The 56554-nt window shown below is 63.5% G+C and carries 52 protein-coding genes and 2 tRNA genes (1 of these 54 cut by a window edge); 20 read left to right on the top strand and 34 right to left on the bottom strand.

The features are described 5' to 3' along the window. From P2869_RS00270 to P2869_RS00255, 4 genes are all read left to right on the top strand, one after another. Nucleotides 1–990, top strand: the 3' portion of a protein-coding gene (locus P2869_RS00270) for a homoserine O-acetyltransferase (protein ID WP_277597142.1). 156 nt of this gene lie to the left of the window's left edge; 990 of the gene's 1146 nt are visible here — the last part of the coding sequence; its start codon lies off the left edge, out of view; it ends in the stop codon at nucleotides 988–990. Then, nucleotides 987–1595: a methionine biosynthesis protein MetW gene (metW, locus tag P2869_RS00265; RefSeq protein WP_277597141.1), complete on the top strand. Its 609-nt coding sequence runs from the start codon at nucleotides 987–989 to the stop codon at nucleotides 1593–1595. The genes P2869_RS00270 and metW overlap by 4 nt, the downstream gene beginning before the upstream one ends. A gap of 75 nt (nucleotides 1596–1670) precedes the next feature. Further along, the gene (locus tag P2869_RS00260) at nucleotides 1671–3065 is read left to right on the top strand and encodes an AmpG family muropeptide MFS transporter (RefSeq protein ID WP_277597140.1); all 1395 of its coding nucleotides are present in this window, start codon (nucleotides 1671–1673) and stop codon (nucleotides 3063–3065) included. After that, nucleotides 3062–4219 carry a M48 family metallopeptidase gene (locus P2869_RS00255; protein WP_277597139.1) on the top strand — a complete coding sequence of 386 codons (1158 nt, stop codon included), beginning with the start codon at nucleotides 3062–3064 and terminating at the stop codon, nucleotides 4217–4219. Before P2869_RS00260 ends, P2869_RS00255 begins: the two co-directional genes overlap by 4 nt. Here P2869_RS00255 and P2869_RS00250 read toward each other — a convergent pair. From P2869_RS00250 to gatC, 5 genes are all read right to left on the bottom strand, one after another. Further along, a complete protein-coding gene (locus P2869_RS00250) occupies nucleotides 4216–5001 on the bottom strand; it encodes an exodeoxyribonuclease III (RefSeq protein WP_199543016.1) in 786 nt (261 codons plus the stop codon). The two genes, P2869_RS00255 and P2869_RS00250, sit on opposite strands and share 4 nt — an antisense overlap. A gap of 66 nt (nucleotides 5002–5067) precedes the next feature. Next, complete coding sequence (locus P2869_RS00245) at nucleotides 5068–5907, bottom strand: PPK2 family polyphosphate kinase (protein WP_017772383.1); 840 nt, start codon at nucleotides 5905–5907, stop codon at nucleotides 5068–5070. 134 nt (nucleotides 5908–6041) lie between these two features. After that, nucleotides 6042–7514: an Asp-tRNA(Asn)/Glu-tRNA(Gln) amidotransferase subunit GatB gene (gene gatB / locus P2869_RS00240; RefSeq protein WP_277597138.1), complete on the bottom strand. Its 1473-nt coding sequence runs from the start codon at nucleotides 7512–7514 to the stop codon at nucleotides 6042–6044. 1 nt (nucleotide 7515) lies between these two features. Beyond that, nucleotides 7516–9018 carry an Asp-tRNA(Asn)/Glu-tRNA(Gln) amidotransferase subunit GatA gene (gene gatA, locus P2869_RS00235; RefSeq protein ID WP_126878591.1) on the bottom strand — a complete coding sequence of 501 codons (1503 nt, stop codon included), beginning with the start codon at nucleotides 9016–9018 and terminating at the stop codon, nucleotides 7516–7518. Nucleotides 9019–9219: 201 nt separating this feature from the next. After that, the gene (gene gatC, locus P2869_RS00230; protein ID WP_277597137.1) at nucleotides 9220–9519 is read right to left on the bottom strand and encodes an Asp-tRNA(Asn)/Glu-tRNA(Gln) amidotransferase subunit GatC; all 300 of its coding nucleotides are present in this window, start codon (nucleotides 9517–9519) and stop codon (nucleotides 9220–9222) included. A gap of 376 nt (nucleotides 9520–9895) precedes the next feature. Between gatC and P2869_RS00225 the strand changes: the two genes are divergently transcribed. From P2869_RS00225 to rodA, 5 genes are all read left to right on the top strand, one after another. After that, on the top strand, nucleotides 9896–10939 hold the full coding sequence (locus P2869_RS00225; RefSeq protein WP_017772379.1) for a rod shape-determining protein: 1044 nt from the start codon (nucleotides 9896–9898) through the stop codon (nucleotides 10937–10939). A 120-nt stretch (nucleotides 10940–11059) separates the two neighbouring features. Continuing rightward, the gene (mreC, locus tag P2869_RS00220) at nucleotides 11060–12181 is read left to right on the top strand and encodes a rod shape-determining protein MreC (RefSeq protein WP_126878592.1); all 1122 of its coding nucleotides are present in this window, start codon (nucleotides 11060–11062) and stop codon (nucleotides 12179–12181) included. Then, nucleotides 12178–12690: a rod shape-determining protein MreD gene (gene mreD / locus P2869_RS00215; RefSeq protein WP_017772377.1), complete on the top strand. Its 513-nt coding sequence runs from the start codon at nucleotides 12178–12180 to the stop codon at nucleotides 12688–12690. Before mreC ends, mreD begins: the two co-directional genes overlap by 4 nt. Before the next feature lie 58 nt (nucleotides 12691–12748). After that, the gene (gene mrdA, locus P2869_RS00210; RefSeq protein WP_277597136.1) at nucleotides 12749–15217 is read left to right on the top strand and encodes a penicillin-binding protein 2; all 2469 of its coding nucleotides are present in this window, start codon (nucleotides 12749–12751) and stop codon (nucleotides 15215–15217) included. Nucleotides 15218–15236: 19 nt separating this feature from the next. Continuing rightward, on the top strand, nucleotides 15237–16385 hold the full coding sequence (gene rodA, locus P2869_RS00205; RefSeq protein WP_026120960.1) for a rod shape-determining protein RodA: 1149 nt from the start codon (nucleotides 15237–15239) through the stop codon (nucleotides 16383–16385). 57 nt (nucleotides 16386–16442) lie between these two features. On the opposite strand, the gene P2869_RS00200 is transcribed toward rodA, so the two are convergent. The 14 genes from P2869_RS00200 to def form a co-directional block, all read right to left on the bottom strand. Continuing rightward, entirely contained in the window at nucleotides 16443–17087 is a 645-nt protein-coding gene (locus P2869_RS00200; RefSeq protein WP_240659115.1) for a tetratricopeptide repeat protein, read from the bottom strand. Nucleotides 17088–17134: 47 nt separating this feature from the next. Further along, a complete protein-coding gene (locus P2869_RS00195; protein WP_126878595.1) occupies nucleotides 17135–17917 on the bottom strand; it encodes an aldolase/citrate lyase family protein in 783 nt (260 codons plus the stop codon). Between the two features lie 240 nt (nucleotides 17918–18157). Then, nucleotides 18158–18601 carry a 6-carboxytetrahydropterin synthase QueD gene (queD, locus tag P2869_RS00190; protein ID WP_026120959.1) on the bottom strand — a complete coding sequence of 148 codons (444 nt, stop codon included), beginning with the start codon at nucleotides 18599–18601 and terminating at the stop codon, nucleotides 18158–18160. 9 nt (nucleotides 18602–18610) lie between these two features. Next, a complete protein-coding gene (gene queE / locus P2869_RS00185; protein ID WP_277597135.1) occupies nucleotides 18611–19243 on the bottom strand; it encodes a 7-carboxy-7-deazaguanine synthase in 633 nt (210 codons plus the stop codon). Nucleotides 19244–19320: 77 nt separating this feature from the next. Beyond that, nucleotides 19321–20052, bottom strand: a complete 732-nt coding sequence (gene queC, locus P2869_RS00180; protein WP_026120958.1) for a 7-cyano-7-deazaguanine synthase QueC — start codon at nucleotides 20050–20052, stop codon at nucleotides 19321–19323. Nucleotides 20053–20482: 430 nt separating this feature from the next. Continuing rightward, nucleotides 20483–20558, bottom strand: a tRNA-Phe gene (locus P2869_RS00175). Between the two features lie 111 nt (nucleotides 20559–20669). Further along, nucleotides 20670–21359 carry a response regulator transcription factor EsaR gene (gene esaR, locus P2869_RS00170; RefSeq protein WP_017772370.1) on the bottom strand — a complete coding sequence of 230 codons (690 nt, stop codon included), beginning with the start codon at nucleotides 21357–21359 and terminating at the stop codon, nucleotides 20670–20672. Continuing rightward, a complete protein-coding gene (locus P2869_RS00165; protein WP_126878596.1) occupies nucleotides 21360–23783 on the bottom strand; it encodes a PAS domain-containing sensor histidine kinase in 2424 nt (807 codons plus the stop codon). Further along, on the bottom strand, nucleotides 23773–24363 hold the full coding sequence (locus P2869_RS00160) for a DUF4390 domain-containing protein (RefSeq protein WP_017772368.1): 591 nt from the start codon (nucleotides 24361–24363) through the stop codon (nucleotides 23773–23775). The genes P2869_RS00165 and P2869_RS00160 overlap by 11 nt, the downstream gene beginning before the upstream one ends. Continuing rightward, nucleotides 24360–25889: a 16S rRNA (cytosine(967)-C(5))-methyltransferase RsmB gene (rsmB, locus tag P2869_RS00155; protein ID WP_277597134.1), complete on the bottom strand. Its 1530-nt coding sequence runs from the start codon at nucleotides 25887–25889 to the stop codon at nucleotides 24360–24362. The genes P2869_RS00160 and rsmB overlap by 4 nt, the downstream gene beginning before the upstream one ends. 145 nt (nucleotides 25890–26034) lie before the next feature. Beyond that, nucleotides 26035–26892, bottom strand: a complete 858-nt coding sequence (gene htpX, locus P2869_RS00150; RefSeq protein ID WP_017772366.1) for a zinc metalloprotease HtpX — start codon at nucleotides 26890–26892, stop codon at nucleotides 26035–26037. A 122-nt stretch (nucleotides 26893–27014) separates the two neighbouring features. Next, nucleotides 27015–27665, bottom strand: coding sequence for a LysE family translocator (locus P2869_RS00145; RefSeq protein WP_277597133.1), 651 nt, complete (start codon nucleotides 27663–27665; stop codon nucleotides 27015–27017). Between the two features lie 138 nt (nucleotides 27666–27803). Beyond that, on the bottom strand, nucleotides 27804–28814 hold the full coding sequence (gene fmt / locus P2869_RS00140; RefSeq protein WP_277597132.1) for a methionyl-tRNA formyltransferase: 1011 nt from the start codon (nucleotides 28812–28814) through the stop codon (nucleotides 27804–27806). A gap of 70 nt (nucleotides 28815–28884) precedes the next feature. Next, nucleotides 28885–29388 carry a peptide deformylase gene (gene def / locus P2869_RS00135; RefSeq protein WP_277597131.1) on the bottom strand — a complete coding sequence of 168 codons (504 nt, stop codon included), beginning with the start codon at nucleotides 29386–29388 and terminating at the stop codon, nucleotides 28885–28887. 286 nt (nucleotides 29389–29674) lie between these two features. Here def and dprA point away from each other — a divergent pair, with 286 nt between their 5' ends. The 3 genes from dprA (at nucleotide 29675) to P2869_RS00120 (ending at nucleotide 34243) form a co-directional block, all read left to right on the top strand. Then, nucleotides 29675–30931 carry a DNA-processing protein DprA gene (gene dprA, locus P2869_RS00130; RefSeq protein WP_277597130.1) on the top strand — a complete coding sequence of 419 codons (1257 nt, stop codon included), beginning with the start codon at nucleotides 29675–29677 and terminating at the stop codon, nucleotides 30929–30931. 80 nt (nucleotides 30932–31011) lie between these two features. After that, nucleotides 31012–31389, top strand: coding sequence for a thioredoxin family protein (locus tag P2869_RS00125; protein ID WP_277597129.1), 378 nt, complete (start codon nucleotides 31012–31014; stop codon nucleotides 31387–31389). 199 nt (nucleotides 31390–31588) lie between these two features. Then, nucleotides 31589–34243, top strand: coding sequence for a DNA topoisomerase III (locus P2869_RS00120; RefSeq protein WP_277597128.1), 2655 nt, complete (start codon nucleotides 31589–31591; stop codon nucleotides 34241–34243). Between the two features lie 210 nt (nucleotides 34244–34453). Here the strand turns inward: P2869_RS00120 and P2869_RS00115 are convergent, their stop codons facing one another. Together P2869_RS00115 and P2869_RS00110 are read right to left on the bottom strand one after the other, a co-directional pair. Then, nucleotides 34454–35551 carry a LysR family transcriptional regulator gene (locus P2869_RS00115; RefSeq protein ID WP_277597127.1) on the bottom strand — a complete coding sequence of 366 codons (1098 nt, stop codon included), beginning with the start codon at nucleotides 35549–35551 and terminating at the stop codon, nucleotides 34454–34456. Between the two features lie 350 nt (nucleotides 35552–35901). Then, nucleotides 35902–37761 carry a phosphoenolpyruvate carboxykinase (GTP) gene (locus P2869_RS00110; RefSeq protein ID WP_277597126.1) on the bottom strand — a complete coding sequence of 620 codons (1860 nt, stop codon included), beginning with the start codon at nucleotides 37759–37761 and terminating at the stop codon, nucleotides 35902–35904. A 355-nt stretch (nucleotides 37762–38116) separates the two neighbouring features. Between P2869_RS00110 and P2869_RS00105 the strand changes: the two genes are divergently transcribed. Continuing rightward, nucleotides 38117–39130, top strand: coding sequence for a D-2-hydroxyacid dehydrogenase family protein (locus tag P2869_RS00105; RefSeq protein ID WP_017772357.1), 1014 nt, complete (start codon nucleotides 38117–38119; stop codon nucleotides 39128–39130). A gap of 37 nt (nucleotides 39131–39167) precedes the next feature. Here P2869_RS00105 and P2869_RS00100 read toward each other — a convergent pair whose 3' ends face one another. Together P2869_RS00100 and P2869_RS00095 are read right to left on the bottom strand one after the other, a co-directional pair. Beyond that, nucleotides 39168–40037, bottom strand: coding sequence for a patatin-like phospholipase family protein (locus P2869_RS00100; protein WP_277597125.1), 870 nt, complete (start codon nucleotides 40035–40037; stop codon nucleotides 39168–39170). A 70-nt stretch (nucleotides 40038–40107) separates the two neighbouring features. Next, nucleotides 40108–40512 carry a PaaI family thioesterase gene (locus P2869_RS00095; protein WP_277597124.1) on the bottom strand — a complete coding sequence of 135 codons (405 nt, stop codon included), beginning with the start codon at nucleotides 40510–40512 and terminating at the stop codon, nucleotides 40108–40110. Nucleotides 40513–40692: 180 nt separating this feature from the next. Between P2869_RS00095 and P2869_RS00090 the strand changes: the two genes are divergently transcribed. The 3 genes from P2869_RS00090 to P2869_RS00080 all read left to right on the top strand — a co-directional run bounded on the left by P2869_RS00090 (nucleotide 40693) and on the right by P2869_RS00080 (nucleotide 42623). After that, nucleotides 40693–40768: transfer RNA gene (locus P2869_RS00090), tRNA-Lys, on the top strand. Between the two features lie 165 nt (nucleotides 40769–40933). After that, nucleotides 40934–41875, top strand: coding sequence for a hypothetical protein (locus P2869_RS00085; RefSeq protein ID WP_277597123.1), 942 nt, complete (start codon nucleotides 40934–40936; stop codon nucleotides 41873–41875). A gap of 1 nt (nucleotide 41876) precedes the next feature. Then, a complete protein-coding gene (locus P2869_RS00080) occupies nucleotides 41877–42623 on the top strand; it encodes an HIRAN domain-containing protein (protein ID WP_277597122.1) in 747 nt (248 codons plus the stop codon). A gap of 359 nt (nucleotides 42624–42982) precedes the next feature. On the opposite strand, the gene P2869_RS00075 is transcribed toward P2869_RS00080, so the two are convergent. From P2869_RS00075 to P2869_RS00065, 3 genes are all read right to left on the bottom strand, one after another. After that, nucleotides 42983–43339, bottom strand: coding sequence for a hypothetical protein (locus P2869_RS00075; protein WP_277597121.1), 357 nt, complete (start codon nucleotides 43337–43339; stop codon nucleotides 42983–42985). A gap of 141 nt (nucleotides 43340–43480) precedes the next feature. Next, nucleotides 43481–44299, bottom strand: coding sequence for a hypothetical protein (locus tag P2869_RS00070; RefSeq protein WP_277597120.1), 819 nt, complete (start codon nucleotides 44297–44299; stop codon nucleotides 43481–43483). Nucleotides 44300–44324: 25 nt separating this feature from the next. After that, entirely contained in the window at nucleotides 44325–44816 is a 492-nt protein-coding gene (locus P2869_RS00065; protein ID WP_277597119.1) for a hypothetical protein, read from the bottom strand. A 206-nt stretch (nucleotides 44817–45022) separates the two neighbouring features. Here P2869_RS00065 and P2869_RS00060 point away from each other — a divergent pair, with 206 nt between their 5' ends. Then, a complete protein-coding gene (locus tag P2869_RS00060; protein ID WP_277597118.1) occupies nucleotides 45023–45313 on the top strand; it encodes a hypothetical protein in 291 nt (96 codons plus the stop codon). Here the strand turns inward: P2869_RS00060 and P2869_RS00055 are convergent. Beyond that, a complete protein-coding gene (locus P2869_RS00055; protein ID WP_277597117.1) occupies nucleotides 45310–45630 on the bottom strand; it encodes a hypothetical protein in 321 nt (106 codons plus the stop codon). The two genes, P2869_RS00060 and P2869_RS00055, sit on opposite strands and share 4 nt — an antisense overlap. Before the next feature lie 100 nt (nucleotides 45631–45730). Between P2869_RS00055 and P2869_RS00050 the strand changes: the two genes are divergently transcribed. Next, entirely contained in the window at nucleotides 45731–46159 is a 429-nt protein-coding gene (locus tag P2869_RS00050; RefSeq protein WP_277597116.1) for a hypothetical protein, read from the top strand. Nucleotides 46160–46295: 136 nt separating this feature from the next. Here the strand turns inward: P2869_RS00050 and P2869_RS00045 are convergent, their stop codons facing one another. From P2869_RS00045 to tssI, 4 genes are read right to left on the bottom strand one after another with little or no spacing between them, the layout of a single operon-like run. Further along, nucleotides 46296–46907, bottom strand: a complete 612-nt coding sequence (locus tag P2869_RS00045) for a suppressor of fused domain protein (protein WP_277597115.1) — start codon at nucleotides 46905–46907, stop codon at nucleotides 46296–46298. After that, nucleotides 46888–48531 (bottom strand): PAAR-like domain-containing protein, encoded by a 1644-nt coding sequence (locus P2869_RS00040; protein ID WP_277597114.1) that lies wholly within the window; start codon nucleotides 48529–48531, stop codon nucleotides 46888–46890. Before P2869_RS00040 ends, P2869_RS00045 begins: the two co-directional genes overlap by 20 nt. Continuing rightward, the gene (locus P2869_RS00035; RefSeq protein WP_277597113.1) at nucleotides 48524–49867 is read right to left on the bottom strand and encodes a DUF2169 domain-containing protein; all 1344 of its coding nucleotides are present in this window, start codon (nucleotides 49865–49867) and stop codon (nucleotides 48524–48526) included. Before P2869_RS00035 ends, P2869_RS00040 begins: the two co-directional genes overlap by 8 nt. A gap of 10 nt (nucleotides 49868–49877) precedes the next feature. Continuing rightward, nucleotides 49878–51989 (bottom strand): type VI secretion system tip protein VgrG, encoded by a 2112-nt coding sequence (tssI, locus tag P2869_RS00030; protein WP_277597112.1) that lies wholly within the window; start codon nucleotides 51987–51989, stop codon nucleotides 49878–49880. Nucleotides 51990–52121: 132 nt separating this feature from the next. Between tssI and tssF the strand changes: the two genes are divergently transcribed. Further along, on the top strand, nucleotides 52122–53999 hold the full coding sequence (gene tssF / locus P2869_RS00025) for a type VI secretion system baseplate subunit TssF (RefSeq protein ID WP_277597111.1): 1878 nt from the start codon (nucleotides 52122–52124) through the stop codon (nucleotides 53997–53999). An 8-nt stretch (nucleotides 54000–54007) separates the two neighbouring features. On the opposite strand, the gene P2869_RS00020 is transcribed toward tssF, so the two are convergent. Continuing rightward, on the bottom strand, nucleotides 54008–54580 hold the full coding sequence (locus tag P2869_RS00020; protein WP_277597110.1) for a hypothetical protein: 573 nt from the start codon (nucleotides 54578–54580) through the stop codon (nucleotides 54008–54010). 19 nt (nucleotides 54581–54599) lie between these two features. Further along, on the bottom strand, nucleotides 54600–54977 hold the full coding sequence (locus tag P2869_RS00015; protein WP_126878619.1) for a DUF3592 domain-containing protein: 378 nt from the start codon (nucleotides 54975–54977) through the stop codon (nucleotides 54600–54602). A 468-nt stretch (nucleotides 54978–55445) separates the two neighbouring features. Between P2869_RS00015 and P2869_RS00010 the strand changes: the two genes are divergently transcribed. Next, on the top strand, nucleotides 55446–55778 hold the full coding sequence (locus P2869_RS00010) for a hypothetical protein (RefSeq protein ID WP_277597109.1): 333 nt from the start codon (nucleotides 55446–55448) through the stop codon (nucleotides 55776–55778). Between the two features lie 110 nt (nucleotides 55779–55888). Here P2869_RS00010 and P2869_RS00005 read toward each other — a convergent pair whose 3' ends face one another. Next, complete coding sequence (locus tag P2869_RS00005) at nucleotides 55889–56554, bottom strand: DUF799 domain-containing protein (RefSeq protein ID WP_277597108.1); 666 nt, start codon at nucleotides 56552–56554, stop codon at nucleotides 55889–55891.

The following is a 56554-nucleotide window of genomic DNA, read 5'->3' as shown; positions in this document are numbered from 1 at the left end:
CTCAACGCCTCGCACCACGTCGCGGGCGTCTACGCCGACGACCCCAAGAACGTCGGCTGGTGGGACAACATGGTGGGCCCCGACAAGCCGCTCGACACCAACCGCTTCTTCGTGATCGGCGTGAACAACCTGGGTTCGTGCTTCGGCTCCACGGGGCCCATGAGCATCGACCCGGGCACGGGCCGTCCGTATGGGGCGCGCTTTCCTGTCGTCACCGTCGAAGACTGGGTCAACGCGCAGGTGCGCGTGGCGGACTTGTTCGGTATCGAAAAATTCGCGGCCGTGATGGGTGGAAGCCTCGGCGGCATGCAGGCGCTCGCGTGGAGCACGATGTACCCGGACCGCGTGGGCCATTGCATCGTAGTCGCGTCCACGCCCAAGCTCTCGGCACAGAACATCGCGTTCAACGAGGTGGCGCGCTCCGCGATTCTCTCGGACCCCGACTTCCACGGCGGCGACTACTACGCCCACGGCGTGAAGCCCAAGCGCGGCCTGCGCGTGGCACGCATGATCGGCCACATCACGTACCTCTCCGACGACGACATGGCCGCCAAATTCGGCCGCGCGCTGCGCCGCGCCGAAGGCGCCCACGACGCCTACAACTTCAGCTTCGACGTGGAGTTCGAAGTGGAGTCGTACCTGCGCTATCAGGGCGACAAGTTCGCCGAGTACTTCGACGCGAACACCTACCTGCTGATTACGCGCGCGCTCGACTACTTCGACCCCGCCAAGGCCTACGACGGCGATCTCACCGCTGCGCTCGCCCATACGAAGGCAAAGTACTTCATCGCGAGCTTCACGACCGACTGGCGCTTCGCGCCCGCGCGTTCGCGCGAAATCGTGAAGGCGCTGCTCGATCACAAGCGCCGAGTCACGTACGCCGAAATCGACGCGCCGCACGGCCACGACGCCTTCCTGCTCGACGACGCGCGCTACCACAACCTGATGCGCGCCTATTACGAACGCATTGCCGCCGAGGTTGGCGTATGAACCAGACCGCATTCAACAATCTCGCCACGCGCGAGGACTTCCGCGCCATCGCGCGCTGGGTGGAACCGCGCTCGACGGTGCTTGATCTCGGCTGCGGCGACGGCTCGCTGCTCTCGCTGCTCACCGAGGAACTGGAGGTGTTCGGCTACGGCATCGAGATCAACGACGCCGGCGTGCTCGCCTCCACGAAGAACGGCATCAACGTGATCCAGCAGAACCTGGAAGACGGCCTGCGGCTCTTCGAAGACGCCAGCTTCGACTTTGCGATCCTCTCGCAGACGCTGCAGACCATCCACCAGACCGCCGCGATCCTGCGCGAGACGGTGCGCGTGGGCAAAGAGTGCATCGTGTCGTTCCCGAACTTCGGCTACTGGCCGCACCGGCTTTCGGTGCTGCGCGGCCGCATGCCCGTGTCGAAATCGCTGCCGTACCAGTGGCACAACACGCCGAACGTGCGCGTGCTCACGATCAAGGACTTCGAGGCGCTCGCGCCGGAAGTGGGCATCGAAATTCTCGATCGCGTGGTGCTGCACGGCGGCCAGACGGTGCGTTGGGGCGCGAACTGGCGTGGTAGTCTTGCGGTCTATCGCGTCAGGAAAAGCTGACCGGGCCGCCGCGACGGGGGCCGGTCGGCGCGAATCCAGCTCCATCCGCTGACCCACGCTCCACACCGCTGCCACATGCCGAATCCGCTGCACGAGGTACCCGCACTCACTGCCCACGAAGAACATCCCGGGTGGCGTGCGTATCTGAACACGCACATGCTGATCTGCGTGTTTCTCGGCTTCACGTCGGGCTTGCCGCTCTTCACGCTGGTCTACCTCGTGCAGGCGTGGCTGCGTTCCGAAGGCGTGAACCTCAAGGAAATCGGCCTCTTCGCGCTGATCCAGTTTCCCTACACGTGGAAGTTCGTGTGGGCGCCGCTCATGGACCGCTACGTGCCGCGTCTACCAGGCTGGCGGCCGGGCCGTCGGCGCGGCTGGATGCTGCTCACGCAGATTCTCGTGGCGGGCGCCATTGCGGCGCTCGGCTTCGTCTCGCCGCGCGATTCGATCTGGACCGTGGCTGCGCTCACCGCGCTCGTCGCGTTCTTCGGCGCGAGCCAGGACATCGTGATCGACGCCTACCGCCGCGAGTTGCTCTCTGACACGCAGCAAGGCCTCGGCAACGCGGTGCACGTCAACGCGTACAAGATCGCGGCGCTGATTCCGGGCTCGCTCGCGCTGATTCTCTCCGACCATCTGCCGTGGACCACGGTGTTCGCCGTCACCGCGGCGTTCATGCTGCCGGGCATGGTGATGACGCTCGTGGTGAACGAGCCCGCGGTGCACGGCACGCCGCCCAAAAACCTGCGCGACGCCATCATCCTGCCGTTTCGCGAGTTCGTTGAACGCGACGGCTGGCGCGGCGCGCTCTTTGTGCTCGCGTTCATCTTCCTTTACAAGCTCGGCGACACGATGGCGACCACGCTCTCGACGTCGTTCTTTCTCGACATCGGCTTCTCGCGCACGCAGATCGGCGTGATCGCGAAGACCACGGCGTTCGGCGCGAGCCTGGCGGGCGGCATTATCGGCGGCGTGTGGCTGGTGAAGATCGGCATCGGGCGCGGGCTCTGGATCTTCGGCGCGTTGCAGATGGTCTCCACGCTCGGCTTCGCCTGGCTCGCCCAGGTGGGCCCCGGCTCGCCCGTGCTCGCTGCGCTCTACGACTTCACGGTGGGCGCGAGTCATCTCACGGGCACGCTCTTCTCCGTGTTCGGCGCGAGTTCGCAGATGCAGCTCGATCCGCGGTCCGTCGCGCTCGCGCTCGTGTTCGGTTTGGAGACCTTCGCAACGGGCCTCACGATGGCCGCGTTCACCGCCTATATCGCGAGCACCACGGACCCGCGCTACACGGCCACGCAGTTCGCGCTTTTCACGAGCCTCGCCTCGGTGCCGCGCACGCTGGCGTCGGCCGCGAGCGGTTATGTGGTCGCGCAAATCGGCTGGTTCGATTACTTCCTTGCGTGCACCGCGCTTGCGCTGCCGGGCATGCTGCTGCTCGTGCGCATCGCGCCGTGGAGGCTGCGCTCGTGAAGCCGCGAGCCACTGTGGCAACGGACTGCGGACGCGGCGCGTCGTCGCCGGCATCGTCCCGGCTGAGCGCGTTGCTGATTGTGGGGGCGCTGGCGGCCACGGGGCTATTGCCCGCAGCACGCGCCGCCGACGCGTCCGCAGGTGGCACGGGCAGCACGGCTGGCGTGGGCAGTACCACCGGCACGAGCGGCACCGGCACAGCGACTGGCGGCACCAGCGCGGCGACCAGCATGCCCCCTGCTACGGTGCCCGCATCGAACACAGCAGGCCATCCGCCTGCGGCTACGCCGGCTTCCGCAACGGCCGCGAGCGCCAGTTCCACGCCAGGCGGGACGCCCTTCAGCCCTTCGGGCGAGGTGCGCTACGGCCCGAACATGGCCACGTTCCGCAACCTGATTCCGTCGTCGATGCTCGACGCGCAGGCGGCAGCAGAGTTTCAGCAGATCGTCTACGGCGCGCAGCACCAGAACCGCCTGTACCCGGACACCGATGCGCGCGTGAAGCGCGTGCGCGCCATCGTGGAGCGGCTCGCGTCCTACTCCTCGAAGTGGAACGACCGCGTGAAGGGCTGGAAGTGGGACGTTGCGGTGATCCAGTCGCCGGCGGTCCGCATGTACTGTCTGCCGGGCGGCAAGGTCGTGGTGTACGGCGGCATGCTGGACCGCGTGCGGCTCAACGATGACGAACTGGGCGTGCTCACGGCCCATGAGATCGCGCACGCGCTGCGCGAACATGCGCGCGAGCGCCTCGGCGAACAGCAAGCCGCGCAACTCGGCTCGGGCAGCATTCCGCAGTTGTTCGGCCTTGCCGATCTCGGCGCGGCGCCGCTCGGCATCGGTACACAGTTGCTCGAAATGAAGTACGAAAGCGCCGACGAAACAGAAGCCGACGTGATCGGCGCCGACATCGCCTCGCGCGCGGGCTACGATCCGCGCGCCGCCGTCACGCTATGGGACAAGCTCGCTGTCGCGACGCGCGCTGACCGCGAGCAGGGGTTCATCTACGTGCATCCGTACACGACTGCGCGCCGCAAGGACATCATGAAGCGGCTCACCGACATGCTGCCGCTGTACGCGAAAGCGGTGGGCAGCACGGTGGACGCGCTGCCCGACTACGCAGGCACGCCGCGCACGCCCGCTGAACAGCGGCGTTAAGCCTTCGCCTTCAGCTTGTGGTCGTAGTCGACCGTGAGCGGTGCGTGGTCGCTGAACTTGATGTCGCGAAAGATCGAGGTGCGCTTCGCCTTGCCGGCAATGCCGGGCGTCGCGATCTGATAGTCGATGCGCCACCCCACGTTCTTCGCATACGCCTGACCGCGATTGCTCCACCACGTGTACTGCTCGGGCCGCTGGTCGAGCGTGCGGAACACGTCCACGTAACCCACGTCGTCGAAGAGCTTCGTGAGCCACGCGCGTTCTTCGGGCAGGCAGCCCGAATTCTTCTGGTTGCTCTTCCAGTTCTTGATGTCGATTTCCTTGTGGACGATGTTCACGTCGCCGCACACGATCACCTCGCGCTCCGCACGCAGCGCCGCGAGATGCGGCATGAACTCGTCCATGAAGCGGTACTTGGCCTGCTGGCGCTCGTCGCCGCTCGACCCCGAGGGCACGTACACGGACACGATGGAGAGCTTGCCGAAGCGCGCTTCCACGTAGCGGCCTTCCGGGTCGAACTCCTTGCTGCCGAAACCGATCACGACTTCGTCCGGCTCATGCCGCGTATAGAGCCCCGCGCCGCTGTAGCCCTTTTTCACCGCGTGCTGGAAGTAGCCCGTGAAGTCGTGCGGCGCGAGGAACTCGGGCGTCATGTCGTCCTGCGAACACTTGATTTCCTGCACGCAGAGCACGTCGGCGCCCTGGGTGCCAAACCAGTCGAAGAAGCCTTTTTTCGCCGCGGAACGAATGCCGTTGAGGTTGGCGGTGATCACACGCAACATGTCTTTCCTTTTTTGTAGTGGGTTGCCGCGGCGCCGTGCTCATGCGCCGGCGCGCGCGGATCGTGCCTATTCCACCTGCAGGCCCTTCAGCGATTCCTTCGCCGCCGGGTATTCGAGGTTCATCGATTCGAGCAGACGCAGCAACAGTTCCGCCACCATGAGGTTGCGGTGCGTCTTCGAGTCGGCGGGAATCACGTACCACGGCGCGATCTCGGTGGACGTGGCCGCGAGCGCCTCGCCATAGGCGGTCTGATACGGGTCCCAAAGCTTGCGGGCCGCGAGGTCGGAGACGTCGAATTTCCAGTGCTTGGTAGGGTCGTCGATGCGCGCCTGGATGCGCTTGCGCTGCTCTTCCTTCGAAATGTGCAGCAGGCATTTGATGATCGCGGTGCCGCTCTCGGCCAGCAGCGACTCGAACTGGCGGATGTGGCGAAAGCGCCGTTCGCGCTCCACGTCGTCGATCTGGCCCAGCACGTAGGGCACGAGCACGTCTTCGTAGTGGCTGCGATTGAAGATGGCCAGTTCGCCCGCGGCGGGCGCGTGGACGTGCACGCGCCAGAGGAAGTCGTGCGCCGATTCGATGGGCGTGGGCGCCTTGAACGGCACGATGCGAATGCCGAGCGGGTCGACCTCGTGGAACACGGCGCGGATCGTGCCGTCCTTGCCGCTCGTGTCCATGCCTTGCAGCACGAGCAGCACGCGCTGGTAACGCTGCGCGTAGAGCCGGTCTTGCTGCGAGTCGAGCTTCATCGTGACTTCGGTGAGGCGCTCGCGGTCGGCGTCTTTCGATCCGCGCGAGAACGGCTTCACGGCCGGGTCGAAATCTGCGAGCGCGAACTTCTTCGCCTTCTTGCTTTCGCTGAAGAACGGCACGCGGAAATCGTCGAGGTCGGGTGCTTTCGCCATCCAGTGCTCCAGTCAAGACAAACGCATTGCGGCGCGCCTGCCGGGGCAAACCCGCTGGTTCGCCCCGTTCGGTTCATGCGCGTGGGCGCGCGATGACGCGAATTGCGGCACGTTGAGGCGCGCCGCCGGCCGGCTTACGAGGATAGCTTCTTCTTTAGCAATTCGTTGACCTGCTGCGGATTCGCCTTGCCCTTGGTCGCCTTCATCGCCTGGCCGATCAGCGCGTTGAACGCCTTGTCCTTGCCCGCGCGGTATTCGTCCACCGACTTCTGGTTGGCGGCCAGCACTTCGTCGATGATCGCTTCCAGCGCGCCGGAATCCGAGATCTGCTTGAGACCCTTCGCCTCGATGATGCGGTCCGCGGCGCCTTCGTCCGTGGCCTTCTCGTCCCACATGGCGAGGAACACTTCCTTGGCGATCTTGTTGGAGATCGTGCCGTCCGCGATGCGTTGCAGCAGCAGCGCGAGCTGCGCCGCGGAAACCGGGCTCTGCTCGACATCGAGCCCTTCGCGGTTCAACTGCGACGACACTTCGCCCATCAGCCAGTTGGCCGCGACCTTTGCTTGAGCTGCGCCCGCCTTCGCCACCACGGCCTCGAAGTACGCGGCCATCGCCTTGCTCGACGTGAGCACGCCCGCGTCGTACGGCGTCACGCCGTACTGTTCGACGAAGCGCCGCTGCATGCCGGCCGGCAGCTCCGGCATCTCGCCCTTCACGCGCTCCACCCAGGCCGCGTCGATCACGAGCGGCATCAGGTCGGGGTCGGGGAAATAGCGATAGTCGTGCGCGTCTTCCTTGCTGCGCATGGAGCGCGTCTCGCGCCGGTCCGGGTCGTAGAGCCGTGTTTCCTGCACCACGGTGCCGCCGTCTTCGATCAGCTCGATCTGGCGGCGCACTTCGTAGTTGATGGCGTCTTCGAGGAAGCGGAACGAGTTGAGGTTCTTGATCTCGGCGCGCGTGCCGAATTCCTTCTGACCCACCGGCCGCACCGACACGTTCGCGTCGCACCGGAACGACCCTTCCTGCATGTTGCCGTCGCAGATGCCGAGCCACATCACGAGCGCGTGCAGCGCCTTCGCGTAGGCGACGGCCTCGACGGCGCTGCGCATTTCCGGCTCGGTGACGATTTCGAGCAGCGGCGTGCCGGCGCGGTTCAGGTCGATGCCCGTCATGCCCGCGAAGTCCTCGTGCAGCGACTTGCCGGCGTCCTCTTCGAGGTGAGCGCGCGTGAGGTTGATGGTCTTCTCGTAAGCGGCCGCGCCGGTCTTCTCGTTGGCGGGCACCTGAATCGTGACGGTGCCGCCCTGCACGACAGGAATCTCGTACTGGCTGATCTGATAGCCCTTCGGGAGATCCGGGTAAAAGTAGTTCTTGCGCGCGAAAATGCTGCGCGGCGCCACCGTCGCGCCGATGGCGAGACCGAAGCGGATGGCGCGTTCCACGGCGCCGCGGTTCATGACCGGCAGCACGCCGGGCAACGCGAGGTCGACGGGGCATGCCTGCGTGTTCGGCGCTGCGCCGAACTGCGTGGATGCGCCGGAGAAAATCTTCGAGGCGGTCGAGAGCTGCGCGTGCGTCTCGAGGCCGATCACCACTTCCCACTGCATGTCAGATTCCTCCCGGTGCCTTGCGATGCCAGTCGGTCACGCGCTGGAACGCGTCCGCGACCTGCAGCATCCGGGCTTCGTTGAAATAGTTGCCGATGATCTGCAAGCCCACCGGACGCTGGCCGTTCGCGCCCGCGCCGAAGCCGCAGGGCACGCTCATGCCGGGCAGACCCGCGAGGCTCACCGACAGCGTGTAGATGTCCGCGAGGTACATCTGCACGGGGTCGTCGCCCTTCGCGCCGATGTCCCACGCCACCGAAGGCGCCACCGGCCCCATGATGACGTCGCACTGGCGGAACGCTTCCTGGAAGTCCTGCGCGATGATGCGGCGGATCTTCTGCGCCTGGAGATAGTAAGCGTCGTAGTAGCCGTGCGAGAGCACGTAGGTGCCCACGAGGATGCGGCGCTTCACCTCAGGGCCGAACCCTTCGGCGCGCGACTTCTTGTACATGTCGAGCAGATCGCGATATTCGGCCGCGCGGTGGCCGTAGCGCACGCCGTCGAAGCGCGACAGGTTGGACGAAGCCTCGGCCGGCGCGATCACGTAGTAGACGGGAATCGAAAGCTCGGTTTTGGGCAGCGAGACCTCGACGAGCGTTGCGCCGAGCGCCTCGTACTGGCGCAGCGCGGCGTCCACGGATGCGCGCACGTCTTCGGCAAGACCCGCGCCGAAGTACTCCTTCGGCAGGCCGATGCGCAGGCCGGCAAGCGGCTTGTTCGCAGCGGCATTGTCGGCGGCGTCGGCAGACCACGCCTTGCCGAGGTAGCGCGTGTAGTCTTCGTCGTCGCGCACGAGGCTCGTCGAATCGCGCTCGTCGAAGCCGGCCATGGCGTTGAGCAGCGTGGCGCAATCGGCGGCGCTGCGCGCCATCGGGCCAGCCTGGTCCAGCGACGAAGCGAAGGCGATCATGCCGTAGCGCGACACGCGGCCATACGTCGGCTTGATGCCCGTCACGCCCGAGAACGACGCGGGCTGACGGATGGAGCCGCCCGTGTCCGTCGCGGTGGCAGCCGGCGCGAGACGCGCGGCCACCGCCGCTGCCGAGCCGCCCGACGAACCGCCCGGCACGGCCTTCACGTCCCACGGGTTGTGCACGGCACCGAACGCGGAGTTTTCGTTGGACGAGCCCATCGCGAACTCGTCCATGTTGGTCTTGCCGACGCAGACCATGCCCGCGCGTTCCAGCCGCGCCACGACCGTGGCGTCGAACGGGCTCACGTAGTTCGCGAGCATCTTCGAGCCCGCGGTGGAGCGCCAGCCGCGCGTCACGAACACGTCCTTGTGGGCAACCGGCACACCCGTGAGCGGACCGGCGTCGCCGGCGGCAAGGCGGGCGTCGGCGGCTTTCGCTTGCGCGAGCGTGAGGTCCGGATCGACCTGCACGAAGGCGTTCAGGCCCTGCTGCGCTTCGATCCGCTTCAGATACAGCTGCGCCAGCTCCACCGCGGAACATTCCTTCGCGGCGAGCGCGGCGCGCAGTTCGGTCAAGCTTTTTTCATGCATTGCGTGGTTCCTGGAGAGCGCGGCAGCGCATCAAGGCGCTGCCGGTGGGGTGCTGGCCTGCCCGCCGGCAGGTTGCGTCCCGAATGCAAAAACGGCCAAAGAGGCGGAGCGACGGATCGGGCGGAACGCGATCACAAGGTCGCCACATGCGCCGCGGTGCCTGCGGCTCAAGGCCGCGGTATCGCCCCGCGGCCTTTGCGGTTACTCGAGCACCTTCGGCACAAGGTAGAGCCCGTCCTGCACCGCGGGGGCCACACGCTGGTATTCGTCGCGCTGCACGGCCTCGGTCACGGCGTCGTCGCGCAGACGCAGCGCAACGTCTTCGATCTGCTCGATCGGGTGCGCGAGCGGCGCAATGCCTGTGGTGTCCACCGCCTGCATCTGCTCGACGAGGCCGAAGAATTCGTTGAGCTGGGCAAGCGTGTGCTCGGCGTCGGCATCGGGTAATTCGAGCCGCGCCAGGTGCGCAATACGCTTCACATCGTTGAGGGTCAGGGACATGCGGTCACCGGAAGAGATTCAGTGGGTCGCCGCGCGCAAAAAATGGTGCCGCGACAGTGGCTTACGACGCAGGAACCGGCCCCGAAAGGACGTGCCGGCGACAGCAAAAAGTACCGTCCTTATCCTGCAAAACAGGCAAAATTATAAGGTATCATTACGCGTTCGACCCAAACCCGGACCGCCCTGCGCCCTTTCCCGAACGACCTGCGTCACACCGCAGCGGGATCGCAGGAAGCCGGGCAAGCCTCCGGTAGACATCCCCGCAGCTTCGTGCTCCCCATGGCGGCGCATCCGCCGACGCGAAGCTGTTTAATTATCCGCTGCCGCCCTCCACCTTTGCGATGCGAGGCACGGCCCCAGCGAGACAGGATTTTGAATGTTCGGTTTTTTGCGCAGCTACTTCTCCAACGATCTGGCGATTGACCTCGGCACTGCCAACACGCTCATCTACATGCGTGGTAAAGGAATCGTCCTCGACGAACCCTCGGTCGTCTCTATCCGCCAGGAAGGCGGTCCCAACGGCAAGAAAACCATCCAGGCAGTGGGCCGCGAAGCCAAGCAGATGCTCGGCAAGGTGCCGGGCAACATCGAAGCCATCCGGCCGATGAAAGACGGCGTGATCGCCGACTTCACCGTGACCGAGCAGATGATCAAGCAGTTCATCAAGACGGCTCACGAATCGCGCATGTTCTCGCCGTCGCCGCGCATCATCATCTGCGTGCCGTGCGGTTCCACCCAGGTGGAACGCCGCGCCATCAAGGAAGCGGCTCACGGCGCAGGCGCCTCGCAGGTCTACCTGATCGAAGAACCGATGGCGGCTGCCATCGGCGCGGGCCTGCCGGTGTCGGAAGCCACGGGTTCGATGGTCGTGGACATTGGCGGCGGCACCACGGAAGTGGGCGTCATCTCGCTGGGCGGCATCGTCTACAAGGGCTCCGTGCGCGTGGGCGGCGACAAGTTCGACGAAGCCATCGTCAACTACATCCGCCGCAACTACGGCATGCTGATCGGCGAACAGACCGCCGAAGCCATCAAGAAGGAAATCGGTTCGGCCTTCCCCGGCTCCGAAGTCAAGGAAATGGAAGTGAAGGGCCGCAACCTCTCGGAAGGCATTCCGCGCAGCTTCACCATCTCCAGCAACGAAATTCTCGAGGCGCTCACCGATCCGCTGAACCAGATCGTGTCGTCGGTGAAGATCGCGCTCGAACAGACGCCGCCCGAACTGGGCGCGGACATCGCCGAGCGCGGCATGATGCTGACGGGCGGCGGCGCCCTGCTGCGCGACCTGGACCGGCTGCTCGCCGAAGAAACCGGCCTGCCGGTGCTCGTGGCCGAAGACCCGCTCACCTGCGTGGTGCGCGGCTCGGGCATGGCCCTCGAGCGCATGGACAAGCTCGGCAGCATCTTCTCGTACGAGTGAAGCGGGGCTCCTGTCTGATGCCAGCGGCGCGGCTCGTCCGGGTTCCCCGGGCCGCCGCCCGCTGATGGCGCACTTCAGCGCCGCTGTTACGCCCAACCGCTCACGCCCCCGGCGCCGACCATGGAATACAGTCCGCCGCCCCTCTTCAAGCAAGGCCCGTCGGCTCTCGTACGGCTGATCTTTTTCGTCGTACTTTCGCTCGTGCTGCTCGTCTCCGACGCGCGGTTCAACACGCTGGAAATCGTGCGCGGCATTCTTGGTGCGGGCCTTTATCCGCTGCAGCGCGCAGCGCTCGTGCCGCGCGACCTCTTCATGGGCGCGGCGGATCTCGCCGTCACCAGCTCGCAATTGCGCAGCGAAAACACCCAGCTTCACGCGAAGAATCTGAAGCTCGCGCAAGAGGCCAATCTTGCCGCCTCGCTCAGCGTGGAAAACGCGCACCTGCGCGCGCTGCTACAGCTTTCGCAGCACGCCAGCACGCAGTCGATCCCGGTCGAAATCCAGTACGACACTGCCGATCCGTTCACGCAGAAGATCGTGATCGGCAGCGGCTCGCAGCAAGGCATTCACAACGGCGCACCCGTCGTCAGCGAAGACGGCGTGGTGGGCCAGGTGACCCGCGTATTCCCGCTGCAATCCGAAGTCTCGCTGCTCACCGACAAGGACCAGGCCGTGCCCGTGCAGGTGCTGCGCACCGGCCTGCGCAGCGTGATCTACGGCACGCCGAAGGGCGACGCGCTCGATCTGCGTTTCGTGCCCATCAGCGCAGACGTGGTGGTCGGCGACGAACTCGTGACGAGCGGGCTCGACGGCGTCTATCCGCCAGGGCTGCCGGTCGCCAGGGTGATCCGCGTGGACAAGCAGGCCGACACCGCGTTTGCCCGCGTGATCTGCGTGCCGGTGGCCGCCGTGCGCGGCGCGCGCCAGATGCTCGTGCTGCGCTATCAGACCGACGCGCCGCCACGTCCCGCGGAACCCGAGCCGGCGTCCGCAGCAAAAGATGCGAAGGCGAAGAAAGGCGCCAAGGGTACCGATAAGGGCGCGTCCAAGGGCGCCGATAAGGGCACCGAGAAGCCGGACAGCAAAGCCGCCACCACGGGCAAGGCAGCAGACGCAAAAGCACCGCCCGCCGAAACGAAACCGAAAGCCGCCGAAGCAAAAGCACCCGCCGCTGCCGCCGGCAAGCCGGCTACGGCCCGTGCGGCCAGCCAGCCGCGCGCGGCGCAGGGGAGCAAGCCATGAACCGCCCCCAATACATCCTGCAGCCGGTCAATCCGTACTTCATCGTCTTCAGCCTCGCCGCGGCGTTCCTGCTGAACCTGATGCCGTGGGGCAAGCTGATCGGCGTGCCCGACTTCGTCGCGCTCGTGCTGCTGTTCTGGAACGTGCACCAGCCCCGCAAGGTGGGCATGGGCACCGCATTCCTGCTCGGCCTGCTCATGGACGTGCACAATGCGAGCCTGCTCGGCGAGCACGCGCTCGCCTACACGTTGCTCTCGTACGGCGCGATCACGATTCATCGCCGCGTGCTGTGGGTCTCGCCGCTCTGGCAGATGCTCGCCGTGATGCCGCTCCTCGTCGGCGCGCAGGTGGTGCCATTCATCATTCGCCTGTTGATGGGCGCGGCCTTTCCCGGCTGGGGCTATTTGATCGACGGCTTCGTGGAAGCCGCGCTGTGGCCGCTCGCCAGCATCCTGCTGCTGATGCCGCAGCGCCGTCCGGTAGACCCGGACGACACGCGGCCCATCTAGGCAGGCCACACCGCTTTCTGGGTCGCGATCTCCTCCCGCGCGGCCCTTTGGTTTACGCATGACCGAATTCAAGGACACCCAGCAGCAACTCTTCAGGTTCCGCCTGCGCGTGACGGCGGCGGGCCTGTTCGTGTTCGTCTGTTTCGGGCTCATCGTGCTGCGGTTCCTGTACCTGCAGGTCTGGCACCACAGCAAGTATTCGCTGCAGGCCGACGAGAACCGCATTTCGGTTGCGCCCATCGTGCCGAACCGCGGCATCATCACCGACCGCAACGGCGTGGTGCTCGCGAAGAACTACTCGGCGTACACGCTCGAAATCACACCGTCCAAGCTCAACGACACGCTGGACAACGTGATCGACCAGCTCTCCACGGTCATCACGATCGACGCGCGCGACCGGCGCCGCTTCAAAAAGCTGCTGGAAGACTCGAAGCACTTCGAAAGCCTGCCCATCCGCACCCGCCTCACCGACGAGGAAGTGGCGCGCTTCACCGCGCAGCGCTTCCGCTTTCCGGGCGTCGAAGTGCGCGCGCGCCTGTTCCGCCAATATCCGCTCGGCCCCACGGCGGCGCACGTGATCGGCTACATCGGCCGGATCTCGCAGCGCGACCAGGAGCGCATCGACGACCAGAGCGAGCAGAACAACAGCGACCCCGAGCACTACGACCCGCGCCTTGACGCGAACAACTACAAGGGCACTGACTACATCGGCAAGATCGGTGTCGAAGAGAGCTACGAAACCGAACTGCATGGGCTGACAGGCTTCGAGGAAGTCGAGGTGACGGCGGGCGGGCGGCCCGTGCGCACGCTCTCGCGCACGCAGGCGACGCCTGGCAACAACCTCGTGCTCTCGCTCGACATTGGGCTGCAGGAAGTGGCCGAGCAAGCGTTCGCGGGCAAACGCGGCGCGCTGGTGGCCATCGAGCCTTCCACGGGTGATGTGCTCGCGTTCGTTTCGGCGCCGAGCTTCGATCCGAACTCTTTCGTGGACGGCATCGACCAGCAGACCTGGGACGAACTCAACAACTCGCCCGATCACCCGCTCCTGAACCGTCCGCTGCACGGCACCTACCCGCCGGGCTCCACGTACAAGCCGTTCATGGCGCTCGCCGCGCTCACGCTGCACAAACGCACGCCGCAGTGGGGCTTCCAGGATCCCGGCTACTACACGTTCGGCAACCACACGTTCCGCAACGACGTGCGCAGCGGCCAGGGCTGGGTGGACATGAACCGCGCGATCATGGTGTCGAACGACACCTATTTCTACATGGTCGCGCACGACCTGGGCGTCAACGCGATCGCCGACTTCATGAAGCCGTGGGGCTTCGGCCAGATCACGGGTATCGATATTCCGGGCGAAGCGCGCGGCATCCTGCCCTCCACCGAGTGGAAGAGAAAGGCGTACCGCAAGCCGGAAATGCAGCGCTGGTACGAGGGTGAAACGATCAGCCTCGGCATCGGCCAGGGCTACAACTCGTTCACGATCCTGCAACTCGCGCACGCGGTCGCCACGCTCGCCGACAACGGCGTGGTAATGAAGCCCCACCTCGTGAAGGAAATCGAAAACCCCATCACGCACGACACGCATCTCACCGTGCCGCACGAAAGCGGGCGCATCGACGTGAAGCAGTCGGACATCGACGTCGTGAAGCGCGGCATGGAAAACGTGATGATGAATCCGTCCGGCACGGCGTACAAAGTCTTCGCGAACGCGCCGTACGAGTCGGCCGGCAAGACGGGCACGGCGCAGGTGTTCTCGCTCCAGGGCAGCAACTATCGGGCGCACGGGCTTTCAGAAAAGCTGCGCGACCACGCGCTCTTCATCGCGTTCGCGCCGGTGGACCATCCGAAGATCGCGCTCGCGCTGATCGTGGAAAACGGCGGCTGGGGCGCGGAATCGGCCGCGCCGATTGCCCGCCGCGTCATGGACTACTACCTGGTGGACCGCAAGAAACCCGGCATGCAAGCCGCCGAGGTGGCCGCGGCGGCGTCCGCGGCACAGGAAAGCTCGGCACCCGCGATTGGGGATACGGCGACGTCGGCGGTGGGCGCCGTTGGGCCCATCGCTATCGCGCCCGGCTTCAAGGCGCTGCCGATGCCGGTGACGGCGCAGGAAAAAGCGGCCTCTGAGGCGCTGGGCGCGTCGGGGGCGGTCGGTGCGTCGTCCGCTGCTTTGGGCGCATCTTCGGCTACAGCTTCCGGCACGGCGTCAGTTGCGTCGCCCGCTATGTCCTCACCCGCTACAGCGTCGCCAGGTGCCGTGCCGCGCGCGGGGACAGCCATGCCCACCGCCCGCCCAGTTGTACCTCGCGGGGCGAGTACCCCGGGCGCGGCGTCGGTGCCAGACACTCAGGCCCCGGCCACCCGGGCCGAAGCACCGCGCCGCACCGGACCGCGCCCCTCGCGCCGCGGCGCAGGCGACACCGCCTCCGCCGTGCTCGCACCGCCGCCTGGCCGCGAGACCGGCGACGCAGCAGACCACACCGTCGTGCCACCCGCGCCCGCCACCGGCGGCATCGACGAGTAAGGAGAGCAGCATGCAGTTCATGCAAATCGACAAGCACGCCGTGCTCGACCGCATCAAGCGGATGTTCGCGGGCTTCGACCGTCCGCTCGCGCTTACTGTCTTCCTGCTGCTGTGCGTGGGCATCGTCACGCTGTACAGCGCGAGTCTGGACGTGCCGGGCCGCGTGGAAGACCAGCTTCGCAACATCCTGTTGACCTTCGTGCTGATGTGGGCGCTCGCCAATGTGCCCCCCACTACGCTGATGCGCTTCGCGGTGCCGCTTTACACCGTGGGCATTGCGCTGCTGGTCGGCGTCGCGATGTTCGGTCTCACGCGCAAGGGCGCGAAGCGCTGGATCAACGTCGGCGTGGTGATCCAGCCGTCGGAGATTCTCAAGATCGCCGTTCCGCTCATGCTGGCCTGGTACTTCCAGCGTCGCGAGGGCGTGATCCGCTGGTACGACTACGTGGTGGGCTTCGTGATTCTCGGGCTGCCGGTCGCGCTGATCGCCAAGCAGCCTGATCTGGGCACCGCCGTGCTCGTGTTCGCCGCGGGCTTTTTCGTGATCTATTTCGCGGGGCTCAGCTTCAAGCTGATCGTGCCCGTGCTGATTGCGGGCGTGATTGCGGTGGGGTCGATTGCGGTCTTCCAGGATCGCATCTGCCAGCCCGAGGTCAACTGGCCCTTGATGCACGACTACCAGAAGCACCGCATCTGCACGCTGCTCGACCCCACGTCAGACCCGCTCGGTAAAGGCTTTCACACTATTCAGGCGGTGATCGCGATCGGCTCGGGCGGACCGCTCGGCAAGGGCTGGCTCAAGGGCACGCAGGCGCATCTGGAGTTCATCCCCGAAAAGCATACCGACTTCATCTTCGCCGTCTTTTCCGAGGAATTCGGGCTGATGGGCGGCATCGTGCTGCTCACCCTCTACATGGCGCTCATTGCGCGCGGGCTCTACATCGCCGCGAACGGCGCGACGCTGTTCGGGCGGCTGCTCGCGGGGTCGCTCACGATGGCGTTCTTCACCTACGCGTTCGTCAACATCGGCATGGTGAGCGGCATCTTGCCGGTGGTCGGCGTGCCGCTGCCCTTCATGAGCTACGGCGGCACCGCGCTCACGACACTCGGCATCGCGATCGGACTCATCATGAGCGTCGCGCGGCAAAAACGGCTGATGCAGAGCTAGGTAGCGCTGCGCGGGCGGCCATCGCGCGGTGCCGCAACGCAGCGCACGGCTGATTTCTTATTGCGTCGGCGCGGCCTTCTGAATCTGCGCACTCAACTGCTGGTACTTGAGGCGCGCCGCCGGATCGCCCTGCGCCGCAGCCGCCGCGTAATAGGCGCGCGCCACGTTCAGGTTCTTTGCCACGCCGTCGCCGCCACGTTCGTAAAAGGAGCCGGCCACGTATTGCGCGGTCATGTCGCCGCCCTCGGCGGCCTTCTTGTACCAGTAGAACGCCTGGCGGTTGTCGCGCGAGGTGCCGCGACCGTCCAGGAACTGATTGGCGAGCGCGAGTTCCGCCTGCACATGGCCCTGTTGCGCCGCCTTCAGAAACCACTGATGCGCCTCAGCCGGATCGCGGCCGACGAAGTCGCCGTCGTCGTACATCTTCCCGTAGACATACTGCGCGTGCGACATGTTGGCGTCCGCGGCCTTGCGCAGCCACTTCTTGCCCTCGTCGACGTTGGCGGCCGTGCCCTCGCCGTTGAGCAGCATCATCGCGTAATTGAATTCGGCGAGCCGGTTGCCGCGCTGCGCCGCCTGACGGAATTCCACAAGCGCCGCGCCGACGTTTCCGGCGTTGTAGTCCGCCACCGCCGATTCAGTCTGGGGATCGCTCTTGCCGCCACCTTGCTGCTGCGCGAGCGCCAAGGCTGGGCCACCCATAAAGAGCCCGCCCGCCGCCGCGAGCGCAGCGATTAGCCGACGCGTTTTCATGACCGTACCTCCTGCAACGCCTGGCGCGTTGCCCGCAACATCCACATGACGTCCGCAGCGAGCGCGATGAAGTTGAAGCCCGCTTCGCGGTACTGACGCGCACTGGCCACGTCCAGTGCAAAAATGCCCGCCGCGATACCCGCCGCACGCGCCGCCGCAACCACCTTCGCCATGGCGGCCTGCACATCGGGATGCTTCGAGTCGCCCAGATGGCCAAGGCTCGCAGCCAGATCCGCCGGTCCGACGAACACGCAGTCCACGCCCGGCGTGGCCGCAATGCGTTCCACCTCTTGCAAGCCCTGCGCCGACTCGATCTGCACGATGGTCGCGATCTGCGCGTTGGCCGTCTGAAGATAGTCGCGCCGCATGCCATAGGCCGCCGCGCGCACGACGCCAGCCACACCGCGCAGACCATCGGGCGTGCTCTGCGACGGATATTGCGTGAGCCGAACGGCATGCGCCGCCTGGTCGGCCGATTCGACGTTCGGGAACATCACGGTGCGCGCGCCGACATCCAGTACGCGCTTGACAAGCCACGGCTCGTTGGCCGGCAGGCGCACCACCGGTTCGCTCGGCAGATGTGCCGCGGCGATCGCCCGCAGCTGGGCGGTCACGTCGACGCTGTCGTTGGGCGTGTGTTCCATGTCGATCAGCAGCCAGTCGAAGCCCGCGTGCGCGAGCGCCTCGGCTGCCGTTTCACTGCCCATGGAAAGCCACAGACCGTACAACGGCCCGGCCTCCTTGAGCCGCTCTTTGAGGGGATTCGTGAAGGTGCTCATCGCCGCGCTCCTTGCGAAAGAGCGACGGCGCCGGCTGGCGGATGCCGTTCAGCCAGGCTGCGCGCGCCGCATGGACGCGTGTCGCGCGTGTGCGCGTGTGGCTGAACGCCTTGGGAAATTGCGGCCGGCACGTCTCGCTCCATGTGATTGTGGAGCGATCATACCGTGACAATAACGGGCACGCGTTGGGGCGGGTCAGCTCCCGCCGGAGGCCCGAATCGCGGGTCTCGCCGGCTCCGACTAGTCGCGGGTCACTTCCGCCCAGCAATTCGGCGTTTCGTAGAGACGCACGCGCGCCAGACGCAGATTCACGCCGTAGTGGGCGTCGTAGACGTTCGACAGGATGTCGAACGCGATGGCCGCGAGGTTTTCGACCGTGGGAATGCGGTCCAGCACCACGGTCTTGTGGCCGGGCAGCGAGTCGAGGAAACCGCGCACCTGCGTGTCGCCCTCGAAGACGAGGAATGCATGGTCCCAGCGGTCCACCAGATGCTGGTTCGCGAGCGCCTTCACGTCCGCGAAGTCCATCACCATGCCGCGATCCGGCGCGCCTTCCGTCTCCACCAGATCGCCCTGCAGCGTGATTTCGAGCACATAGCGATGGCCGTGCAGATTGCGGCACTGGCTGCGGTGGTCGGGAATGCGGTGGCCCGCATCGAATTCGAGTTTTCGGGTAATCGTCAGCACGGCGGATCAGGGAATGTTCAGGTACTTGTGAGTCTGCATGGAGAGCCGCCAGCGCGGATGCCGTTTGCACCAGTCGATGGCGAGCTTCGTGTTGATGTCGCGCGAGGAGCCGTCCATGGGCTGCACGAGAAAGTAATCGAAGTCGAGCTTCTCGTAGTCGGCGAGGCGCTGGTTGTCCTGCGGCACGACAACCTTCAGCTCGTTGCCCTTCGTCACGACGAGCGGCGCGTCGGCCTTCGGGCTCACGCAGATCCAGTCGATCGTGTCGAGCACCGGCAGCGAGCCGTTCGTTTCGATGGCGATCTGGAAGCCCGCTTCGTGCAGCGCATCGACGAACGGCTGGTCAATCTGCAGCATCGGCTCGCCGCCCGTGCAGACGACGAAGCGGTGCGCTTCGCCTTCCGGCCACAGCGACGCGATTTTCGCGACGAGGTCGGCGGCGTCGCGATACTTGCCGCCGTTCTCGCCGTCGGTGCCAACGAAGTCGGTATCGCAGAAACGGCACACGGCTTCGCTGCGATCCTCCTCGCGCCCGGACCACAGGTTGCAGCCGGCGAACCGGCAGAACACGGCCGGACGGCCGGCGTTCGCGCCCTCGCCCTGCAACGTATAGAAGATTTCCTTGACCGCGTACGTCATGCTGCTTTCTGTCTGTGTTCGTCCTGGCGTGGGATCACGCCTTCGATTTGCGTCGCCGCTGCGTGTGCGGCACAGGCTCACACGGGCGAAGTCACCTTCTCGCCGGCGAGCCACGCCTCGTATCCGCGTTTGCGCAGCCGGCATGCCGGGCATTCGCCGCAGCCAAAGCCCCAGCTATGCAGTTCCGCCCGTTCGCCGACGTAGCACGTGTGCGTTTCCACGCGAATCAGTTCCACGAGCGCATCGCCGCCCAGCTCATGCGCAAGCCGCCACGTATCGGCCTTGTCGAGCCACATGAGCGGCGTTTCCAGCACGAAGCGGCTGTCCATGCCGAGATTGAGCGCCACCTGCAACGCCTTCATGGTGTCGTCGCGGCAATCCGGGTAGCCCGAGAAATCCGTTTCGCACATTCCGCCGACCAGCACCTGCAATCCACGCCGGTACGCAATCGCCGCCGCGATCGTCATGAACATGAGGTTACGGCCCGGCACGAACGTGTTCGGCAGCCCGTTCGCGGAGGCTTCGATCTCGATCTCGCGCGTCATCGCGGTTTCGCTGATCGCGCCGAGCACTGACAGGTCGATCATGTGATCGTCGCCCAGGCGAGCGCCCCAAGCCGGAAACTGCTGGGCAATCGCGTTGCGGAAGCTCTCGCGGCACTCCAGTTCGATGCGGTGCCGCTGGCCGTAGTCGAAGCCCAGCGTTTCTACCGTCTCAAAGCGGTCGAGCGCCCATGCAAGGCAAGTGGCCGAGTCCTGGCCGCCCGAAAACAGCACAAGCGCGCTGTTTTTAGCGTCTGTTCGAGTCACCGTGAAGCTCCGTGTATTGAGTGGGGGCGCCGCGCTCGCCTCGTGTGCACCCTACGTGCGACGAAGCAGCGCGAAGCGGCAGTGCCGCGGCCCGGGCAGTATAGGTCGCGCCATCTGCTGCAGGGCGCGCACGCGCTTATACCGCCAATCGTCAGAATCTGTCGCCCCGGCGCACGGGCCGGACAGCGGGTTCGGCCTGCTGCACACTCGTGCCGTTGCTGGAACGGCGGGCCTTGATCGGAACTCGCGAACGGGGCAATCGACGCATGGCGATTGGCGCTTCCGTCTTGCCGCTTCGGTCGCGATGTAGCGCGTTATATTATCACGCGCCCCATACCGCCACCGGCGAGCCGACCGGGCCTACCCGCCTGGACACTGGCCAAAACGAAAGCCCCAGGAATCTGACGATTTCCTGGGGCTTACTTAATTCTGGTGGCCTGGGGCGGAATCGAACCACCGACACGCGGATTTTCAATCCGCTGCTCTACCAACTGAGCTACCGGGCCAACGAAGAAGCGAGAGTATAGCAAAGCACTACGCCCACCTCAAGCCCTCGTCCGAAAATTTCCGGGCCCACTGCTGCCGGGCTTCGAGCCGCCCGACGCACATCGCGCCGTTCATTCCCCCTTGTTCTTGCCGAGGTCGACGCCCAGCTGCTTGAGCTTACGGTACAGGTGCGTACGTTCGAGGCCGGTTTTTTCCGCCACGCGCGTCATGCTGCCGTTCTCGCGCGCAAGGTGGTACTCGAAATACGCGCGCTCGAACGCGTCGCGTGCGTCGCGCAACGGAATGTCGAACGAAATCGAGGCGGTTTGCAGCGCGGCCGCACCGGTCGTCACGCCATCTGCGGAGAGAATGGGTAGCGCCGCAGCCGACGCAATCGCCGTCGTTCCCGCCGACGCAGGCGGCTTGGCCGCCGCGCCCGCCGCTACCGGCGCCGCCGTGCCGCGCGCAAGTCCCTGCTCCACCGCCTTCAGCAGCTTTTGCAGCGCGATCGGCTTTTCGAGGAAATTAAGCGCGCCGATCTTCGTAGCCTCGACGGCGGTGTCGATGGTCGCGTGCCCCGACATCATGATCACCGGCATGGTGAGCTGCCCCTGGGCCGCCCACTCCTTCAACAGCGTGACGCCATCGGTGTCCGGCATCCAGATGTCGAGCAGCACGAGATCGGGCGCCTGACGCAGGCGAAAGTCGCGCGCTTCCTGTGCGTTTTCCGCCACCTCGACGACGTGTCCCTCGTCGCTCAGGATCTCCGAGAGCAATTCCCGGATACCCATTTCGTCATCTACCACCAGGATGGTTGCCATTTAAGCTGCCCTTGTCTGCACTGTTGCTTTTGTCGTTCCCTGTGAGGCCGCGCGGGCCGTCTTCTCCCCTGTGCTGGGGGCGGCGGCATCGTCCGCGAGCTGGAGAAAGAGAATCGAAATCTGGGCGCCCTCGACCACGTCGCCCGCTCTCAGCCGGTTGCGAATGTCGATGCGCGCGCCGTGTTCGTCGACGATCTTCTTGACCATCGCGAGTCCCAGCCCTGTCCCTTTGGCCTTGGTCGTCACGTAAGGTTCGAATGCGCGCGTCAGGATGCGCGCGGGAAAGCCGGGCCCGTTGTCAGAAACGGTCAGGCGCACCGCGACGCGCGTCTTACCTTCGGCGTCGGGATCGCCATATTCTACTGTTCTCGTTTCGAGCAGCACACGCGGCTGCTCGACATCCGCCACCGCGTCCTGTGCATTCTGCAGCAGGTTATGGATCACCTGGCGCAGCTGCGTCGCGTCGCCGCGAATCACGGGCAGCGCGGCAAGCTCGACGTGAATCGCGCTCTTGCCTTCCTCGATGCCGTAGAGCGTGAGCACTTCGCTCACCAGATCGTTGAGCTGAAGGTTCGCGAGCACGGCGGGCGGCGTGCGAGCGTAGTCGCGGAAGTTGTCGACCATCTGCTTCATCGCCGCGACCTGGTTGACGATGGTCGTGGCACCGCGCTTGAGCACGTCGGCGTCGGCGGGCGCGAGCTTGTCGGAGAGCTTCATCTGCAGGCGCTCGGCCGAAAGCTGGATGGGCGTGAGCGGGTTCTTGATCTCGTGCGCAAGACGCCGCGCCACTTCGCCCCAAGCGACGGAACGCTGCGCGGAAATCACGTCGGAGATGTCGTCGAACACCACCACGTAGCCTGCCGTCTGCACGTTGCCATTGGCGTCGATCGCGTCGCCGGCCGCCGTTTCGGACACGAGCCGCGCGCCGCGCACGAGCAGCGTGAGCGGATCGGTCTCGCCCGGCACCTGCACCGAAAACTGCTGCTGCCAGTGTCCGCGATCGGCGTGGCCATCGCCCGCGGCTTCGCGATCGGCAAAGGCTTTGCGCACCATCGCGCCGAACTCGGCCAGCACGCCGATGCGCTCGAGCGAAGAGCCCAGCATCGCCTGGAACGGCTGGCGGAAGATACGCTCGGCGCCGGGATTCGCCGTGGTCAGGCGGAACTGCCGGTCGAACACGAACACGCCCGCCGTCAGGTTGGCGAGAATGCTTTCGAGATACGCCTTCGAATGCTCGAGCGCGATGCGGTTCTTTTCCACCGCGGCGCGCGCTTCGGAAAGCTGCCGCGTCATCGCGTTGAACGACTGCGTGAGGAAGCCCAGCTCGTCGCGCGACTTGACCTCGCGCTTGGGCGTGTAGTCGCCTTCGGTCACTTCCTTCGTGCCTTGCGCGAGCAGGAAGAGCGGACGCGCAAGCTGGTTGCCGAGCGCAAGCGCAATCATCATCGCGATGAAGGTGGCGAGGAAGAGCGCGAGCGTGAGCGTGCCGATATACATCTTGCGCAAGCCCGTCCGGCCGAGCGCCTTCTCCTGATATTCGCGGTAGGCGCGCTGCACGGCATCCGCGTTGCGCGCGAGCGTGGGCGGGACCGGCTGCGTGAGTTGCAGGAAGCGTTCGGTGGGCTGCAGCAGCGACGCGTTGGTGTCCGGAATGCGCTGAACCACGCGCAGCCGCAACGCGCCCTTGCTGCCGTGCTCGCGCGGATCGCCGTCCACTTCGCCTTCGATCGCAGCGAAGCCGCGGCCGCGCGCCTGGTCGATCATCAGCGGCGTGGGCAGATCGGTGGGCACGAGCGACGAGAGATTGCCCGACGCCTGTGCCACCACGTGCATCTCGGGCGTGGCGCCCGACATGCTGCGCACGGGCTCGACGATGGTCGCGTCCTGCACGCTGAACTGGTCACGCAGACGCAGCAGCGTGAGCGTGGTGCCGGCCGCGTCGGCGCTCGCAAGCTGCTCGGCCATGAGACGGCCCTTCGTCTGCAGATCCGAGAGCGACGCGTCGAGCATGCCGCGCCCGAGGTTGAGGCCCGACGTGAGCGCGGTTTCGACATTGACGTCGAACCACGACTCGATGCTGCGCGAAACGAACTGATACGACACCACGTAGATGATGCCGCCCGGCACGACGCCCACCAGCGCGAAAAAGAACGCCAGCTTGGCGAGCAGCCGCGTGCCGAATTTGCCCTTCCTGAGCCGCGACACGATCACGACCACGAGGGCCGTCACCACGAGCATGAAGATCAGCGCGACGGCGATGTTGGCCGCGTAGAGCCACGAGTAGTACCGGTCAAAGAACTCCGTGTTGGCGCTCGCCGCCGCCAGCAGCACGAGCAGCAGCACGGCCGTGACAGCGACCGTCAGGACAAGCAGCCTGACGACGACGCTACTGACACTGGTGGCGCGGCGCACTCTATTTAGCACGATCGCTCACCGTGAAAGTGAAGCGCTTCCAGTCGGAAGCGAGATTCCAGTCGCGGTTGTTCACCGCGTCGATCTGAAACGGCTTGGGCATCAACGCAATGTCGAGCTGCATGCGCACGGACGCGTTGTAGGTCTCGTCCGCGTGGACCTGATTGCGGTCGATCACGTGCCACGACGTAACGTGCTTGATCACCGCAAGCGCCTCCTTCAGCGACGAAAAACCGAGTTGCAGGCCGCCGCTCGACACGCGGTATTCGCGTGTGAGCGGCTGAAACGACAGGCGGATGCTCTGCGAGACGCTCACCGGCTGCTCGTCGAACCAGTACCAGCGCGGCCGGCTCAGTTCGAAATCGGTCGTGAAGTAGAGCGGAATGCCCTTGTTGACGGCATCTTCGAGGCTGCTGTTGAGCTCGAAATCGAAACGCGCGTCGAGGCTCCAGCCGTTGTTGTCCGCCTGAAGCGACGCACGCTGGACGGCGATCTGATCGGCGCGCGCGGGCCCGGCTGCGGTCAGGCAGACGGTCAGCGTGATCCACAGCACGACCGCGAGCCGGAGCGGAAAGAAGCGTTTGATGGTCACCGTTTCTGAAAGCGCGCGTAGAAGAATCCGTCGTGATTCGCGTTGTGCTCTGAAACCGCGGCGGCGCGGCTGGCCTCTGCGGCGGTGCCGGAACCGCCCCGCGCCTCTGCGGACGCGCGATGAGCGGTGGGCAGCAGCTGCCCGGGCGCGTCCAATCGTACCGCATCCTGGTGGAAGCTTTCAAACCAGCGTGCCTGCAGCTCGCCCTCCTCGGGAAAGATCGAGCAGGTGACGTAGAGCAGCTCGCCGCCCGTTTTCACGAGCGGCCACAACGCTTGCAGAATGCGGCGCTGTTCGGCGACGAGGGCCTCGATGTCCGAGGCGCGGCGCAGCCACCGAATGTCGGGATGCCGCCGCACGATGCCCGAAGCGGAGCACGGCACGTCGGCGAGAATGCGATCGAACGGCTGGCCGTCGTGCCATTGCGACGGCTCGCCGGCATCGCCCACACGAATGTCGGCATCGAGCCCCAAGCGTTGCAGGTTTTCCGCGATACGGGGCGCGCGTGCAGGGTCGCTTTCGAGCGCAACGAGGTCGATGTCAGCGAGTTCCAGCAGATGACCGGTCTTGCCGCCCGGCGCCGCGCAGGCATCGAGCACGCGCATGCCGTCGTGCACGTCGAGCGAACGCGCGGCCAGCTGGGCGCCGGCATCCTGCACGGAGACGACGCCGCTCGCAAAGCCGGGAATGCGATCGACTGGCGTAGGCACGGCGAGCGTCACCGCCTGCTCGCCGGATTGCGTCGCGTCGATGTGCTGCTCGCGCAGCAGGGCCAGATAGTCGTCCACGCTCGACCGACGCGTGTTCACACGCAACGTGAGCGGGCCGTGGTCATTGCCGGCCGCGAGAATGTCTTGCCACGCGTCGGGCCACGCGCGGCGCGTGGCATCGATCCACCATTGCGGATAGTTCCAGCGTGCGACTTCGTCCTGACGCACCTGCGCGAGCAGCGTGTCGCGCTCACGCAGGAACCCGCGCAGCACGGCGTTCACGAGCCCCTTCGCAAAGTTGACTTCGCGGCGCGCGCCGACTGCATTCACGGCCTGGTCCACGACGGTGAAGGTGGCGTACGAAGGCGGCTCGTTTTCGTCGCAGAGCAGCGCCAGCGCGCACGCCAGCATGTTCGTAACGTGTGCGGGCGGCGCCTTGTGGACGCGCAACGCGATCACGCGATCGACTGTCGCGAGGCACCGCATGGTGCGATAGGCGATGTCTTGCGTCGCGCCGCGCGCGAGGCTCACGGCAGAAGCGGGTAGCGAGCCGGATACGGCGGCAAGCGCGGCGGGAAGCGCCGCGCCGCCACGTACTGCGGTCACGGCCTGGGCGGCGCAGTCGAGTGCGAAACCCAACGAATCGGGAGCGAGGTGCAGAGCGGACAGACGCAGCTCGCGATGTTGCGGGGACCGACCGGATTGCGGCGCGTGCGCGCGGCGTGCCGGATGGCCCTGGCCCGATTGCGTGGGTCTTGAAGGACGCGAACGCGCCTTGTGATCAGCGGGGGGGCGCCGGGAAGGTTTGGATGTCATGAAAAACGAGGGCGGCCACGCAATGCACGGTGTGCAAACGGTGCATTGTAACGTGACGCGCCACTCGTTCTTTGTTGAAGCGGCCGGCGTGAGTGGGAAGCGCCCGGCGCGCGATAACGGGCGCCGTCAGGGGCGCCCTTGCCGGTTAGTCGAAGCGGCCCGTTCGCGCCATCTCCATGAGGCGCGCGATGCGCTCTTCGGTGGAGGGGTGCGTCGAGAAGAGGTTCGCGATACCACCGGCGTGCAGCGGATTCACGATCATCATTTGCGCCGTGGCCGGATGCTCTTCGGCTGCGGCAAACGGAACGCCGCTCGCATAGCGATGAATCTTGTCGAGCGCAACAGCCAGCGCCTGCGGATCGCCCGAAATCTGCGCGCCGCCGCGGTCGGCCTCGAACTCACGGGCGCGAGAAATGGCCATCTGGATGAGGCCGGCCGCAATCGGTGCAAGCAATGCAACGGCGATACCCGCGATCGGGTTTGCCGGCCGACCGTTCTCGTCACGGCCACCGAAGAACATCGCGAAATTCGCGAGCGCGGAGATGGCGCCCGCCATCGTGGCCGAAATCGTGGAGATCAGGATGTCGCGGTGCTTCACGTGAGCAAGTTCGTGCGCCATCACCCCCCGCATTTCACGTTCGGAAAGCACTCGCAGAATGCCCGTGGTCGCCGCGACCGCAGCGTGCTCGGGATTGCGGCCGGTGGCGAACGCGTTCGGTGCAGCTTCGTCGATCAGGTACACGCGGGGCATGGGCAGGCCGGCGCGCGTGGCGAGGTCGCGCACCATCCGGTAGAACTGCGGCGCCGTGGTCTCATCGACTTCCTGCGCGTTGTACATGCGCAGAACCATCTTGTCGGAGAACCAGTACGAAAAGAAGTTCATGCCGAGCGCGACCAGAAGCGCCAGCATCATGCCGCGCTGGCCCCCGATCATGCCGCCGATCACGATGAAAAGGGCCGTGATCGCGGCCATCAACATCGCGGTTTTGACCCAATTGAACATGTGCGCTGCTCCTTGCCCGTAGAAGTTCATCACCTCCCGCCGGCCCATAACGCCGGACCCATGGCGGGAAAGCGGCTTATTGTAAGCGAACTGTTAGATATGGTCGGACGCGGAAAATTCAATCAGCGTGCGGCGGTGGCAAGCCGGATGCCGAGGCCGACGAAAGCGGTGCCTACGCCGCGGTCCAGCCACCGCTTGAGGGCGGGCTTGCCGGAGAACCGTTGCGTGACGCTGCCGGCAATCCACGCAACGAAACTGTTCCAGATCGTGCTCATCAACACGAACACGACGCCGAGCGTCAAAAACGCCACCACCTTCTGGTCGCTGCCCGGCACGACGAACTGCGGGAAGAACGACACGAAAAAGAGCACGACCTTGGGATTCAGCACATTCGTCCAGAACCCTTGCAGAAAAAGCTGCCGCAGCGGACGAGCCGTTGCGAGCCCCTGAGAGACGGGATTCGCGGCGTCTGCGGCGGGCTTCTCCGGCTTCGTGAAAATGAGCCGCACGCCGAGATAGACCAGATAGAGCGCGCCGACGAACTTGATTACCGTGAACGCGGTGGCCGAGGCGGCAAGCAGGGCGGTAAGCCCAAATGCGCACGCGAGCGAATGCACGCAGCAACCGGTCGAAATGCCGAGCGCCGACATAAGCCCGGCACGGCGGCCCTGAGCCACGCTACGTCCCACGATGTACGCGGTGTCGGGCCCAGGTGTCACGTTGAGCAGGAAGACCGCGACGACGAAAAAACCGAAATGAGTGATGCCGGACATGGAGAACCTCGAAGTCTCTGGGAGACCCGTTAAACACAACGCACTGGAGCGGAAATTTTAGCGCCGACCGCGCGGGCCACGCGACCTGACCGTTCGGCCGATGGCGCGCCGCGTCACGCGCGTCTATCGTTCCAGCAATCAGGCCTTGGAGGCCGGATGTGCCGCAGGCTCCGGCAAGGCGAAACGCTGCCCCGGGACAAGCGGCGAGCCCGCGAGGAACTCGCGCACGGAAAGCCGTTTGCCGCCGGGTTTCTGCAACTGCGTGAGGCGCAAAGCGCCTTCCCCGCACGCCACGATAACGCCGTCAGGCGACACGTCGACGATCTGGCCCGGTTGCGCATCGCCTCGTGCAAAAGCGTCGACCGGTTCGGCTGCCCAGATCTTCAGTGGGGTGCCGTCGAGTGTGCCGGCACCGCCTGGAAACGGATCGAAGGCCCGCACCTGGCGCGCGAGCGCCGCCGCGGGACGCCGCCAGTCGAGCACCGCCTCGTGCTTGCCGATTTTCTCGGCGTAGGTGGCGCCCTCGGCCGGTTGAGGTGTTGTGGGCAGGCGGCCGTCTCGCTCCAGGTCCGCAAGCGCATCGACGATCAACTGCGCGCCAGTTTGCGCGAGGCGGTCGTGCAAGGTCGCAGTGGTATCGGCGGGGGCAATCGGCGTACGGGCCTCGCGAATCATGGCGCCCGTGTCGAGGCCGGCGTCCATCTGCATCAGCGTGATGCCGGTTTCAGCGTCGCCGGCCTCGATCGCGCGATGGATAGGCGCGGCACCTCGCCAGCGCGGCAGCAGCGATGCGTGGATGTTGATGCAACCATGCGGCGCGATATCGAGCACTTCCTGCGGCAGTAGCAAGCCGTAGGCGGCCACCACCATCACATCGTGCGGCGTGGCGCGCAGCAGATCGATACCGGCGGCGGCTTCGGCCGGAAACTTGCCGTTACGGCGCAGCGACGGCGGCTGTGCGACGGCCAGACCGTGTTCGGTCGCGTAACGCTTGACCGGGCTCGCCTGCAACTTCATGCCTCGCCCGGCCGGCCGGTCGGGCTGGGTCAGCACGAGCGGCACCGTAAAACCGGCTTGGTGGATGGCGGCGAGTGCCGCCGCAGCAAACTCCGGCGTACCAGCAAAAACGACGCGTAAGGAATGACTCATGAGGCAAACGACCAGACGTGATGACGGCAGAAGTTGAAAGCAGCGGCGAGGTTGCGCCGCAAGCCGCGCGTCACATCGCGCGTTCGAGCTTCTTCATCTTGCTCTTGATGCGCGTCTGCTTGAGCGACGAGAGGTACTCGACGAACACGCGGCCCATCAGGTGATCCATTTCGTGCTGGATGCACACGGCAAGCAGCCCTTCGCAATCCAGTTCGAAAGGCTCGCCCTTTTCGTTGAGCGCGCGCACGCGCACCTTGTCGGCACGCTCCACGTTGTCGTAAATGCCCGGCACCGAAAGGCAGCCCTCTTCGGAGAGCTTCTTCTCATTGCTGGACCACACGATCTCGGGATTGATGAAGGTGAGCAACTGGTCGTGCGTTTCCGACACGTCGATCACGATCACGCGCTCATGCACATCCACCTGCGTGGCGGCCAGCCCTACACCCGGGGCCTTGTACATCGTCTCGGCCATGTCGGCTACGAGCTTGCGGATACGGTTGTCGACCTCTGCAACGGGCTTCGCGACCTTGTGCAGCCGCTTGTCGGGATAGTGAAGGATGTTCAGTAAAGCCATGGCATCAAGAGGATTTTCGTGGCGCGCCGCGCGCCGAAAGGGCATCGGCCGGACTGGCCATACGGCCAGCTTGGCGACCGCACGGGCGACGCACACCATATAACGACTGGGTCCGCGGGATTCAATGCACGAATCAGAGCAGACCAGTTCCCCTGTGGCTGCCGCCGGGCACGCCGCAGGTCGTCTTTCATTTCGGATGATGAAAATTTTAGCATGGCCCGTCTCTGGCTGCTTTCGCCGGGAGGGCTATCTTGAACCGCTACGGGACTGACGCAACGTGAACTCTATGCATTCGCTGCCTATGACCGACGCCGAACTCATTGGCTGGCTGCGCCTGTCCTGCGCGCCGGGCGTGTCGCCCGCCGCACTGCGCAAGCTGCTCGAAACATTCGGCTTGCCGCAGGCCGTGCTGGCGCAGCCGTTCGCCGCGCTCGCAACCGCAACCGATACGCGCACGGCCCACGCCGTACTGTCCGCGCCCGGGCCCGGGTTCGCGGAGCAGGCCGCAGCTGCCCTTGCATGGCGCGAGCAGGCGGGCAATTGGATCCTGACATTGTGCGACCCTGCCTACCCGCCCATGTTGCTCACCATGCCTGATCCACCGCCACTGCTATATATAAAAGGGCGACTCGAGTCGCTGCATCGGAAGGCGGTGGCGGTCGTGGGAAGCCGAAGCGCGACGCCGCAAGGCACCGAAGACGCCGCACGCTTCGCCCGCGCTTTTTCCGCGGCTGGCCTGACCGTCGTGTCCGGCCTCGCACTGGGCATCGACGGCGCCGCACATCGGGGCGCGCTAGCCGGTCCCGGCGGGACGGTTGCGGTGATCGGCACCGGCGTCGATATCGTCTATCCGCCTTCGCATCGGGCGCTCGCCGCGCAGATCGGTGAGCAAGGCGCGATTGTCTCTGAGTGGCCGCTCGGCACGCCGGCGCGACCGTCCAACTTCCCTCAGCGTAATCGCCTGATTGCAGGGCTTTCCAGCGGCGTGCTGGTCGTCGAAGCCGCGATGCGCTCCGGTTCACTGATCACCGCACGCCTCGCCAACGAAATGGGGCGAGACGTTTTCGCGTTGCCCGGCTCCATCCATGCGCCGCTCTCGAAGGGCTGCCACCGAATGCTGAAACAGGGTGCGATGCTGGTGGAGACAGCAGACGAGGTGCTGGAACAGCTTGGCGTGGCAACGGCGCCGCGCCCCCGGCCCGCATTCACCGAGGCAAACGCGACGCCCCCCCGTTCGAGCCGCATCAAAGGTGATCGCGCGAGCGCTCCCTCAGGCCCGGGCGAGAACGCGGATAGCCGGCCGGCCGAACGCGTGCGGCAGCACAACGCCCGCCTCGATACGGCCCCATCACCGTCTGCGCTGACGCCGGACGCGCAGCGGCTACTGGACGCACTCGGCCACGCACCGGCCACGCTTGAAATCCTCGCCGGGCGCACCGAAATGGAAGAAGCGGCACTACAGCGGGCACTGCTGTACCTCGAACTGGCCGGCCGCATCACGGCCCTGCCCGGGGGCCGTTTCACCCGGGCGAGCCGCGACTGAGGCGGCGTCATGCTAAATTCGGCGGACCAGCCGGCTTGCTCCGGAGACCACCAGTACAAGAGAGATAGCGAGGAACCATCATGCCCGCGCTGAACCTCGACACCGATTCCGAGCGAATCGCCGAGCGCGTAACCGATCCGAACACCTTGTTCGTTGCCTGCCTGTGCGCAGAATGGTGCGGCACCTGCCGCGAGTACCGCGCAGCGTTTGACCGACTCGCCAACGCCCACCCGGAAGTCTGTTTCGCCTGGATCGACATCGAAACGCATGCAGACCGCTTCGACGACCTCGATGTAGAAAACTTCCCTACGATCCTGATCGAAGATGCCAGCGCCACCCGGTTTTTCGGCACCGTGTTGCCGCAAGCGGCCATCGTGGAGCGCATGCTCGCCGACCTGACCGCGCTGCCGGGCGTGAAGGATGCGCCCAAGCTAAGGCCGGCTCTCGCCATGGCGTGAGCCCGCATGGGGCCGTCCATGGCGGTCGGCGGGCCTGTCTGAAGCGCTGCGCAGGTCCGCCGCGCCGCGCTTGCCGGTACCTTGGCGCCCCATTATGATGAGGCGCTTTTTTGGGGCGTCGAAACCGCCGCTGGCGCAGCGTGTGCTATAAAGCGGTCGTTATGGGCGTCTGCCCGACTCTACCCACTTGCAACCAGTCATGTCGAAAGCACTGATCATCGCCGAGAAGCCGTCCGTCGCGAACGACATCGCACGCGCTTTGGGCGGCTTCACCAAGCATGACGAATACTACGAAAGCGACGAATACGTGCTTTCGTCCGCTGTCGGCCATCTGCTCGAGATCGCCGCTCCCGAAGAGTACGAAGTCAAGCGCGGCAAATGGAGCTTCGCGCATCTGCCCGTCATCCCGCCCCACTTCGACCTGAATCCCATCGCGAAAAGCGAGTCGCGGCTCAAGGTGCTCACGAGGCTGATGAAGCGCAAGGACGTCGACCGCCTCATCAACGCATGTGACGCGGGGCGCGAAGGCGAGCTGATCTTCCGTCTGATCGTGCAGCACGCGAAGGCGAAGCAGCCCGTGCAGCGTCTGTGGCTGCAATCGATGACGCCCGCCGCCATCCGCGAAGGCTTCGCCCATCTGCGCAGCGACGAAGACATGCAGCCGCTCGCGGATGCCGCCCGCTGCCGCTCGGAAGCGGACTGGCTGGTGGGGATCAACGGCACGCGCGCCATGACCGCGTTCAACAGCAAGGGCGGCGGCTTCTTCCTCACAACGGTGGGTCGCGTGCAGACGCCGACGCTTTCCATCGTCGTGGAGCGCGAAGAAAAGATTCGCCGCTTCGTGCCGCGCGACTACTGGGAAGTGCGCGCCGAGTTTGTGTGCGCCGCCGGTTTCTATGAAGGACGCTGGTTCGACCCGAAGTTCAAGCGAGACGAGTTCGATCCGGAGAAGCGCGAATCGCGCCTGTGGAGCCTGCCCGCAGCGGAAACCATCGTCGCCGCGTGCCGCGGCCAGTTGGGCACGGTCACCGAGGAATCGAAGCCTTCAACGCAGCTGTCCCCCCTGCTCTTCGACTTGACCAGCCTGCAGCGCGAAGCGAACGGCCGCTTCGGCTTTTCGGCCAAGAACACGCTGGGCCTCGCCCAGGCGCTGTACGAAAAGCACAAGGTGCTCACCTATCCGCGTACCGACGCGCGCGCGCTGCCGGAAGACTATATCGGCACCGTAAAGAGCACCCTGGACATGCTCAAGGAGAGCAATAACTACCTGCCGCACGCGAAGCAGGTGCTCGACAAAGGCTGGGTGAAGCCGAACAAGCGCATCTTCGACAACTCGAAGATCAGCGACCACTTCGCCATCATTCCCACGCTGCAGGCGCCGAAGGCGCTGTCCGAGCCCGAGCAGAAGCTCTACGACCTCGTCGTGAAGCGCTTCCTCGCCGTGTTCTTCCCCGCAGCCGAATACCGCGTGACGACGCGCATCACCGAAGTCGTCGGCCATCACTTCAAGACCGAAGGCAAGGTGCTGATCGAGCCGGGCTGGCTGCAGGTATACGGCCGGGACGCAGGCGGCGACGACGCCAACCTCGTGCCCGTGCAGAAGGACGAGAAGGTCGAGACCGACAAGATCGCCGCCCATCAGCTCACCACCAAGCCGCCCGCACGCTACAACGAAGCCACGCTGCTGTCGGCTATGGAAGGCGCGGGCAAGCTCGTCGAAGACGACGAGCTGCGCGAGGCCATGGCCGCGAAGGGGCTCGGTACGCCGGCCACGCGCGCGGCCATTATCGAAGGTCTGCTCGGCGAGAAGTATCTGGTTCGGGAAGGGCGCGAACTGATTCCAACGGCCAAGGCGTTCCAGCTGATGACGCTGCTGCGCGGCCTCGGCGTCAAGGAGTTGACCGCGCCCGAACTCACCGGCGAATGGGAACACAAGCTCGCCCAGATGGAGCACGGCAACTTGCATCGCGACGCGTTCATGCAGGAAATTGCCCGCATGACGCAGACCATCGTGAAGCGCGCGAAGGAGTACGACTCCGACACCATTCCCGGCGACTATGCGACGCTCGAAACGCCGTGCCCGAACTGCGGTGGGCAGGTGAAGGAAAACTACCGGCGCTTCGCGTGCACGAAGTGCGAGTTCTCGATCTCGAAAATTCCGGGTGGCCGGCAATTCGAGATTCCGGAAGTCGAAGAACTCCTGCAGAAAAAGGAGATTGGTCCGCTCTCAGGGTTCCGCAGCAAGATGGGCCGGCCGTTCTCGGCCATCCTCAAGCTCTCGATCGACGACGAAACGAAGAACTACAAGCTCGAGTTCGACTTTGGCCAGGATCAGGGCGGCGAGGATGGCGAGGCACCCGACTTCTCCGACCAGGAGCCCGTGGGCGCCTGCCCGAAATGCAAGGCGCGCGTGTTCGAGCACGGCATGAGCTATGTGTGCGAGAACTCGGTCGCCAATCCGAAGACCTGCGATTTCCGCTCGGGCAAGGTGATCCTGCAACAGGAAATCTCGCGCGATCAGATGGCGAAGCTGCTGACCGAAGGCCGAACGGATCTGCTGACCAGCTTCAAGTCGTCGCGCACGGGCCGCAACTTCAAGGCGTTCCTGGTAAAACAGAACGACGGCAAGATCGGCTTCGAGTTCGAGAAAAAGGAGCCTGCCGCTGGGAAGACGGCCGCCAAAACGGCCGCGAAAAAGACGGCGGCAACAGTGGGCGCAGAGGCAGAAGGCGATGGCGACACGGTGACCGAAACCGTCGCCGCGACGCCGGCGCGCAAGACGGCCGCGGCGAAGACCGCGCCGGCACGCAAGGCGGCCGCGAAGAAGACAGTGGCGCGCAAGACCGGATCGTAAGTCACGGCACGCCTGCGAAGGCGCGCCGTGAAGTCCACGCCGCCGTCCCTCGCTTCTTCAAAGCCAGAACACCAGGACGTGCGAAGCAAAAAAAGCGCAGCCGCGGCTGCGCTTTTTTATTTCGCGAGGGAAACCTGCCTCCAGGAAATTATCCCGGCGGCAGGCCGCGAACTTGCATCGCCCCTCCCCGCCGCGCGAGTCGAACCAGAATCAAACCGGCGACGCCGCGCTCGACCGGCGTACACGCCCAGGCGAGCGCGGCGTCTTCGGCGAAATCTCACGATCGAGCAAACTCGAGAGCGGTTCGGCACCGTCGAACGCTTCGGGCGCCAACATCTCGCCGTCAGCATGCGCGGCGACGCCGGCAGCCGGACGCCCATAGCCGTCCTTGATCCACTGCTCGCCCAGCACGCCGTTCGGCGTCTGGCTGAAATGCTCCACCAGGTGATCGATGAACGTGCGCACCTTCGCCGGCAGATGGCGCCGGCTCGGGTACGCGATATTGAGTTCGACCTGCGGCAGGCGGTAGTCGCCCAGCAGGCGCACCAGCCGTCCGCGCGTCATGTCGCGGCCGATCAGGTAGCTCGGCAGGATCGCGATACCCATGCCGAGCAGCGCGAACTGACGCAGCATCTCGGTGTTGTTCGCGACAACCACGTTAGTGGGGCGCACCCGCACCTCGCCCTCGGGACCGGTGAATACGCGCTCGTCACCCCAGTACTCGGAAGGCGGCGACAGGCACGGATGCTCCATCAGATGCTCCGGACGCGTGGGCGTGCCGTGCTTTTCCAGATAGGCCGGCGTGGCGCAGACGGTCATGCAGCCGGTGGTGAGGCGCCGCGTCACGATACTGGCGCCGCGCATCTGCCGGGCAACCACCACGCCCACGTCGAAGCCTTCTTCCACGAGGTCGACCTGCCGGTCGACCAACGTGACGTCCGGAATCACCTTCGGATAGCGTTCCGCGTAGGTTTGCAGCACCGGCGCGAGATTGTGCAGCCCGAACACCACGGGCGCCACGATACGCAGCGTGCCGACCGGCTCATGGTTGCGGGCCACCACCATCTGCTCCACGTCTTCCAGTTCGTCCAGGATCTGACGCGCGCGTTCCAGGTAGACCTGGCCCGACTCGGTCAGCGAGAGGCTGCGCGTCGTCCGGTTCAGCAAGCGAGTACCCAACCGACCTTCCAGGTCGGCAACGTGACGCGTGGCAACTGCATTCGAAATGTCCATCGCGCTGGCGGCGCGGGCGAAGCTGCCGAGATCCGCCACCTTGACGAATACCCGCATCGACTGCAAATGATCCATGTGAAACTCCTGCCGTTTATTACTTATGCCTTTCGGAGGCCATAGGCGAATTCGGAATTCTCCTACGACTCCCAAGTTCGTGCAGAAGTTGCCTAAGAAGCCGTTAAATTTCCTTAAATTCGTGCCAATGTGGACTTTCCCGCAAATCTGATCCGTCCATTGTTCCTCGACAGGAAACAATCTGCTGCGACGCAATGGGGAGGAGCGCTTCGACGAACAAATGGCTACATGGCGGCGGGGATAGCGCAAAGCGGGGACAAACCAACGCTCGAGCAAACCTGTCACGGCTGCCAGAAAAGCCAAGAAAAAAGCCGCCCGAAGGCGGCTTCAAAGCGAAGCAGGCGCTCACATCACCTTGCAGACAAGCGCTTCTCCAGCGCTTCGCGCGCCTCGTTCAGCGCGGGCGGCAAGCGGTGCTGCAGCGTGTCGAAGAGTTCGGCGTGCAGTCGCAGCTCACTTCGCCATGCGTCTGCGTCGACGGACATCACGAGGTCGAACTGCGCTTCGGTGAAATCGAGCCCGCTCCAGTCCAGGTCGTCGTAGCGCGGCGAAACACCGAACGCGTGCTCGTCGCCGTCGGCTTTATCGTCCACGCGGCTCACCATCCAGTCCAGCACGCGCATGTTCTCACCGAAACCCGGCCACACGAACTTGCCATCCGGCCCCTTGCGGAACCAGTTCACGCAGAAGATCTTCGGCAGCTTCGCGCCCAATTGCGTGAGGCGCGCGCCCACCGCCAGCCAGTGCGCAAAGTAGTCGCTCATGTTGTAGCCGCAGAACGGCAGCATGGCGAACGGGTCGCGCCGCACCACGCCCTGCTGGCCCGCCGCTGCGGCCGTGGTCTCGGAGCCCATCGTCGCGGCCATGTAGACGCCCTCCACCCAGTTGCGTGCCTCGGTGACGAGCGGCACCGTGGTGGAACGGCGGCCGCCAAATACGAAGGCATCGATAGGCACGCCGGCCGGGTTCTCCCAGTCCGGATCGATCGACGGACATTGCGAAGCCGGCGCCGTGAAGCGCGCGTTCGGATGCGCCGCCTTGCGGCCGGTTTCCTTCGCGATTTCGGGCGTCCAGTCCTGGCCTTGCCAGTCGATCAGGTGTGCCGGCGGCTCGTCGGTCATGCCTTCCCACCAGACGTCGCCGTCGTCCGTGAGCGCGACGTTCGTGAAGATGACGTTCGCCTTGAGCGTCGCCATCGCGTTGTAGTTCGTCTTCTCGCTCGTGCCCGGCGCCACGCCGAAATAGCCCGCTTCGGGGTTGATCGCGTAGAGGCGACCGTCCTTGCCCGGCTTGATCCAGGCGATGTCGTCGCCGATCGTCGAAATTTGCCAGCCGTTCATGCCCGGAGGCGGAATCAGCATCGCGAAATTGGTCTTGCCGCAGGCCGACGGAAACGCCGCCGCGACGTGGAACTTGCGCCCTTCGGGCGTCGTCACGCCGAGAATCAGCATGTGTTCGGCGAGCCAGCCCTCGTCGCGGCCCATCGTCGACGCAATACGCAGCGCAAAACACTTCTTGCCGAGCAGCGCATTGCCGCCGTAGCCGGAGCCGTAGCTCCAGATCTCGCGGCTCTCCGGGAAATGGACGATGTACTTCGTGTCGTTGCAGGGCCACGCCACGTCCTGCTGCCCCGCGGCAAGCGGCGCGCCCACCGAATGCACGCACGGCACGAAGCCGCCGTCTTCGCCCAGCACGTCGTACACCTTGCGGCCCATGCGCGTCATGATGCGCATGTTCACGACCACGTACGGGCTATCCGAAAGCTCCACGCCGATGTGCGCGATGGGCGAGCCGAGCGGCCCCATCGAAAACGGCACCACGTACATCGTGCGGCCGCGCATCGCACCGTCGAAGAGACCATCAAGGGTGGCGCGCATCTCGCCGGGTGCCACCCAGTTGTTGGTGGGGCCCGCGTCCTCCTTGCGCTGCGAGCAGATGAACGTGCGGTCTTCCACGCGCGCGACGTCGGACGGCGACGAACACGCCAGATACGAATTCGGCCGCTTCTCGGGATTGAGCTTTCTCAGCGTGCCGGCCTCCACCATCTGCGCGCACAGGCGGTCGTATTCCTCCTGCGAACCGTCGCACCAGACCACGCGCGCGGGTTTCGTCAGCGCGGCGACGCGCTGCACCCATTCGATGAGCTTGCGGTGTTTGACCCAGGCCGGCGCTTCTACGGCGGCTTGACCTGCAAAGGCGGGATGGTTCATCGAGCTGTCTCCGTTTTGTAAAAAGTAAAGGGAAAACGGCACGAGCCACGAGACGCTGCTGCGAGAGGCGGCGCGGTCTCGCCACGCAACATGCGGGGGCAAGAGGGAGCGCAAATCGTCAAGGGCCCTGCAGCCTGTCGTTCGAAACCGTCTGTAAAGCGGCTTGCATCGAGACGCGACAAGCTGTTAAAAACGCGGTAAATCTGTCTTGCATGACGCGGTGCGGCGCCGCTACGGCGCTGCAAGCGACACGACACAATCACGATTCGTACCACCATGGACGCCGCGCTTCGGTGGGACAGCCAGCATATCGCTCCGTTCCGCACCTCGTGGTGCGTCGCAAAACTCAAACGCCATGAAAATTGCCATCCTCGACGACTATCAGGACGCCGTTCGTAAACTCGACTGCTTTCAACTGCTGGCCAATCACGAGGTCAAGGTCTTCAACAACACCGTGCGCGGACTCGGACAACTGGCGAGCCGCCTTGCCGAAGTCGATGCGCTGGTGCTGATCCGCGAACGGACCCGCATCACCTCGCAACTGCTCGACAAACTCCCCCACCTTCGGATGATCAGCCAGACAGGTAAGGTGTCGAGCCACATCGATCTGGCCGCCTGTACCGAGCGCGGCATCGCCGTGCTCGAAGGCGCCGGCTCGCCCGTGGCGCCGGCCGAACTGACGTGGGCCCTCATCATGGCGGCCCAGCGGCGCATTCCGCAATACGTGGCAAACCTTAAGCAAGGGGCCTGGCAGCAGTCGGGATTGAAGACCTCGGCGCTGCCGCCGAACTTCGGGCTGGGCCAGGTGATGCGCGGCCAGACGCTCGGCATCTGGGGCTACGGCAAGATCGGCCGGCTCGTGGCCGGTTACGGAAAGGCGTTCGGCATGAACGTTTTGATCTGGGGCCGCGAACACTCGCTGGAAGCCGCACGTGCCGACGGCTATACGACAGCGGAAAGCCGCGAGGCCTTGTTCGAACAGAGCGACGTGCTCACGCTCCACCTTCGCCTGCACGACGACACGCGCGGCATCGTCAAGCTCGACGACCTCATGCGCATGAAGCCCACGGCGCTGCTCGTCAACACGAGCCGCGCCGAGCTGCTGGAAGAGAACGCGCTGGTCAACGCGCTATCGCGCAACCGGCCCGGGATGGTGGCCGTGGACGTCTACGAAAGCGAGCCGATCCTGCAAGGCTATAGCCTGCTGCGCATGGAGAACGTGATCTGCACGCCGCACATCGGCTACGTGGAACGGGAAAGCTACGAACTGTATTTCAGCGCTGCGTTCCGCAACATTCTCGCCTTCGATAGCGGCGACACGTCGAGCGTGGCGAACCCCGATGCGTTGCAGGGTGGGCGCCGGAGGTAATCGCTCCTGGCTCGTGTGAGCGGCGGGTCGTGATCGATCAGTTCGACTCGCTGGCAAGCTCGAGCAGTTCGGGCACGCGAGCGAGGAACTGCTCGCCATCCACGCGGCCGAGGTTGTACGCGTGCAGCATCTGCGAAGGGCTCGTGTAGTCCCAGCTCGAGATCGGCACCTTGCGCGACGGTTGCACATAGATGCGCTGCTGCGCGCCGTGCGGCACGACAAACATCTGCGGACGCGGATAGAGACGCGTCACCATCACGAGCACGAGGCCTGGGGCAGCGTCGAGTGCGCCGACCGGTACGTTATCGACCATGCCGCCATCGAGCACAGGTCGCCCGTTGCGTCGCAATACGGGCGTGAAGGGCGGCGTGCACGATGACTGCAGAATCAGGTCGGCCAGTTCCTCCACCGACGCACACGTCTGCGCCGTCACGAATTCCGGCTGAAAACCGAGCTTGCGGCCGAGCGTGGGGTGCAGCGTCTTGCGAACGTACTTTTCGATGTTGTAGGCCACGAGCCCGGCTGCCACCGCGCTACGCGCGCCGAGCCAGCGCGGCAGATGCGACACGCCGATGCGAATGGCAGGCGCGTGCTTCAACCGCTCGAAGTGCTCGCCGTAGATATCGAGCAGCGCCTGACGATAAATGCGGTAGTGAGGAAACACCGACTCGCCGCGCAGCAGATTGCCCCAGTACGCGTTGCGCGTGTTGTGACGCAAGGCGTTCTCGTAATAACGCATCACCCAGTCTGCGTCGCGTGTGTAGAGCATGCAGGCGGTGGCTGCGCCCGCCGAGATGCCGGCGATCACGCGCGGACGAATATCCAGCTCGGGCCGCACGACGTCCCAGAAACCGGCCTGCCACCAGCAGCGATTTCCGCCGCCGGCAAATACCACCTGATCGAACATGTTGTTCCTTCGGTCCTTCCCGGCTTCGATTTTTGTCTGCTTCCTGCAGGACGCAAAACGCCGCGGCGGCTCAGTCGAGCAGCGCGTAAGTCGTGGTGGCGTGGACGGCCATCTTGCCGTCCTCGTCGAACAGCTCGACTTCGCCGAACACGAGGTTGCGGCCCATTCTCAGCACGCGAGCGGTCACGAGCACGTCGCCCTTGCGCACGGGCCGCATGAAGCTGATGTTCAGCGAGACGGTGGTCATGGGCCGAAACTCGCCGAGCGCAGCGGAAATGGCGACGATCATCGCCGTGTCGGCGGCCGCCATGAACACCTGGCCGCAGATCACACCGCCCGCATGGCGCAGTTCGCCGGAAAACGGCAGCCGCAGCGTGGCACCCTCCTCGCCGACGGAGACGGGCGTGAGCGCAAGCGCCCTCACCCAGGGAGCGAGCACGCGGTCGAGCAGGCTGCGGATGGCGGTGTCGTCCATTGTTTTTGCTGTGCTTTGTCGTGTCGCGACATGATAGCTGCCCGGGCTTCCCAACGTCCTGAGGGCGCGCTCGGGCCTCGCCAGTCGGGCCTGCACGGCCGGGCGTGCAGAAATTTTTGAGAGAATCGGCAAAAGGGGCTAGGCAAGAGCAAAAAAGTCCTGCATAATTCGCAGTCTCTTGGGGCGTTAGCTCAGTTGGTAGAGCAGCGGACTCTTAATCCGTAGGTCGAGTGTTCGAGTCACTCACGCCCCACCAGTAAATTCAAAGGGTTGCACGCGAAAGCGCTGCAACCCTTTTCTCGTTTGGGTGCCGTATAACCGCTGTGTAACCAGATTTGGTTGCCCACACTGATACCAGTGGATTACGAACCGGGCGTGATATTGCAACAGAGGCGACTCTTTTGCGTGCGAGGGACAGAAGATGTTGCCTATCATCGAAGTGCCCGTCGACGCTGCAGAACTGTTCGAGCAACTCGGTACTAAAGAAAAATTCTGGTACGCCGATGAGCAGCGTCGACGCTGGCTGTTCAAGCGTGGGCGCCCAGGAACGGGGGAAAACTGGGCCGAGAAACTTGCCTGCGAACTTGCGTCGGCGCTAGGCATTCCACACGCTTACTACGAACTCGCCCGTTGCGGCGACGACTACGGCGTGGTATCACCTTCATTCGTGCCGCGCGGAGGTCGACTCGTGCATGGCAACGAAATTTTCTCCAAGACTCGCCTGTATCAGGAGATGGCACATGCGAACCCATATCGCTCGCGCGCGCATACGATTCGGCTCTTCGCCGCGTTCCTGAAGCTCTGCTCCGAAGAAAGCAAAGACTTCCTTCCGCCAAGTGACTTTGTCTCGTTTGAGCATGTCGCAAGCATCGCCGATGTCATGGTCGGGTATCTCATGTTAGATGCATGGATCGGGAACCAGGATCGACACGACCAGAATTGGGGGCTACTGATTGACCCAGCGGTCGCGGAAAAGCTTTTTTTGGCACCGAGCTTTGACCATGGCTCCAGCTTTGGACGGAACCTAACTGACGAAGTCTGCGGCGAACTGCTAACTACCAGAGATATGCAACGCCACATCTCGGCGTTTGTCGCGAAAGCCAGGTCGGGGCTCTACCCCGGGGATGCGACGCTTAGGTCCAAATCGCTACTCACAACCGAAGCCTTCGTGTACTTGGCGAAGATGTGGCCGGACGCGGCTCGCGCTTGGCTAGATCGGCTGCGGGCGATCGGCACGCGTCAAATTGCATCGACGGTATCTCTGCTGCCTGACGAATTTGTGACCGCGGTGCGCCGTGACTTTCTGGTCACATTCTTGACGCTGAACCGCCAACGTCTACTGGCGTTGGAATCGGGACTTTAGTATGCAAACCATCTTCGTTGCCTGGCAACAACCTTCGTCTCGGGAATGGATTCCTGTAGGCCGCCTCGACCGCTACCGAGGTGAATTTCGCTTCATGTATACGCGAGGAGCGAAGCGTGCGGAAAACTTCCGGCCATTTGGTCGCATGGACAATCTCCATGGAACGTACTACTCCAGCGTGCTGTTCCCGCTTTTCGCAAATCGTGTACTGACTCGGTCACGCCCGGAATTTAGTCGCTACTTCGACTGGACCGGTTTGCCTGACTACTCCATCGATGATCCGCTGCCGATCTTAGCAGTGACGGGCGGCCTGCGCGGCACAGACCCAATTGAACTTTTTGCACTCCCCCAGCGGGACACTAGCGGACGATTCGCCATCGATTTCTTCGCTCGCGGCATGAGTCATTTCGCCCCACCCAACGTCGAGGCCGCGAATGCGCTGAAACCCGGCAGCAAACTCTTCGTGATGCGGGATCTTCAAAACGAACACGACCAGTATGCGCTGTGCCTGCGTACGAATGACCCTTCCTATCTAGTTGGTTACTGCCCGAAGTACTACACACAAGACATCTGCAAGTTGCTAGCCCTGAACCCGAAGGGCCTGACAGTCACGGTTAAGCAGGTAAATGTCGGCGCTCCCCTCACGATGCGCTTGCTGTGCGCTCTTGACGCGCCATGGCATGAAGGATTTGAACCGTTCTCCGAGAACGAGGATATGCAATCACTGGCGACCTTAGACGGGCAGTAATCGGCCCACCATCGTGAACGCTTTTGCGGCGAATCTCGACGACGAAGCTCGGGCCGAGCTGCTCTGCTATCTGGTCGTCGGCCGGTTGATCGCACATGCGCCGGTCGGCGTATGACTTTCGAATCAGCATCTGCTCGAGTCGGTCAAGATGTGGTACTTGTCGAACGGCGCGCACTGTGCCGAGGAGGAAGCACAACGCCTCGCGTTGCTGTCGAGCTCGCGCCAGACTTCGCCGTCCTACCACCTATGGCCGATCTCCAAACGCTAAAGCGCATGTTCACTGACGGCGGACGGATCGACTATCGGTCGCCGATCGCGCGGAGTAACGCATGCAGCTGATGACGTTCTGCGCATTGTCCTTACTTCTGCGAGTGTGAGAGCGTACCTCGCCTGTACTCGTCCAGCACGAAAGGGATGGTGCCTTCGGGATGCTGAATTGCGTGATTGCCGCACGACTTAAGCTGCTGCGGCTTTTCGGGTCCAAGCGCGTGGTCGATAGAGCCCTCGTCGCCGCTCGCCAGCGCAGTCATCAACGGGTCGGTGAAATCCTCCATACAGTTCTGCAGCCCCACCGCAACGCGCAGTTCATGCCACATTAGTGAGAATTCGGTACGAGGCAATCCGAGGGCCGTGAAGACGACCATGCTGCAAAGTGTAAGCTTGGTCTGGAACGAAAGCCCAGACCAAAGCTCCCAGAGAAGCGATAGCACTTTCATACGATGTCCTCAATCCGCTCGTCCCATACGGGTTAACGGCAACGCACCGCATGGACTAACCCATTCCCGAGAACACACTCTAAATTCGAGATGACGATTCTGTTCAAATTAACGACGGCGGCGAAACGTCAACCTCAGTTCTTAGTCTGCGCTACGGTCGATTGCTGCCGCCTCGCTGGCGCGCACTGCGAGCTCGTAGAGAGCCTCGCAAGCCGGGCTCACACGCACGAAGTAATTCGTTCCATCGGGATTGCGCGGATGGCCACGCGGTGATGTCGACTCCTCAAGCAAGCCAATATTCCTGAGCTTCAGCGCAAATGGGCCTATATCGCTGAAGAGATTCAAGGGGCTCTCATCAGTGATCGCCGGCACTCGCGGCTGATATGTGATCGTTGGAGCCCGCCCCGTCTGCGTGATGGAAAGAGGAGGTTGGTAACCGCCCTTAACCAAGATAGGGATCGGTCCGTTTTGACCGATGCTGAGTTTCTGGCTATCCAACGCCTTTCTGTATTCGCCATCGGCGTGGGCAAACTCCATCCAAGAGAGCAACGACGCAAAATCACGATCGTTCAGCACCTCGCTTCCTTCGAATACCATTTCTTCTATCTCGCTCGCGGTTCTGTCCTCAAGGACAATACGGGCAGTCAAGAGGCCAATCACCATTGGCCCGATATCCTTGCTCGCCGATAGCGCCACGCGGCGGTAAGCATCGAAGATCGTACTTGTGCGTTCGTCGCTGTCCGCGATCGCTTGCAGCATATCGTTCAGGGGCGCCGACGTGGTCAGTACATCCTGCTCTTTGCGAACCTCGTCGAGAAAGGCGTCGAAGAACTTCTGTGCGCGGTGCTCACTCCATCTTCCGATGACGTTGTCTTTGACCAGATCAAAGAGTTTGTCTTTCGCCTTACTCAAGGCCAAGTCTGCAGCACCAGCTACGATCGCGGTTGTTGTGATAACCATGCTTTCTCCCTGATTCCACGGGACGTCATTCGTCCCGCGGCTCGCCATCCTCATTATCTTCTGGCGCGTCCACGATTCCGAGCTGCCGCCGCGCGAACCCCATTGCCAGATCGATCCCGATGCAAGCCATCGTCAGCCGATGCACATTGGTGTTTAGCGTCCCAGCCGTCGTTCGCTGAAACATGGCGACTGGCGCCAATGCCTGCTCGCGCATCTTAAGCAGCGCCGTCACATTCTGGCAGATCGCCTTAACCCGCTTGAAGCTGTCGTTGAAGGCTCGCGCGGACTTCACTCGCCGCGACAGGCCCGTACCAGGCACACGCACCGCGCGCCACCCTGCCTTCGAGTGCGACCAGACCACCGGCGTCGGTACGCGTCGTCCGTTGCGCTCCCACCATTCGATCCGGATCTTGCCTGTATGGGGCGGCTGGAGCAGGTTCAGCAACTCATCGAGCGCCGTAAGCGCATTATCGACCTGCGCCACCTCAGCAGCGATTTTCGCCGCAGTCCGGCTCACCTCCTCCGGTAACGCCAGCAAGTAGTCGACAGTCGGGGGGTACGTGTCTCAATAGCATTAAGCATGGCAGTGGGGAGTTCGTGACGCAGAATATTCACCCACCCCAGCAACCCGGCCGTAACCGGCTTCCCGCGCACGTCGAGATGCGAAGATGAAAGGGGTAAGCTCAAAGAACTACCAATCCCCCCTAGTCACTGGAGCATCACATGCACATCGACTGGATCGACCTCGCCGCTGTGGCGTTTTTATGGTGGCTCTCCGTGAAACACGCAAACGGCAAGACCAAGTCGCTGGAAGCACATATCCGGCTATTGGAGGTCCAGTGCAATACCAACGAAATGAACGTGAAGAAGCTCTACTATCTGCGCGACCTTGAGGCGCACTGGCCAGCCCCAGACCTTACGGAAGAGGATCGAGCGGCATTTACGGCTGATTTCGAGAGCCAACTGCAACCGCTCGTCGAGCGCAACAAAGCGCTCATGGTCAGTAAACGCTAGCCATGTTCCGTAAACGACGTATCAAGCGTTCGCTGGCCGCGCTCACGCTTTTGCTGCTCAACTTGAAACGCGTCCAGTCCGTAGAAAGAAATCTCCGGTTTACCCAAGGAAGCCTCGAAAATGGACGCCGCCTCGCGCTCGTCGTCAAACTGAGGATCGATTTCGTACAGGTATCTCCGTAGCCCATCGAAATTCTCAAGAACTGCGTCGAGCTTCGCATGTACGCGCTCCAGCCTTGTATTCAAATACCATCCGTGAGCGAACCAGAGCAGGATGGCTGCCCCGATTACAGTTCTCTCGACGCTGCTCTCAAACATAGAAGTCTCCCGGGACTGGCGAACAAGACAAACACGCGGATGGATTGCGGTCAATTACGACGTAACCTATTCTAGGAAGGATCGTTTTGGAACATATCTCATGAGCCTTGTTCCTGTCGTCATCGCAGCCGTCCAAGCCCACGTCAATCAATCAGCCCTCGGCGGCATAGGTGGCGAGGTACTCGTCCACGTCGGCTCGTTCGGGCTGATTGGCCTCATTCCGTACCTGGCGAGCCAGCCACCAGCGAAGTCAAAGCCGCCGCAATGGATCGTCGCCATTGACGACGATCAGATGCCGCAATCGACAGCACTGCGCATCGAGCGCAGCGGCTGGACCATTGAAGGCGAGATATCTGAGGTCCGGTCGCCGCCACAACTATGTGACGACGACCCGCGCTGGGGGCGATACGAACCTCTGGGTGACATAGGCCTTCTCCTTTCGATGAAGGCCCAGCAAGCGTATCACTTTGCTTTCGGCTTCCCGTCAGCCTCAGGGGTTCACTCCACCCGGTGGGTCAGTTCTGCGTGAACATCAACCCACGCTGCATCTCTACGTGTCGCCTGACGACGAGTTTAGCCAAAGAAAAAGCCCGCTCTCGGCGGGCTTTTTCTTGGCGTGAACCGGAGTCGGGCCGGCTCAAACGGCTTTGCAGGCCGACGTCGCTTTATTGCAACGAAGATCGATACAAATCAAAAACATCTACGTTCGCTTGTTCAAGCAAATCTTCAAATTCACTGTCCCCGCGCGTACGAAGGATCTCAAGTTCGGCACCAGAAATAGGGATTCCTTGCAACCAATTGACTTTCTCTCCGCTTTCCAAGTCAAGTTGCTTGAAATGCCCGTCATTCCACAAAAACGGTGCAGTCAAATACAGGTGCGGGACTAATGTGTCGCTGTAATACTCTGCGACATACCCTTCCAGCACGCTCCCTGGCATCACCGCCCGCCGTGATCGCATTAGCGCAAAAGCAGCAGATGCAAGCACATTAGGCCACTGCTCAATATCAGCGGGCATCGAACCACACAGCTCAACACGAGTACCTAACTCCGTCTCGCCCCCAAGAGCAGTCTCAAATAGACCTATCGTGCTGTAGGACACGAGACCGGGGTCGGGTGAGTCCACGACTGAGAGTACGTCGACAGCCATAGGCAAGTCATCGTGTAGATATTCCTGCACCTTGGGCTTACCGCCGAACACCGACAAGGCGTGCCGCCCCACGGCTTTTCGACCAGCAGAAATTGGCCCTTTTGTCATGTCACGGTCCGAAATAGTCATCCGTCAAGTCTTCGCCTACGTGACTACGATTGGACGAAGGAAGCTCAGGTCGATAATGGCTGGGGTCATTATACTCATCAAGGAATTGTTTGCGCGTGAGATCACGTTCTGCAGCGCTGATAACGTGCTTTCTATGCTCGAGCCCAGGTTTGTGCCCCATGTCCCAAGGGTTATCGGGGTTCATTTCTTTACCAGTCACCGGATCCCGCACCTTTCCATCTTGGCTATTCTTCTTGGCGTCTTCCCAAGCCTTTTCCCGGACACCCCTGCGGAACTTACCTCTCTTATAGCGTGGATCTTTGGACGGCTCGACCTTAACTCCATTGCCTGCGGGTTTTGCTTCAGCAGGCTTGGCCACTTTAGACCCGTCTGCTGCCCCTTCCGCGACTTCAGCCCCCTTGGCCGTCGCGGCCCCCGCCTCCGCAGCCTCCCCGGTTTTTCCTGCCGCACTCGCGACGTCCGCCACTTCTCCAACCTTGCCAGCTACATTTATCGCTTCACCCATCTTACCGGCAATGTTGGCGGTCTCACCGACCTTGCCAGCCACATTCCCGACTTCGCCGACTTTGCCGGCCGCACCGACGCCGCCAACAAACAAGCCGCCAATGTCGACCGCGCCGCGCCCCAGCGCTTCGCCATAGTTTCCCTGGCTCCACGCCTCCATATACGGCTTGGTGATGCCATCGACGATCGCGCCAGGATGATCGTAGATCGCCTGCGCCGTCTTTCCGGCTGAGTCGAGCGTCTGCGAGTACCCGTGGTAGTCGTATAACCCTGTCAGATCAGACAGACCCTCAGCAGCCTGCGACACTGGCGATAATTTGGCCGCTCCGACCGCCAGCCCGCCCAAGCCCTTCGCCATGTCCCACACCGCACCGCCGGCCCCCTTGAAGAACCCGCCAACCTGATGCATGACCCCCTTCCCGGGTGGCGGATTAGCATCCCCCACGACGTTCCCGCTCGCATCCACCGAGCTTCCCGGCGCGGGCGCGGTTACGTAAGTGCCCGTACAATTGCCGGAATTCATTGTGCAAGGGTCACCGTCACGAATAACCGGATGGCCGCCTGCGCGAACCGTCGTGCTGCCCTTCGTCGGCCTGGTCTCGCCTCCCACGGTACCGGAGCTCACCCCATCGGCCGAGCCCGCTTCGTCGCCCGTACATGTCGGGACCACACTTTGATCGAGCACGTACGCCGGCTTTCCGTTGAATCGTACGCTCGGCACGATGCCCGATGACCCGCTTAGATCCGAGATGACCTGATAGGGCACCGGCGGCGTCGAACTGCCCATCGGCGTCTTGCAGACATCAGGCGTGCTACTGACGGCCTTGAAGCTACCGTCCTGTCTCGACGCAATCCGATTGCCCGTGGAGAAATGATCGGACGGTTGCGCCTTATCCTGCGGCTTATAGACGCCGGTTTCAAAGCGCCTTTGAACTGACTTCCCCGCCTCATCAAATATATCCCGCAGGTCGGGACGGTCGCTCCACGGATTCGGTGTGTTCCATAACGCATCCAGATTCTTCACCGCGTCGCGGGCCTGCTCGACACTCTGGATGTTGAAGTGCTCACGGAAAACATCGCCCGCGTCACCGGTAACGGTAATCTCCAACGGTTCAGCCATGTTGCGCTCGCGTCGATCGGATCGAAGTTATCGGCGAACCTGCAGCAAGTCGTTCCAAGTCGGCATGGTTCACAAACCTTGCCTCGAAACGCTGCGCGCGCACGGATTTCATCAGCGTTGCACGCCACACCAACGTCACCACGGGCGTCGCCGCATCTGACACGTCGACAGACAACGTATCGAGCAGCAGCGGCGCGAACTTGAGCGACTGTTCGGTGTAGACCCATCCCATCGGTAGATGTCCTGGCAAGGCGATGCGTAGGATCGCATTGCCACGCTCATCGACAGTCGATCCGGGTGTGCCGGCGGGAACAAGATTCGTCAGCACGATCATCTCGTTACCCTTCAGGTGCGACACCTGCATCAGCGGATGCGCGCCGTTCCAGTACCTGAACTGAAAATCGTCTGGCAAACCCGGATGGTGCTCAGCGAGCCACTGGTCATCGTAGGTGCCAGCAAGCTCACGCCTCGATCTCCACGCTTTCCCGACGATACCGAAGCCCGCCGGATGCAGCGACGGATGCGCCTGCCCATTCAACGCTGCCAGCCATCCTTGTATCGAGATGGGTTCATTGCTGGCTTCAATCTGCGGAGCAGCGACCCTCTGCTGCTTCGTCGCGTTAAGGAACCAACCTTCAGCAAATCCCAGACCGACCGGATTGTCTTCGCAGGCCGTATGCGCCACCGGAACGTTATCCTGATTGGGATGCGCAGCCTGCTGTTTGTCATCGAGCCGGGATGCCTTCGACACACGTTTCGCAGCTGGATCCTGCACCTCGATCCGGCACTGCCCGCCCCACGCGTATTCGTAACGCACGGGCAGCGCGGCGATCGGTTCGGGCAGCGTCAGACGCCAGTCGACGGGACGCACAATGCCGAGCGACGCGATCTTCACGAGTCGATTCATGCTTCGACCAAGCATCGAACACCGAGCAAAGTACCTTTGGCCTGTCACGGACAGCCTGCGATCCAGGAGGACTTTCGTGGTCGGCACACCCGCGTCGTCGTCGGATCGTACGGGCGCCGACACAATCCGGACGCTGGCCGTGAAGCGCGGCACCGGCCGCCCCTGCGGCGCCCATGCCATACCGTTGATCAGCACATCGCAAAACGGCTTGTACGGCGCGAGATCGCTTTCCTCCGCCACGCTGGACTGGTTGGGTTCGCCGTAAAAGCGGTCAGACGTTGCGAGCGGTTTTTGCTGCTGCGTCAACACCAATGAGCCGTTGCGCAACTCAAAAGTCTGCCGGAGCACAACGGTATGGAACGCTGCGCCGTCTGGCGCAAAGGACTCGAACGCCAGTGCCGGGAAAGGCGTGTGATTGGAGAATTCCATCGCAGCCCCGTCAATTGATGTCGACGTCCTTGCCGTTGATCTGTACAGGTCCGGAGCCTTCGATCAGCAACTGTGTGCCTCGCAGCGTGATGTGCCCATTGCTTTCCAGAATGAGTACAGCGTCACCGGTCTTCAGCTCGATCCGGTCGCCCGCCGTGATCGTATAGGTCTTGCCCACCATCGTCGTTTTTGAAAGACCCACCTCTTCGGCGCTCGCGAGGCCAGCGGCCGTGTTGATGGCTCCCGCTACCGTCACCGTATATGCGCCGCCCACCGTCAGCGCCTTGGCCAGTCCGACCGTCTCCGTCGACGTCAGCGCAACGACGAGGTTTTCCATTCCATGGATCGTCTCGTCCCGGTTGCCGCCGACGGTCAACGTCTCGTTGTTCCCGACACGTTCCGTACGGTCCACACCGATCGTAATGGTCTCATTGTTGTCCACCGCCTCGGTGCGGTCGTGGCCAACGTGAACGGTCTCGTCGTGATCGACATTTTTCGTTCGATCGTTACCGACCCAATGCGACTCGTCGTGTTCGACCTCGATGCGCTGATCCTTCTCCGCGTGCAGCCAGACTTCTTCTTCGCCCTTCTTGTCCTCGAAACGGATCGCGTTGGCGGTGTTGACGTTGCCGCCCTTGGTCGACCGGCTCAAGATGCCGCTCTGCGTCGAGTTTGCCGGCAAGGTCCACGGTGGCATGTTCGCCGCGTTGTAGACGCGCGAAATGATCAGCGGCCGGTCAGGGTCCCCGTCCAGGAATATGACGACCACCTCGTCCCCAATCCGGGGGATGTTCACCATCCCGAAACCACCGCCCGCCCACGGCTGCCCCACCCGCACCCAGCACGAACTGGACTGATCGCTCTGGCCGCGCCGGTCCCAATGGAACTGCACCTTCACGCGCCCCAGGCTGTCCGTATAGATTTCCTCGCCCTTCGGGCCTACCACCGTCGCGGTCTGCGGGCCGATGATCGACGGCCGGTCTGTGGTCAAAGGCGGGCGATACTGAATCTTCTTGCGGATACAGTTGAAGCTGCACACATAGGTGGCCGCACCTTCGCCTGCCTGATAGTTGTTGGAGCCGGAGTGCACCACGTTCATCAGCAGAAACTGCCGGTCTTCAGGCCGCGCCTGTTCGTGGTCGTAGTGATCATCGAGCTGGAAATAACGGCCCGGCATCAGACGCCGGTTCGCTGTTGTACCGCTGAAAATCTTGCTATGGGCAGCAAGCGCCTGTGTCCGGAAACGGGCGAGTTCCTCACCGCGGTCACTGTTCGGAAAACCGTGCTCACCGAGGTAGTCGTAGATCTCATACGACGGCACTTCGCCCTGATCCACGCCCGAACTGCTTGCGGCGAACCGGCGCGCACCCGGAGCCTTGTAGTCGAACGTCTTGAGGCCCACCTTGTCGGTCTCCAGTTGCCGCCTTGCGGTGAACGATTTCACCACAGACAGTTCGTCGAGCGGCTCGCCTTTCGAGTACTGCAGGACCGGGCTTGCCCCGTCGATGGGCCTTGCGGCAACGGAGTTGTCGGTCACGATGAGTTTGTGGCCGTCCTTCGCATGCTCGAAGTAGTAGAACAGGCCATCCTCCTCCATCAACCGCTGCGCAAACTCAAGATCAGTCTCCCTGTATTGCGTACAGTAGCTGCGGTTCTGCGTGGGCTTCGACAGACGGAATTCGAACGACGCCAGGCTGCCATATTCGCGAAATACCGTGGACAGAACATCCTGCGTTGTCTGCTCCTGAAAAATGCGGATGTCCTGATGACGGGACAGCATCCATATCCACGGCTTGATGGTCGCGTGATAACGCGTAAATCCACCGTCGGTATCCAGATGCGAAAATGACACCACATAGCCATGAAAATACCGCGCGTCCGAACTTGCGATTGCGTCCGTCACTTGCAGCGTGATCGTCACCGGTTGGCCGATCATTTTCTTCAGCTCGATGGACCGGTCCTGTGAAGCCAGTTGCACATCGATATGAAACAGATCGGACAGACTTTCGTTGCAATGAAAATCGACGAGCACCAGTTCGGAACGCCCCTTCAACGGAGTCTGAATGGTGAACAGACGGTTGCCCTGAAGTTGAAAGAAGCTCGCAATATCGGACATTTGCATGACAGCCTCGGCGCGCCGGAAGAAGTGCCGATCTTACCGTCAGATGAATTTAAAATGCTAGCGCGCTTCTTCAACCTTGGCTTATTTAACTAAAATCCCCGCTTGATCCGAACCCAATATTGACGGAGTGCGATGGACGAGCTGCTGCCGCATTATGAATACGAGCTCGGTCTGCTGGCGCACGGGCTGACAGCGTTCGCCGGTCGCTACCCGAAAATCGCAGCGCGACTCGGCATGCGGGGCGGCCATGCAGACGATCCGCATATCGAGCGGCTGGTCCAGACCTTTTCGTTCATGGCCGCTCACCTCGATTCGCGGCTTGCAGACGACTATCCGGAACTGACGGAAGCGCTACTCAGCATCGTCCATCCGCAATATCTGCGCGGCGTGCCGGCCTGTGCCATCGCGCAATTCAATCCAGCACCGCTGCTGGGCAAACTCAGTGCGCCATTCAATGTCCCGCGCGGCACGCCGCTCGACGCACGGGCTGCACCGTGCCAGTTCCGGACAATCTACGACGTCACACTCGCGCCGTTGCACGTTGACGATGCCCGATATTCTCCCAGCACCATCGCGCCCTCTGCTGTCCGCTTGCCGGACGATGCAACAGGCATACTGTCGATTACCTTTGTGTCGCTCGCGCCGTCGGGACAGTTCGATTCGTCTATCCCCGATGGCCCGATCCGGGTTCATCTTTCCGGAGAACGGCCACTGGTGGCTGCCCTCGGCGATGCGCTGCTGTTACGCAGCGCGACCGCGTTCGTCGAGGTCAATCGGGATGGTCGCTGGCGGGCGCTCTCGAAGGTGCCTTTGGATGCGGCCGGCTTTGGCGACGATGAGCGCCTGCTGCCAGAAGGACCGGACAGTGCCGCGCTCCCGTTTCGTTACCTGATCGAGTACTTCGCGTTTCCGGATCTGTTCGACTTCATCGATATCGATCTAGGCCGGATGCGCAGGGGAGTGCATGCAGCCGACGCCCGCTCGCTCACATTGCACGTGGTGTTGCGCGACACGGCCGCGGCGTCCACGGCGGCCCGAACACTGGACTCGCTCGACGCACGCGCGTTCAAACTCTTCTGTACTCCAGTCATCAATCTGTTCCAGCGGGCGGCCATACCAGTCCAGCTCACCGAAGCCGATACCGCCTACCCGGTCACGCCCGCGCCACTCGAAGGCACATCGGCACTCGACATTTATTCGATTGATGCGGTGTATCTCAGTGAACGGACGGACGCCGGCAAGAAAGACGCCCCAGTCACCAGGTCATCACATCGCGCGACCGTGGCGCCGTATCGCGCCTTTGGACACGCGGCAGGAACGCATCAGGACTCAGTCTACTGGCTGGCCTTTCGCGACCGGGACGCCGCGCTCATCCCGAACCGAAATCCGTGGCGACTGTCATTCGTCGGCGTGGACGGTGAACGCGCACGCCCCATGTTTCCGCAGGCAGAGGTCGCTATGACCGTCACGAACGGCACCCTGCCATCCCGATTGCCGATAGGGACGCCGCAGGGCGATCTGCTCAACGAAGGTGCGGCGCTCGCGTGCCCGATAACGCTATTGACGCGCCCGGCCGCACCGGCCGGATTGCCACGCCGCAACTACACGCTCTGGCGTGTACTGGAAGCGCTGTCGCCGCATCCGTTCGATCTCACCCGTTCCGGGCTGGGCGCGTTGAAAGCCCTTCTTCGCCTGCATGCCCCACGCTCCGCGACCGTCGCGCAACGCTGCATCGATGCAGTGGTGGGGCTGGACTACAAGCCGGCCATCAGATGGATGGCGCTCGGCAACCAGTTTCCGTCGTTCGTGCGCGGCATTGAGATCTTCTTGTCGATCAACGAAGCCGCCTTGCGCGACGTAACCTTGAGCGTGTTCGGTCGGGTACTGGACCGGCTGTTTGCCCCTTACGCGCCAACGAACGGCTACGTACAGCTCGTCATTCTGGCCGCCGGAACGAGCCGCGTTCTACTACGCTGCAACGCCCAGCCGGGAACCCAGCCATTGATCTAGCGCCGCAATCAGTGAAGGTAGCCGGCCAGTATGCCGACGCTGCCGCCAGCCTGAAAGCCCACGGTCTGACCGCGCATGAGCAGGACTGCAGGCGCCTCCGAAATGGCTTGCTGCAGCAGCCAGCTCAACCCGGGGGCTGTGAGCCCTGCGGCCAGCAGGGCCGGGTTCATGCCGAGCAACATAGCGTCACCCGCCCAGCCATAGATGGCCGACAGCGACCCGTCGACGTAAATCGTTCCGCCCTGAAAGTCCGATCGCGACAGCTCGCTGCCGCGAAACGCGTTCGTCATGTAGATGGTCCCGTAACTCGGGAAGTCGAGCGTGGAACCGCCCGCCCCGACGCTGCGGCCGCGAATCGGCGGCAACTTGAGCTCCGGCGTCGAGAGCCTCGGCAGTTTGATTTTGGGGATCTTCAGGCCCACGCCGATCCCGACGCCGACACCGCCGTAGTAAAAACTCTGGTCATGTCTGTCCGGATCGGTCAGTACGATCGTGCCACCCGTTGCCATCACAATCTCGACACTCAGGCCGCCGCCCGCCCCGGTGGAATAGGTCCATTTACTCAGCCTCAGGAATGACATGCGCTCGCCCCAGTTCCGATTACTGCCGCGACGGGAGGTTTATTAATCCCAACATGATGAAACCTAATCCGAATACAGCAAAAAAGACGGCATTCCCCCAAATCGCATCGAACCGGTCAATCCTCGCGGTGGGAAGCGGATTATCGGGCAGATAACGCACCAACGGCCGGTCGCCCACAGCCATTCTGGACACAATCCCGCCCTGCGGATACGAGACATGCTCGCCCGCCCTGGTCACGAACTCGATTTCGGGATGGAACCCCCCCGCGTTCAGCCGGACCACTTCGCCCGGCACGACGATGGACGTTCGAACGAATTCACGGGTGGACTGGATATTTATCACTGTCATGATCAGAAAACCAACGCCGATCACGATAGCGGCTACAGCCTTGAACATAAGTGTTCTCGCTCATTCGTCAGATAGCAGGCGGATCATACAATGGGTGCCTGCAGTTGAATCAGCAATCCCGACAGACGATCCAGCGGCTCCGCGCAGCAGGCTACAACCCCAGCCTGTCTGGACGAACGACGACCGGACCAATGAACACCATCTTGCGCAGCGTCGAGTGTGGGCCGTAGGGTTGCATCCTGAAATGCGGCCGTCGCCAGTGACCACGCTTCTCGTATTGTGGCGTTGAGAACTCCGCTTCAGCCGGAGCCGCACTTTCCCAGTCAAGCACGGCGGGACCCACGATATGCCGATCGTAGAGATATTCGATCCCGGCGAGCCGTTCCCTACGCTTGCGTTGCCCCAGGCCCCTGAACTGTCTTGACGCATCACTTACGCACGATCAACAACTACCCGCGCGTCGCGAACCTTCAGGTACAGAAGCAATTTAATTGCGTAAGCGGAGACAAGTCGCCAATGGGAACGGTCCGCGTCCAGTTCGCCATCCTGCGTGGATATGTGAACATCATCGTCGAGAATTTGCTGAATCGTTTTGTTTCGATCTGCCAGAGGGTAATCGACGAACTTGATGCGGATGTGATCGCTTCCAGATTCCTGCCACGACACGAGCGACAGCCGTTCATCCAGGGTTGCGGCGTCGGTCCCGCGACGATGGAACAATGTGATGGCGCGAATACCGTGCCGGCAACCTTCCCATTCGGGACTGGGAATAATTCACATCGCCGGAGCCGGCAGCTGGACCATGCCAATCGGCACGTCGTCAGCAATGTATGCGCTGTCTTCGCCTAACCCGGAGGGAAGCGCGCGAGCCCACCCTTCAAAAGGCGCGGAAACTCTTCGTAAAGCGAAGGGCGGCCGCCGCGAGCAGGCACTTCTTTCTGCCCGCGGCCTGCACTTCTTTAATCCGTCCCGTACTTCGGCGACCGCGGCCCGTACAGCAGCCCGTTCGGCGGTCCCGCGTGCAGCAGCCGATAACTCGTCACGCCCGCAATATCGTGGCTCTTGTCCGTGAGCGAGTTGGCAATCTGCTTGATTGCAGCGGTCACCAGCATGCCGATCAGGCCGCCGCCGCTATTGTTGTTGCCCTCGTTGCTGCTCGCGCTCGCGGTGCCCTGCCACAGCACATCGCCGGTCTTGAGGTCCACGAGCTTCGCCCCAGCCGTTACGACAGTGGCACTGTCCAGCACGCGGTACACCGTGCCGAACTGCGTCACCTTGCAGTACAACGCGGCGTCAGCGCCGAAGATCTCGCGCAGCTTCGCGGGTGACGTGGCCTGAATGTCGGCCGCGGTCGTGAGGCCGTTCTGCTTGAACGTTTCGTCCATCACAGCCACCGGCACCACGTAGTAGCCGGCTTCGGCGAGCGGCATGGTCATCTGCGAGAGCATGCTGTTCGTCGCCTGCACGTCGGCCGTTTCGTTGGTCGGCGGCAAAACGAGGATGGAACGCGGACGGCTGTTCTTGAACGCGGTGTAGTCCGCGTGCTTCACGGGCTGCGCGCAGGCGGCGAGCAGGGCGAGCGTCGAGAAGGCAAACCAGAGTTTGACAGAGAGGAATTTGGACAT

The sequence above is a fragment of the Paraburkholderia sp. SUR17 genome, from assembly GCF_029536165.1.
Classification (GTDB): domain Bacteria; phylum Pseudomonadota; class Gammaproteobacteria; order Burkholderiales; family Burkholderiaceae; genus Paraburkholderia; species Paraburkholderia kururiensis.
This window is presented reverse-complemented; position numbering and strand designations above follow the sequence as displayed.

Excerpts from the sequence above, each read along its gene's own strand:
- htpX (WP_017772366.1), bottom strand. The coding sequence starts at position 26,892 with ATGTTCAATTGGGTCAAAACCGCGATGTTGATGGCCGCGATCACGGCC.
- P2869_RS00060 (WP_277597118.1), top strand. The coding sequence starts at position 45,023 with ATGCACATCGACTGGATCGACCTCGCCGCTGTGGCGTTTTTATGGTGG.
- P2869_RS00045 (WP_277597115.1), bottom strand. The coding sequence starts at position 46,907 with ATGACTATTTCGGACCGTGACATGACAAAAGGGCCAATTTCTGCTGGT.
- P2869_RS00195 (WP_126878595.1), bottom strand. The coding sequence starts at position 17,917 with ATGAGCACCTTCACGAATCCCCTCAAAGAGCGGCTCAAGGAGGCCGGG.
- P2869_RS00125 (WP_277597129.1), top strand. The coding sequence starts at position 31,012 with ATGCCCGCGCTGAACCTCGACACCGATTCCGAGCGAATCGCCGAGCGC.
- P2869_RS00250 (WP_199543016.1), bottom strand. The coding sequence starts at position 5,001 with ATGTTGCGTGTGATCACCGCCAACCTCAACGGCATTCGTTCCGCGGCG.
- queE (WP_277597135.1), bottom strand. The coding sequence starts at position 19,243 with ATGACGTACGCGGTCAAGGAAATCTTCTATACGTTGCAGGGCGAGGGC.
- P2869_RS00040 (WP_277597114.1), bottom strand. The coding sequence starts at position 48,531 with ATGGCTGAACCGTTGGAGATTACCGTTACCGGTGACGCGGGCGATGTT.
- P2869_RS00005 (WP_277597108.1), bottom strand. The coding sequence starts at position 56,554 with ATGTCCAAATTCCTCTCTGTCAAACTCTGGTTTGCCTTCTCGACGCTC.
- P2869_RS00100 (WP_277597125.1), bottom strand. The coding sequence starts at position 40,037 with ATGTTCGATCAGGTGGTATTTGCCGGCGGCGGAAATCGCTGCTGGTGG.
- P2869_RS00015 (WP_126878619.1), bottom strand. The coding sequence starts at position 54,977 with ATGTTCAAGGCTGTAGCCGCTATCGTGATCGGCGTTGGTTTTCTGATC.
- mrdA (WP_277597136.1), top strand. The coding sequence starts at position 12,749 with ATGACCGAATTCAAGGACACCCAGCAGCAACTCTTCAGGTTCCGCCTG.
- tssI (WP_277597112.1), bottom strand. The coding sequence starts at position 51,989 with ATGCAAATGTCCGATATTGCGAGCTTCTTTCAACTTCAGGGCAACCGT.
- def (WP_277597131.1), bottom strand. The coding sequence starts at position 29,388 with ATGGCTTTACTGAACATCCTTCACTATCCCGACAAGCGGCTGCACAAG.
- P2869_RS00120 (WP_277597128.1), top strand. The coding sequence starts at position 31,589 with ATGTCGAAAGCACTGATCATCGCCGAGAAGCCGTCCGTCGCGAACGAC.
- P2869_RS00020 (WP_277597110.1), bottom strand. The coding sequence starts at position 54,580 with ATGTCATTCCTGAGGCTGAGTAAATGGACCTATTCCACCGGGGCGGGC.
- P2869_RS00115 (WP_277597127.1), bottom strand. The coding sequence starts at position 35,551 with ATGGATCATTTGCAGTCGATGCGGGTATTCGTCAAGGTGGCGGATCTC.
- P2869_RS00085 (WP_277597123.1), top strand. The coding sequence starts at position 40,934 with ATGTTGCCTATCATCGAAGTGCCCGTCGACGCTGCAGAACTGTTCGAG.
- P2869_RS00080 (WP_277597122.1), top strand. The coding sequence starts at position 41,877 with ATGCAAACCATCTTCGTTGCCTGGCAACAACCTTCGTCTCGGGAATGG.
- gatA (WP_126878591.1), bottom strand. The coding sequence starts at position 9,018 with ATGCATGAAAAAAGCTTGACCGAACTGCGCGCCGCGCTCGCCGCGAAG.
- rsmB (WP_277597134.1), bottom strand. The coding sequence starts at position 25,889 with ATGACATCCAAACCTTCCCGGCGCCCCCCCGCTGATCACAAGGCGCGT.
- mreD (WP_017772377.1), top strand. The coding sequence starts at position 12,178 with ATGAACCGCCCCCAATACATCCTGCAGCCGGTCAATCCGTACTTCATC.
- P2869_RS00260 (WP_277597140.1), top strand. The coding sequence starts at position 1,671 with ATGCCGAATCCGCTGCACGAGGTACCCGCACTCACTGCCCACGAAGAA.
- rodA (WP_026120960.1), top strand. The coding sequence starts at position 15,237 with ATGCAAATCGACAAGCACGCCGTGCTCGACCGCATCAAGCGGATGTTC.
- P2869_RS00200 (WP_240659115.1), bottom strand. The coding sequence starts at position 17,087 with ATGGGTGGCCCAGCCTTGGCGCTCGCGCAGCAGCAAGGTGGCGGCAAG.
- metW (WP_277597141.1), top strand. The coding sequence starts at position 987 with ATGAACCAGACCGCATTCAACAATCTCGCCACGCGCGAGGACTTCCGC.
- P2869_RS00035 (WP_277597113.1), bottom strand. The coding sequence starts at position 49,867 with ATGGAATTCTCCAATCACACGCCTTTCCCGGCACTGGCGTTCGAGTCC.
- P2869_RS00070 (WP_277597120.1), bottom strand. The coding sequence starts at position 44,299 with ATGGTTATCACAACAACCGCGATCGTAGCTGGTGCTGCAGACTTGGCC.
- fmt (WP_277597132.1), bottom strand. The coding sequence starts at position 28,814 with ATGAGTCATTCCTTACGCGTCGTTTTTGCTGGTACGCCGGAGTTTGCT.
- P2869_RS00050 (WP_277597116.1), top strand. The coding sequence starts at position 45,731 with ATGAGCCTTGTTCCTGTCGTCATCGCAGCCGTCCAAGCCCACGTCAAT.
- P2869_RS00095 (WP_277597124.1), bottom strand. The coding sequence starts at position 40,512 with ATGGACGACACCGCCATCCGCAGCCTGCTCGACCGCGTGCTCGCTCCC.
- P2869_RS00225 (WP_017772379.1), top strand. The coding sequence starts at position 9,896 with ATGTTCGGTTTTTTGCGCAGCTACTTCTCCAACGATCTGGCGATTGAC.
- tssF (WP_277597111.1), top strand. The coding sequence starts at position 52,122 with ATGGACGAGCTGCTGCCGCATTATGAATACGAGCTCGGTCTGCTGGCG.
- esaR (WP_017772370.1), bottom strand. The coding sequence starts at position 21,359 with ATGGCAACCATCCTGGTGGTAGATGACGAAATGGGTATCCGGGAATTG.
- P2869_RS00105 (WP_017772357.1), top strand. The coding sequence starts at position 38,117 with ATGAAAATTGCCATCCTCGACGACTATCAGGACGCCGTTCGTAAACTC.
- dprA (WP_277597130.1), top strand. The coding sequence starts at position 29,675 with ATGCATTCGCTGCCTATGACCGACGCCGAACTCATTGGCTGGCTGCGC.
- P2869_RS00075 (WP_277597121.1), bottom strand. The coding sequence starts at position 43,339 with ATGAAAGTGCTATCGCTTCTCTGGGAGCTTTGGTCTGGGCTTTCGTTC.
- gatC (WP_277597137.1), bottom strand. The coding sequence starts at position 9,519 with ATGTCCCTGACCCTCAACGATGTGAAGCGTATTGCGCACCTGGCGCGG.
- mreC (WP_126878592.1), top strand. The coding sequence starts at position 11,060 with ATGGAATACAGTCCGCCGCCCCTCTTCAAGCAAGGCCCGTCGGCTCTC.
- P2869_RS00055 (WP_277597117.1), bottom strand. The coding sequence starts at position 45,630 with ATGTTTGAGAGCAGCGTCGAGAGAACTGTAATCGGGGCAGCCATCCTG.
- P2869_RS00010 (WP_277597109.1), top strand. The coding sequence starts at position 55,446 with ATGGGAACGGTCCGCGTCCAGTTCGCCATCCTGCGTGGATATGTGAAC.
- P2869_RS00145 (WP_277597133.1), bottom strand. The coding sequence starts at position 27,665 with ATGTCCGGCATCACTCATTTCGGTTTTTTCGTCGTCGCGGTCTTCCTG.
- gatB (WP_277597138.1), bottom strand. The coding sequence starts at position 7,514 with ATGCAGTGGGAAGTGGTGATCGGCCTCGAGACGCACGCGCAGCTCTCG.
- P2869_RS00110 (WP_277597126.1), bottom strand. The coding sequence starts at position 37,761 with ATGAACCATCCCGCCTTTGCAGGTCAAGCCGCCGTAGAAGCGCCGGCC.
- P2869_RS00245 (WP_017772383.1), bottom strand. The coding sequence starts at position 5,907 with ATGGCGAAAGCACCCGACCTCGACGATTTCCGCGTGCCGTTCTTCAGC.